Raw genomic sequence first — 55676 nt, forward strand, 5'->3', positions numbered from 1 at the left:
GCCGCCGGACCACCCCCGGTACTCATCGGTTTCGGAAGCATGATGCCCGGCGACCCCGAGGAGCTCGGCCAGATCGCGGCGCGGGCGCTGCGCCGCGCGGGCCTGCGCGGGGTCGTCCAGTCGGGGTGGGCCGGCCTCTCGGTGGTCGACGACGACGTCATCACCGTGGACGAGATCCCGCACCGCTGGCTCATGCCCCGGACGGCGGCAGTGGTCCACCACGCGGGCGCCGGCACCACGGCGGCCGGTCTGCGGGCGGGTGTACCGGCCCTACCTGTACCGGTCATGACCGATCAGCCCTGGTGGGCCGCCCGCCTTGTGCAGCTGGGGGTGAGCGCGGAAGCGCTGCCCTGCGCCGAACTGACCGCCGCACGACTGGCCGACGCGCTCACCCGCACGACCCAGGACCGCGCGCTGTCGCGCAACGCCGCGGCAGCGGCCGTACGCCTTGCGCGGGAGGACGGAGCGGGGGCCGTCGCCCGCGCGGTGGCCACGCTCGGCTGATCCGCGTCAGCCCGCGCGTACGCCGGCCCAGCGCCCGCCCGGACACACCGGACGGAGCCGGGCACCCACCATCATCGGCTCGAGGACCCCCTATGACCCCACCAGCCCCGCCATCACACCTCGCCACCTCGTCGACCGCACCGGAACACGACACCGCGCGCCCCGCCACCGCCATGCCACCGCTGGACGCCTGGATGCACCGCCAGCAGAGCCACGGCGGCTCCACCATGACGGCCGCGCTGCTCGCCTGGTTCGAAGGGCCCCCGCCCACGCTGTCAGCCCTGCGCTCCTCGGCCGCGTTCCGCCTGGCACCCTTCGAGCGGCTACGACAGATGCCGGGCGCGGCCGGTCCCGCGGACGGCGGCTGGCCGCGGTGGTCGACCGGCCCGCACTTCGAGGCCGCTCACCACATCGTCGAAAGCCCGGACGCCGCCTCGACGGAGCTCGAAGTGGACATCGCGGCCCTCTTCACTGCGCCACTCGACCCCTGCCGCCCGCCCTGGCAGTTGCACCTCATCCCCACCACGGGTGGCTTCGTTCTCCTGTTCCGCGCCCACCATGCCCTGCTCGACGGCAGGTCGATCGCCACGTTGCTCCGCGCCCTGTTCGACGAGAAGGACGCCCTGCGCCCTCCGCGCGTCGGCGGCCCCGCGCCGGCGGACACGCCCTCCCGAACCCGCCGACTCGCCTGGGCTCTGGGCGACCTGCTCCCCAAGGCCCGCCCGCTGCCCTTTCACGGTCCCGTCGACCCTCACCGGGTTCTGTGCTTCTGCCCGGTGCCGCGTAAGGAACTCGACGCCGCCCGCGCGTCGTTGCGCTCCGACGCGTCAGCCGATCGTGCCTCCGCCAACGCGGTCTTCCTGTCCGCCACCGCCGGAGCGCTGCGGAATCTGGGCGTCGCCGGCCGCCCCCTACCGGCCTTGCCCGGCATCTGCGCCCTGGTCCCCGTCGACGTACGCGCCGACGGGGAGTCACAGCTCCTCGGCAACCACTACGCCACGGTCCGGGTACCGCTCCCCCAGCAGCGGGACGCGCGGGCGAGACTCGGTGCCGTCGACGCCTTCATCCGGCGCGCCGCGATCGGGGCCAGGGCCCGCGCCCAGGCCGCCGTGGTCTCCTCACGACCACGCAAGATCACCCCTCTGGGCAACGCGGCGGGCCGTTACGTCGATTCACCCCGCTACTTCTCCCTTCTCTGCAGCAGCGTGTCCACGCACGCCGGCGACCTGACCCTCGGTTCGGCGCGACTCACCAAGATGGCAGCCGTCCCGCCGCTCGGCCCGGGCCACCCTCTCGCAGTCACCGCCATCCATCACGGCAGCACCTCCGTCGTCACCGCCGTCACCGACCACAACCATCGCGACCTGGCGCGACCACTCGCCGAAGGAATCCGCGACGAGATCCGCCTCCTGGCCCACTGAACGATGGGAGGCGGACGGCGGTCGGCCGCTCGGGGTGAGGTCGCTGTGCCGCCGTCCACGTGTATGTGCGCAGCGCCGGTGCCGATTCCGCGGCTCGCTCAGGCAGTGGTCGTCGACGCCTGGAAGTAGTGCCCCTTGTCGAGGTCTTCGAGGAGGCCGGGGTGGGCCGGCTCCCAGGAAAGCAGTTCGCGGGTCAGCGTGTTCGACGCCGGGGCGTCGATGCCGACGAAGGCGGCCAGCCAGGTGAAGTGCTCGGCGGCGTTCTCGGGTGCCACGGAGGTCACCGGCACGTCGAGGTGGCGGCCGATCACTTCGGCGACGTCGCGGAGCGCGACCCCCTCCTCCGCGACGCCGTGCAGCACCGATCCCGCGGGGGCCTGCTCGATCGCGAGGCGGAACAGGTGGGCGGCGTCGAGGCGGTGGACGGCGGGCCAGCGGTTGGCGCCGTCCCCGACGTAGCCGGAGACGCCCTTGGCGCGGGCGGTGGTGACCAGTGCGGCCATGAAACCGTTGTCCCCGTCGCCGTGGCAGGTGGGCGAGAGCCGCACCACGGACGAGCGCACACCCTGCGCGGCGAGGTCGAGCACCGCCTGAGCAGTGGACACCCGGATGGTGATCGGCGAGTCGTCGATCGTGGCCCTGTCGTGTTCGGTCGACACCCGCCCGGGCGCGAGTCCGGCCACGCCGGAGGCGATGACGAAGGGCCGGCCGGTGCCCATGAGCGCGGCGCCGATCGTGTCGACTGCGCGGCGATCCGCCTCCGCGGCCCCCTGGAAGTCGCCGGAGAAGGCGATGTCGTGCTTGAAGGCGAGGTGGATCACCCCGTCCGACGAGGCGGCCGCGTCACGGAGTACGTCGAGGTCGTCGACGGTGCCGCGAACGACCTCCGCCCCCGCGGCGGTGAGCGCGGCCGCGGAGGCGTCGGAGCGGGCCAGCCCGACGGCCTCGTGTCCCGCGTCGATGAGCTCGGGAACGACGGCGGAGCCGATCCAGCCGGACGCGCCGGTCACGAAGATGCGCATGAGAAACCCCAGAAAGTCGATGGCAGATGCCGCCATGGTGATGTCAGTGCCTGTCATCAAAGCTACACCTGATGTCATTCACTGTCATCACGTAGGATCTGCGCATGGGTAGATGGGAGCCGGACGCGCGTGGGCGTCTGGCGAACGCGGCGTTGGAGCTCTACAGCGAGCGCGGGTTCGAGCAGACGACCGTGGCGGAGATCGCCAAACGGGCCGGACTCACGGAGCGCACGTTCTTCCGGCACTACGCGGACAAGCGCGAGGTCCTGTTCGCCGGTTCCGGCCAGCTGGAGGAGGCGTTCGTGAAAGCGGTCGCCGACGTGCCGAAGTCCGCGGCGCCGATCGACGCGGTGGCCGTGGGCCTTGACGCGCTCGCCGAGTTCTTTGCCGACCGCCGCGACTTCGCGCGGCGACGGCAGGCCGTGATCATGGCGACCGCCGAACTCCAGGAGCGCGAGCTCATCAAGCTCGCCTCGATGTCGGCGGCGCTCGCCGACACCTTGCGGCGGCGCGGCGTGGCGGAGCCGGCCGCGAGCCTCACCGCCGAGGCGGGGGTCGCCGTCTTCAAGGTGGGCTTCGAGCGCTGGATCGGCGCGACCGAGGAACGTGAGATGTCGCGGTTCATGCGGGAATCGCTGGACGAGCTCAGGACGGCGCTGACGGGCAACTAGGGCCTGTCGTCTGGGTCGTGCCAGGCTCGCGGGTGCCGGCACGCGCTCCCCGGCCCGGCCTGATCCCACCGAAGAGCCCCAGCCCGCCCCTTCTCTGTCACGTGCCTTTCCGGCGTACGCCCAGCCTGTGCTTGCGTGCCCATCTGAGCACGTCGGCGAGTGCCGGGAAGCGTTCGTGCAGTTGCTGGGCGTTGCGGTCGAGTTCCTCCATGAGGCGCTGTGTGCGGTGCTCCGCGTCGAGTTCGGCGAGGATGCGGTCGATCTCGGTGAGCAGGGCTCCCTGCAGCTGCCACTGGCGCGGGTCCTCCTGGACGGTGTCCAGAAGCAGTCGCGCGACGTGTTCGCGCTGGGCGTTGGCGGCGGCCAGATGGCTGACCAGGCGGTCCTCTGCCGTCTCCGATTCCGAACTGGTTCCGGTGGAGACGAGTACGGCGAAGCTGACGATCGCGTCCGCGACGTGCCCGAGCAGATCGCGCATCGCCATCGACGCCTCGGGGTCGAGCAGCCACTCCTCTTCGCGCTGTTTGGCCAGGTCCGTCAGGGTCCGCGCGATGACGCGCAGCACGACGGTGCAGATTTCGAGTGTGTCGAGGCCGGTCCGCAGGACCACACGGTGCAGTCGCCCCTCCCGCACACGCGGGTTGAGCCGGAGGCTGTCCTCGGCCTGCCGCAGGGAGGCGTCCACGTCGGCGATGTCCTGATCGAGGCGGCGCGCCTCGTGGAGTCGTTCCGCGGCGAGCGGCCAGGGGGTCTCGTCGTCGAGCTGGTCGCTGAGTTCGAGGAGGAGGCGGCGCATGCGCCGGGCCAGGTCCTCCAGGGCGTCGCCCGCCGTGTCCACCCAGAGGGGCGGGGCGAAGAACAGGTTGAAGGCGAGCCCGGTCAGGGCTCCGATCAGGGTTTCCAGTACGCGGTCCCAGGCGCTCGATGCCACTTGGGTGACGCCGAGTACGAGCATGGCGCTGATCGCCACCTCGGGCACGAACTCGTTCGCGCGCACGAGGGGCCCGATGGTGAGGGACACGAGGATGATCAGCCCCAGGCTCCACCAGCTCAGTCCCACCAAGGCGCTGAACCCGATGGCGATGAACACTCCGACGACCACGGAGTTGATGCGGCTCAGACTCATCTTCACGGTCGCGTACAGGGTCACCTGCACGACGAGGAGAGCGGTCAGGGGCGCGGTCAGCGGTACGGGTTCGCGGCTGAGGTGCAGGGCGATGACGTAGGCGATCGTCGCGGCGGCGGTGGCGCGTAGCGTCTGCACGGCTTCCGGGTGCCTCAGCCGTTTCACGAGCCGACTGCCACGGGGGACACGGCTCAGTAGCTTGACCAGCCGCTCGGGTACCAGACGCATCCTCAGACCCTTCCCCGATCAGTGCGGCACCTCCCGGCCGCGTAGACCGCCTGGGTCACGCCGAGGGGGGCGGGAAGGCCGGCGCTCGCGCTTCGTGCCCGTATCTGTTTACTTCGCCGCGTCACCCCCGTAGCATCCAGTGAAACGCAGAAGATCAGACATTAAACAAATGTAAATCCACATCCATCGAGCCTCTCATCCTTCACCTCCAGAAAGAGGGTCACCTCATGCCGCAGCGCACTGTCGTCATCGGTTCGCGCACCGGGCTGCACGCCCGCCCGGCTTCCGTCTTCGTCCAGGCCGCCTCGAAGCAGCCAGTCAAGGTGACTGTGGCCCGCGAGGGGCAGAGCCCGGTCGACGCACGAAGCCTGCTGTCCGTGCTCGCACTCGCGGTGAAGCACGGTGATTCCGTGGTGCTCGCAGCCGAGGGCGACGGCGCGGACGCCGCCATAGACGAACTGGCCGCGCTCGTGGCGACCGACCTCGACGCCAGGGAGTGACAGTCAGGTCGTCGCCATCTCCGTGCGGGACGGACGCCTAGCCCCCTTCACACGCTCCCGAACCGGCACCGGTGGGTCCGCGTCCCCGGGGTGACGCTCCTCGGTGACGCCGCGCACCTCATGCCGCCGTCCGGCGAGGGCGCGAATCTGGCGATGCTCGACGGCGCCGAGCTCGGGCAGGCGATCGCCGCACACCCCGACGACCTCGAAGCGGCGCTCACCGCCTACGAAGAGGCGATGTTCCCGCGCAGCGAGTCGGAAGCCGCGGATGTGCACCGGCTCTTGGCGCTCTGCCTCGACGACCGGGCACCGCACAGCCTCATCGACTTCCTCACCGGTGGAGATGATCCGCGGCGGGCCGCTTCAGGACGGGGCGCCACTCAGGACGTCCACCTTGCCGGTGTCGAGTGAGTAATAGGCGCCGACCACGGCGAGGTCGCCCTTCTTCACGAGAGGGGAAAGGTCGTTGTTGGTGCGCAGATCGGTCGCGGTCAAGGTGACCTGAGCACGGGCCATGGTCTCGACGGGGTCGCCGCCGCCCTCGCGGACCGCTTGCCGATATGCCGGTTCCAGCGCCTTGACGATCGCCTGCAGATTGCCCGGCAGCGGTTTGCCGTCTCGCAGGGACTCGTACGCCGCCTTGACCGCACCGCACCGCTGATGGCCGAGGACCACGATGAGGGGGGTGCCGCTCGTCATGGGCCCGTATTCGACAGAACCGGTGACGACCGGCCCGATCGCCTCTCCGCCCGTGCGCATCACGTAGAGGTCGCCGAGGCCGGTGTCGAAGAGGAGCTCAGGCGGTACGCGGGAGTCGATGCACGCGAGGATCGACCCGAAGGGCTCCTGCTGCTGAGCGACCAGCTCACGACGGTCCGGATCCCGGTCGGGGTGCTGAAGATTCCCGCTCACCCACCGCTTGTTGCCCTCCATCAGCCTCGTGAATGCCGCCTTGGGCGTGGTCGGCGGCGGCGTCCGCGTGGGCGTCGGCGAAGTGCCGGACGCCTCGGTGGAGGACGGTGCGGTGACGGCGCTGGTCGCAGTGCACCCCGCGAGCGCCACCGTGGCACTCGCGAGTGCGCCGGCGAGCAGAACTCTGCGTGTCGGAGACTCTGCTGTGTCCATCGGTCGTTCCCCTCGGTGCCGTGTGCCGCTCACCTACGCCATGCGTCCTGACAGGGGCGATTGTGCTGCCGGATGCGGGTGCGGTGACGGCAGGCACGGGCGGACGCGCGGCACATTGCCACCGGCGGGCTAGGGCCGTTTGTTTGAAGTCAGGTTCAGTCGTGCGGGCAGGCCGCACGGTGACGGGTGCGGGCGTGGGGGCGAGGACGAGCCGGATGCGGTCCGCGTCCCCCGTCGGGCGCGCTGCCCAGCGCGTCGCCGATACCGCGTCCGCCGCTCTCGCGTGCCGGTCGGCGACGACGAAAGGGCCCGGATGCAGCCGTCAGACGCCGCCCGGCCACGCGGCCAGCGCCAGCTCGGCCACCTGGGACAGCTCCGCCGCGTCGGCCCCGTCCCGTGCGCGCTGTGAAAGTCCCTGCACGACCGCGGCGAAGTAGGAGGCCAGGGCCGACACATCGACCCCGGCGGGCAGCTCCCCTTCTTCCTGGGCCCGGCGCAGGCGCCCCTCGATGGCCGCCAGGCCCGCGTTGCGCACGTCGCGCAGGAACTCGGCGATCTCCTCGTCCTGCACGGTGACGTTGGTGGCCGCGCTGATGGCCAGGCAGCCCGCCGGGTGCGACGGATCCGCGTAGACCACCGCCGCCTCGCGCAGGATCCGGGACACGGCGCCGCGAGCCGTCGGCTCCTCGGCCAGGGCGCGCGCCGGGAAAGACCCCAACGGCGACCGGCCGTACACCTCGACAGCCTCCCTGAAGAGCGCCTTCTTGTCGCCGAACGCCGCATAGAGGCTGCCCGGGCGGATGCCCATCGCCTCCGTCAGCTCGCCCAGCGAGGTCGCCTCGAAGCCGCGCTCCCAGAACAGGTGCATGGCCGCCTCCAGCGCCGCGTCCCGGTCGAACGTGCGCGGACGCCCTCGTGCTCTGCTCATGCCGCCATTCTAGAGCGCTCGCTCAAAAACTCATGCTACGGTCCATTCTTGAGTGCTCACTCAACAAATAGTGCGAACCCGAGGAGGTCCCTCACCCCATGAACGGACATCTGGACACGCAGCCGGCCGAACAGATGAAGAGGCGCCCGGGCGGACAGGCGGAGAGTCATACGGGCGGACAGCTGGACGCGCACCGGTACGACGAGGGGCACACCGTCGCCGGGTGGGCCGGCTTCGCCGTCGCCACCGGCGGGGCGATCATCACCGGCCTCGGCATCTGCGGCTGGCGCCCGGGGATCTGGCTGGGGATCTGCGTCCTGGCCTCCGCGGCGGCGGTCACGTGGGGCCTGCACCTCGCGGGCTGGGGCAAGCCTCCCGGTCCGCGACGTTCGGATCTCAGGGGACGGGACCACGCCGCACGCAACGGACATGCGGACTGCCTCGGATGCCGACTGGCCGGGCGGCGCGGGGTTCCGGCGCGCCCCGGCACCGCCCCCGACCTCACCGCCATCCCCGCGGAAGCACCGTCCCCCGCCGACCTCTGACGCGGGAGGCAACCGGGGTGCCACGGGCACGCCGGAACCCATTCCTCATGACCGCTGGCATTATGCAGGTGAATACCTGCATAATCGGAGTGTGAGCCACGAAGCGACAGCGATGGACCAGGTCTTCAAAGCGCTGGCCGATCCCACACGGCGGCGGCTGCTCGACCGTCTGCGTGAGCACAACGGCCAGACGTTGCGCGAACTGTGCGACCGCCTGGACATGGCGCGCCAGTCGGCCACCCAGCATCTCGACATCCTGGAGCGGGCCGCGCTCGTGACCGTCGTCCGACGCGGACGCGAACGGCTTCACTACCTCAATCCGGCCCCGATCCACGAGATCGAGGAACGCTGGATCTCCGAGTTCGACAAACCCCGTCTGCAAGCGATCAGCGCCATCAGGAACCAGGCAGAGGAGTACGCCATGACCAGCGGATCAGCATCCGTACCGTCCTACGTCTACGTCACCTACATCCGGGCCGGCGCGGAGCAGGTGTGGCGGGCCCTGACGGACGCGGACCTGACGGCACGCTACTGGGGACACGCCAACGTCTCCGACTGGCAGCCGGGCTCGGCCTGGGAACACCGACGCGTGGACGGATCAGGGGCCGTCGACGTCGTGGGTCAGGTCCTCGAGGCCGAGCCGCCGACGCGTCTGGTCATCACGTTCGAGGACACACCGGACGCCCAGCCGCCGCGCGCCCCGTCCGTCGTCACCTTCCTCGTCGAGCCGCACGAAGACATCGTCCGTCTCACCGTGACCCACGAGAACCTTCCCGACTCGGAGATGCTGAACGGCATTTCACAGGGGTGGCCTGCCGTGCTCGCGAACCTCAAGTCCCTGCTCGAGACCGGCGACGTGCTCCCGCAGGCGCCGTGGAGCATGTCGAGTTCGCACGCCTGAAGCGACAGGAACGACAACAGCCGCTCCCCCCACAGTCACTCCGCGCAGGACTCGAGGAAGAAGCCATGGTGGACACCGATTCCCTCAGGGACGCCTACCGCACGCTGCTGGACGCCGCCTCCGCAGTGGCCGACTCAGGGGACACGAGCCTCGTCCCGCCCGCGGGCGAGTGGAACGCCGACCAGATCCTGGCCCACGTCGCCCTCGTGAACGCCACCACCATCGCGACCGTCTCCGCCGCCTCCGCGGGAACACCCACGACGTACGACACCCGCGCGGCGCACGACACATGGACCATCGAGCACGTCATCGGGCTCGCCGGCGGCAACGCGGGGCTCCGGGAGCGTGTCCGCCTCCAGGCAGACGCCCTCTGCGCCCTCGGCGGCCCGATGCTGAGCGAGACCGAACTCGACACGCTGGTGCCCGCCCTGCTGCTGTCCCACGACAAGGTCCTGGTCAATCAGCCCCTCCCCCTCAGGGACCTCATCACGGGCCTGGCGGACGTGGAGCTGCCCGGCCACACCCGACAGCTCCTGGCCCTGCTGCCGCAACCGGCGGTGGATGACTAGGGGGTTGGAGCGCGACCGGGCCGGGCGAGGCGAGTGCCCCGGCGCCCGCCGATGATTTTTCCCGGGCGCCGCAGTCATCCAGTCAGTGACAGCGGTGATCCGCGGGCGAGGTGCCCTATCGGCCACCGCTCGAACGGCCGGAAATCCCGATCACCGCCCGCCGAACGGTACGAAACACACCAGGAGACCTCGAGATGCGCACTCTGATCAGCACCGCCTTCGTCTCGCTCGACGGCGTCGTCGAGGCCCCGGGTGGCGAGCCCGGCTACCGGAACTCCGGGTGGACCTTCAAGGACGTCGAGTTCCTCCCGGAGGCGTTCGAGATCAAGGGCCGCGAGCAGCAGGAGGCCGCCGCCATGATGATGGGCCGCGTCAGCTACGAGGCGTTCAGCCCCGTCTGGCCCGGCATGGAGGAATTCGCCCAGTACAAGGCCATGCCCAAGTACGTGGTCTCCACCACCCTCACCGAGGACGAACTCGTCGCGGACTGGGGCGAGATCACGGTCCTGCGCTCCCTCGACGCGGTCGCCGCGCTCAAGGAGACCGAGGGCGGGCCGATCATCATCCACGGCAGCGCCGCCCTCAACCGGAGCCTCTCCGACGCCGGCCTCATCGACCGCTACCACCTGCTCGTCTTCCCGCTGCTCCTCGGCGCGGGCAAGCGCCTGTTCAGCGACACGGACAAGGACACCCAGAAGCTCGAGCTCGTCGAGTCCGAGGCCTACGCCAACGGTCTGCAGAAGCAGGTGTTCGAGGTCGTCCGCTGACCGGGCTCACGCGCGGCTGTCCGGCGAGGGCGACGAGCCGATCGCCGGCCAGGCCGCGGGCGAACGCCGCGGAGACATGTCCCTCACTCCGCGGCGCCCGGGACCGGCCGTCGACGCGACACCCGGAACCGGCAGGCCGATGCCCGGGCTCATGCGGCCCGCGGCGGCCAGTTCTTGATGCTCTTGGGGCGGGGCGCCGCGTACGTGCGTACCTTCGAGGTCGAGAGGCCGAGGCGGACGAGGGACTCGGCGATGGTGACGGCCGCCGCGACGCCGTCCACGACGGGGACACCGGTGCGCTCGACGACTCGCTCCGTGAGACCGGCCATGCCGCCGCAACCGAGGCAGATCACCTCGGCCTTGTCCCGTTCGACGGCCTGTGCCGCCTGCTCCACGATGGCCTCGACGGCCGCTTCCTCGTCACTCTCCAGCTCCAGTACGGCCATTCCGCTGGCCCGCACCGACGCGCAGCGGTCGGAAAGCCCCGCGAGCTTGAGCCGGTCCTCGATGAGCGGCACGGTCCGGTCGAGCGTGGTGACCACGGAGTAGCGGTGGCCGAGGAACTGCGCGGTGCTCGCGGCGGCTTCCGTGATGTCGACGACCGGGACGTCGAGGAGTTCCTGGAGCCCCTCCCGTCCGTGCTCGCCGTATCCGGCCTGGATGACGGCGTCGAAAGGGTGCGAGTAGGAGCGGACCGCCTCCATCACGGCGACGGCCGCGAGGTAGCTCTCGTAGTTGCCCTCCACCGACTCGGCGCCGAACGGCGGGGTGAGGGGCACGATCTCCGTCCCCGGTGAGGCGACGGCGGCGGCCTGGGCGCCGATGCTCTCGGTCATCGAGGAGGTGGTGTTGACGTTGACGACGAGGATGCGCATTTCTGGGCTTTCTTTGCCGGGTCCGGCCTGGGCCGAAGGTGGTACGAGGGTGGTGCGGAGCAGTCAGGCGGCGTCGACGGCGATGGCCTCGCCGTCGACGTCCCGGGTCGTCTTCCTGCGGTCGGCGAGGACCAGGTAGACGACGGCGGAGAGGACCGCGCCGATGAACCAGGAGAACCCTGAGACGGACTTGAAGGCGGGGACCAGCGCGATGACGACGGCGACGGCGGCCGCGGGCACGAAGGCGGCGATGGCCTTCATGTGGAAGCCGCGCTGGTAGAAGTAGTCGCCCTGCTGGTCGTCGGTGTAGAGGTCGGGGACGTTGACGCGGGTCTTGCGGACCAGCCAGTAGTCCGCCATGACAACGCCGAAGACGGGGCCGAGCAGTGCTCCGAGGCCGCCGAGGAAGTAGTTCACCACGGTCGGGTTGTCGTAGAGGTTCCACGGCAGGATGACCAGGCCGATGACGGCGCTGACCACGCCGCTGCGGCGGAAGTTGAGCGTGCGTGGGAACAGGTTGACGAGGGCGTAGATCGGCGCGACGAAGTTCGCCATGAGGTTCACCGCGATCGTCAGCGTGATGAACGCGAGTGAGGCCGCCGCCATCAGGAAGGTGTTGGGGATCGAGCGCACGATGTCCTCGGGCCCGGTGATGACTTCGCCGTTCAGCTTGAACTGGGCCCCGCTGAGCACGACCACGATGCCGGCGAAGAACAGCATGTTGACCGGGATACCGACGAGGTTGCCGCGCACGATCGCCCGGCGGTTCTTGGCGGAGCGTGTGAAGTCGCAGAAGTTGAGCACGAAGGTGCCGTAGATGACGACCCAGAGGGCGGCGCTCTCGAAGATCTGGCGCCACATGTCGAGGCCGTGCGGCGCGTGCCCGGTCGACATCGAGATGGAGCCGTCGGCGCGGATGAACATCCAGATCGCCAGGGCGGACATCGTGATGAGGATCGTCGGTGCCGCGAACGCCATGTACTTGCGGATCAGTTCCATGCCGTAGCTGACGATGACGACTTGGACGACCCACAGGGTCAGGAACGTCGCCCAGCCCAGGGTGGAGAGTCCGAGGATCGAGTTCTCGTCGAGGGAGCGCAGCCCGGGGAAGAGCACCTTGACGAGCGCGCCCAGCACGGAGGCCGCCAGGTACGTCTGGATGCCGAACCAGGCGATGGCCACGACACCGCGCACGATGGCCGGGATCTGCGCTCCCTTGACGCCGAAGGCGATGCGACTCATGACGGGGAACGGGACGCCCGTCTTGTTGCCCATGTATCCCGAGAGGGTCAGGAGCAGGAAGAGCAGCGCCGACGCGACCGCGAAGGCGACCAGGATGTTCCAGACGCTCATCCCCAGGGCGAACAGGCCTATCGCGAAGGCGTAGTTGCCGAGGCTGTGCACGTCGTTGCCCCAGAGGGTGAAGACGTTGTAGGCGCCCCAGCGGCGCCCTTCCTTCTTCGTGGGGGCGAGGTCGGGGCTGTACAGCCCGGGGCTCGTCCGGGGTTCCCCTTCGACCGCAGCGGTGGGTGGCTTCTCGTGCACGGCGGCCATGACACACTCCCGGCGTTTCCGTATTGCGGAATTACTTTTCCTTGTTTCGGAACGGGAGATTACGGGGGGTGGTAGGGGCGGTCAATAGGTCGCCGCCCAGAATTTATGCGACACCGCACAACGCCCCACCGTGACAACCCTCACGCAGTGAAGATTGCGTGCGCAAATTGTTTCTGTACGGCACGGGCCTGCCGACCCGCCCGCCGCGGCCTCACGCACCCGCGAACGGTGATTCTGCATACCAACCAAGCGTTCAGCCTCGCCTGGCAGCCGCTACCTTTACGTTCGACCGCATTTTGGTATACAAAAACTGCATGCAAGCCCCTCCACCGTCACCCAGCACCCCTCAGGAGCAGCGCCCGGAGCCCCGCCGCTGGTGGGCGCTGTGCGTCCTCGGTCTGGCGCAGCTGATGATCCTGCTGGACAGCACCATCGTGAACGTGGCCCTGCCGTCCATGCAGAGGGAGTTGGGCATGGCGGACGGTGACCGCCCATGGGTCGTCACCTCTTACACGGTCGCGTTCGGCGGGCTGCTGCTGCTCGCCGGCCGCGTCGCCGACCACGCGGGGCGCAAGCGTGTCTTCGTCTCGGGTCTGCTCGGTTTCGCGCTCGCCTCGGCGGCAGCGGGGGCGGCCCCGACGGCGCAGGCCCTGTTCGCCGCCCGCGCCGTGCAGGGCGCCTTCGCCGCCCTCCTGGCCGCCTCCGCCCTCGCCTTGGTGGCCACGACCTTCACCGACCTGCGCGAGCGCCGGAAGGCCATCGCCGTCTTCGGTGCTCTCGGCGGCGCCGGAGCCTCTCTCGGAGTCGTCCTCGGCGGGCTGCTCACGCAGTGGTTCGGCTGGCGCTGGTGCCTGCTGGTCAACGTGCCCGTCGCCCTCCTCGCGCTGCTCGGCACGCTGTGGACTCCGCGCGATCGCGCCCAGCGCCTCACCGGCCGTATCGACATCGCGGGCGCGGCACTCGGGTGCGGTGGCCTGACGGCGCTGGTGTACGCGTGCAGCAGGGCGGAGGCTCAGGGGTGGACGTCCCCCGGCGTGCTCGGCGTACTGCTGGCCGGGGCCGTCGCGCTGACGGCGTTCGCCTGGTGGCAGACCCGGGCCGCCGCCCCGCTCCTGCCGCCGCGACTGATGCGCGACCGCCGCCGCGTCGCCTCACTGCTCGCCGGTGGCGCGCTGATGGCGGGCCAGCTGTCCGTCTCGCTGTATCTCACGTACTACCTGCAGACCGTGCTGAACTGGTCCGCGCTGGCCAGCGGCCTGGGCTTCCTGCCCATCAGCCTCGTCACCACCGCGACCGCCACCCAGCTCGGCACACGCCTCCTGCCCCGGTTCGGCCCGCGCGTGATGATGACGGCCGGTCTGTGCATCTCCGCGTGCGGACTGTTCCAGCTCACGCTCCTGGACCCGGATTCCACCTACGCCGCGAACGTCCTGCCCGCGCTGGTCACCTTCAGTGTCGGCATGGGCGGCAGCTTCCTGGCCATCATGACCGGCGCCACCTCGGACGTGCCCGCACAGGACGCCGGCATCGCCTCGGCGACGGTCAACTCCGCCCAGCAGATGGGCGGCTCCATCGGGTCGGCCGTGTTCAACACGGTGGCCGCGAGCGCGGCGGCGGCCTTCCACGGGAGCCCGCGGGCCGCCACCCTGCACGGGTTCACCTCGGCCGTCTGGATCCCCCTCGCCCTGCTCCTGCTGGCAGCGGTCGCGACGGCCACACTGGCGGGCCACCGATCTACCCGCGTATATGCGCGCGCAAATACTTTCCCTCGTCATCCGAGCGAAGTAAAAAATGGGCAGGGAAGCGGAAGTCGCGGCGCTTGAGAAGGCGATATCCAGGAAATGCGGAGGGTGGGGTCCGACGGTGTGGTCCGACTCCCCCGGGTGGATAGCCGGACCACGCCCTCTGAAACAGAAATACGCTCCTGTTCCGGGGCGCCATGAGGCCTTCCTGCCGTAGCAAGGCTTCCTGCACAAGCCCCATGGACCTCGGCCTCGACTCGACCTCGGCCTCGAGCTCGGCTCAGGCGAAGACGATCCCCTCCGGCACGTCGGCCCGGATCTCCGTGCCCACGCGGCGCTCCAGCAGGTCGTCGATCCGTTCGAGCGGTCCTATGAGTGCGCGTCCGCCGGCCTTCGCGACCCGCACCGCTGCATCGACCTTCGGCTTCATGGACCCCTCGGCGAAGGACAGTTCGGCGATCGCTTCCGGGGATGCCGTCAGGATGTCCCGCTGCTCGGGAGTGCCCCAGTTCTCACTGACGTAGTCGCCGTCCGTGAGCATAACCAGCATGTCCGCCTTGAGCTCGGCCGCGAGTGCCGCGCTGGCGAGGTCCTTGTCCACCACGGCCTGCATACCGGTCTGGCGGCCCTTGCCGTCGGTCTTCACGGGCACGCCTCCGCCGCCGACGCACACGACGAGCCGGCCGTTCTCCAGGAGCATGCGCACGAGCGGCGCCTGGACGATGCGCCGCGGGGCGGGCGACGGAACCACGCGCCGGAACGCCGCACCGTCGCGCGCGATCGTCCACCGGTACTCGGCCGCTGCCTCAGCGGCGTCCTGCGCGGAGTACTGGGGACCGATCAGCTTCGTCGGGCGCTCGAAGGCCGGGTCCGCCTCGTCGACCTCGGTGGTCGTGACGATCGCCGCCACTTCACGCTCCCCGGCGAGCGCGTTGGAGAGCTCCTGCTGGATGACATAACCGATCATGCCCTGCGTCTCCGCGCCGAGGATGTCCAGCGGGTACGCCGCCACGTCCTGGTAGGCGAGGTTCTGCAGAGCCAGCAGACCCACCTGGGGTCCGTTCCCGTGAGTGATCACGAGCTCGTGCTGTCGGGCGAGGCCGGCGAGGGCCTCGCAGGTGGATCTCACGTTCGCCCGCAGATGGTCGGCCGTCATCGGCTCCCCCCGACGGGCCAGCGCGTTGCCTCCGAGAGCCACGACGATGCGCATGGATTCCCTCCACAGACTTGTTCGCTTCCCCATTGTCAAATGGTATACCAGTGAGCGAATGTTGAAGGGAAGCCATCACGCCCGACGGGCACGGTGAGGGCGAGGAGGGTGCAGTGACTTCTCTGTGTACAGCCACCGAGCTGCGCGCCGTGTCCGGCGACGCCGCACTGATCGCGTACCTACGCGCGCTCCGCGGGCAGGGCGTCGTCGACAGCGTCTTCCAGCGGACTGTCAACGTACTGATGCCTGATGAGAGGCTCGTCGCCCTCGCCGCCCGAGGCGGTGGCGACGCTCCCCGGACCCTCGTCACCGATGCGGACGACTGGTCGGGGAGGGGGATCTCGGCGGGTCGGGCCGTGGAGTTCGCGCCGGGTGTCATCACCGTCCGCACGACGGACGCACACCTGCGGGTGCATACGGAGGGCGCGGATGAATGGCATCCCATTCTTCCGTCGCTCGCGGCACTCGGCCTGGGCGACCTCGAGGCTGCCGCCTCGGCGCTCGACCGGCTGATCCAGGCGCACGGCTCGCGTGGCGGCATGCTGGGCCCGACTCCCACCGCATCGTCGATGGAGGCCGCCGTCACCCGGGCACTCGCCGACGGGCGCGAGGCTCTCGTACGCGCGATCACGTCCGCGGACGACGACGCCATACGCCGCGGCGTCCTGTCGCTTCTCGGACTCGGCCCGGGTCTGACACCCGCGGGCGACGACTTCCTGACCGCTCCGGCCCTGCTGTCCTCGCTTCACGGCAGCGGGCTCAGCGCGTTCGGGCGGGCGCTTCAGGACGTCCTGCTCAAACACCCCGGCCGCACCACGCGGTTGAGCGTCACCACACTCGACGAGGCCCTGGCGGGACGGGCCCGCGCCTCGCTGCTCGACGTCCTGCACGCGCTGGCCCACCCCAGCGGGTGGAGCGAGGCGCGGGCAACCGAATCCGTCCGCACCTCGGTCCGACACGTGCTGGCCATCGGTCACACGTCCGGCACCGACATCTTGTCCGGTCTCGTGACCGGGCTTCGCCTGGAGAAAGAACTGCGAGGTTCGCTGTGAGCATCACAGCAGTCGTCAAGAAGAACACCTACTTCGACTCGGTGTCGCTGATGTCCATCTCGACCCGGGCGAACCAACTGCCCGGCGTGGAGCAGGCGTTCGTCGCCATGGGTACCGAGATGAACAAGGGCGTGCTGAGCAACCTCGGCCTCCTCACGGCGGATCTCGGCGCCGCGGGCACCGGGGACCTCATGATCGTCGTGGAGGCCGGCGAGGAAGCCGACCACGCGGCGCTCCTGACGGAGGTCGAGGAGCTCCTCGTGCAGAAGGCGCCCGGCGCGAGCGAGGGTGCGGACAAGGTCACGTACCGCACGGTCGACAGCGCCGCGCGCGCCATCCCCGGGGCGAACCTCGCGATCGTCGCGGTCAACGGCGCGTACGCGGCCCGGGAAGCCCGCAAGGCGCTAGAGAACGGCCTGCACGTGATGGTCTTCAGCGACAACGTCCCCATCGAGGAAGAGGTTCGCCTCAAGCAACTCGCGCACAGCAAGGGCCTGTTCATGATGGGACCCGACTGCGGTACCGCGATCATCAACAATGTCGCGCTGTGCTTCGGGAACGCCGTGCGGCCCGGCACCGTCGGTGTCGTCGCGGCGTCCGGAACCGGCGCGCAGGAGGTCAGTGTCCGCATCCACGCGCTGGGGGCGGGCATCTCGCAGCTCATCGGCACGGGCGGCCGCGATCTCAGTGAGCAGGTGGGCGGCATCATGATGATCGACGGGATCCGGGCGCTCGCCGACGATCCCGGGACCAGCGTGATCGTCCTCGTCTCCAAGCCGCCCGCTCCCGCGGTGCAGGACAAGGTGCTGGCCGAGATCGCGGGCGCCGGCAAGCCCGTGGTGGTCTACTTCGTCGGCGGATCCGAGGAGGCCGTGACCGCGGCCGGCGGGCATTTCGCCGCGAGCACCCAGGACGCGGCGCTCCAGGCCGTCCGCCTCGGGGTGGACGCCCACGCGGCCGTCGACGAACTGGCCGCCAAGCAGGTGGACGAGCTCTGCGCCCGCCTCGCGCCTGAACAGCGGTACGTGCGCGGCCTGTTCTGCGGCGGCACCCTGTGCGACGAGTCCATGTACGCGCTGCTCGAAGTGAGCGACAACGTGTGGAGCAACATCCAGAAGGACCCTGGGCGCCGACTGACGGCCGACAGTCCCAGCGTCGGGCACACCTTCCTCGACTTCGGCGACGACGACTTCACCAACGGCCGCCCGCACCCGATGATCGACCCGTCCCTGCGTCTGGCGCGACTCGTCCAGGAGGCCGAGGACCCCCAAGTGGCCGTCGTCCTCATGGACTTCGTCCTCGGGTTCGGCGCCCACGAGGACCCGGTCGGGGTCACGCTCCCCGCCATCGCGCAGGCCAGGAAGATCGCCTCCGACGCCGGCCGTCACCTGGAGATCGTCGGATACGTCCTGGGCACCGACCTCGACACCCCGGCCCTCGCCGATCAGGTCGCGGCCCTGGAGGCCGCCGGAGTCACCGTCACCCGCAGCAGCACCGAGACGGGCCACTTCGCCCGTGAGACCGCCCGGAAGGCACACCGCGCATGAGCACTCAGGCCACCAGCCTCTTCACCAGCGACCTCAGCGTCGTCAACGTCGGACTGGCCATGTTCGACCGGGACCTCACCGCCCAGGGCGCGCAGGTCACGACCCTCGACTGGACTCCGCCCGGCGGCGGCAGCCCCGAGGTCCTCGCGGCTCTCGACGCGCTGGAGGACCCGCGCGTCGCCGAGCGGACCGATGCGGCCAACGCCGAAGCCGTCGACCGCATCGTCGGCGCCCGGCCGATGCTGGTCGGCTTCGGCCGGGCCATCGACGTGGTGCCCGGGATGACCCCGACGACGATCCTGCACGCCGGACCGCCGATCACCTGGGAACGTATGGCGGGTGCCATGAAGGGGGCCGTCACCGGCGCCCTTGTGTTCGAGGGCCTGGCGCGTGACCTCGCCGACGCGGAACGGCTCGCGGCATCCGGCGAGATCACCTTCTCGCCCTGCCACGAACACGACTGCGTCGGTTCGATGGCCGGTGTCACGTCCGCGTCGATGTACATGCACATCGTCCGCAACGAGACGCACGGCAACACCGCCTTCACCAACCTCTCCGAGCAGATGGCGAAGATCCTCCGCATGGGGGCGAACGACGAGAGCGTCATCGAGCGCCTCGTCTGGATGCGGGACGTACTCGGCCCCATGCTCAAGGAGGCCATGGAGATCGGCGGCCCCGTCGACCTGCGTCTCCTGCTCTCCCAGGCGCTGCACATGGGCGACGAGTGCCACAACCGCAACATCGCGGGCACCCTGCTCCTCGCGCAGGCGCTCACTCCCGCCCTGCTGCAAACGAGCTTCACCACCGAGCAGAAGAAGGAGGTCTTCGACTTCATCGCCAGTTCGGACTACTTCTCCGGACCCACGTGGCTCGCCATGGCCAAGGCCGCCATGGACGCCGCTCATGGCATCGAAGGGTCGACGATCGTGACGACGATGGCCCGCAACGGCGTCGAGTTCGGCCTCCGCGTCAGCGGCCTGCCCGGGAACCAGTGGTTCACGGGCCCGGCCCAGCCGGTCATCGGGCCGATGTTCGCCGGTTTCAGGCCCGAGGACGCCGGCCTGGACATCGGTGACAGCGCGATCAGTGAGACGTACGGCTTCGGTGGGTTCGCCATGGCGACCGCACCCGCCATCGTCGCGCTCGTCGGCGGAACCGTTCAGGAGGCCGTCGCCTTCACCAGGGACATGGGCGAGATCACCACGACGCAGAACCCGAACGTCACCATCCCCGCCCTGGGTTTCGAGGGCATCCCCACCGGCATCGACGTCCGCAAGGTCCTGGCCACCGGGATCCTGCCGGTCATCAACACCGCGATCGCCCACAAGGAAGCGGGCATCGGGATGATCGGCGCCGGCATCACGCACCCGCCCGCCGCAGTCTTCGAGCAGGCCGCCAGAGCTCTCGCCCGCACGGTCGCCTGACGGCGCGCCGGCCAACCCACGGAGACCACCATGAACAGACGCGATCCCGCCCTGGCGGAAACGGCCCACGCGGGCCTCGAGCTGGACCCGGAGTACGAGCACACGCCCGTTCCGGTGGAGAGCCGCAAGTCCCTTCTCACCGTGTCAGCCGTGTGGTTCGGATTCCCGATGATCCTGACCAACGCCGTCCCCGGCGGGATCGTCGTCGCGCTCATGGGCTTCTGGCGCGGACTGGCCGCGATCGTCGCCGCGAACCTCGTGATGCTGGTCTACGTCGGACTGCTCAGTCACCGGGCGGGCAGCACCGGCGAGAGCTTCTCGCTCCAGGCGACCAAGACCTTCGGGCGGGTCGGCTACGTCGTCGCGTCCGGTTTTCTCGCGACGGTCGTCGTCGGGTGGTTCGCCTTCAACACCGGCGCGACGGGGGCCACCTTGCACCAGGCGTTCGGCTGGCACGAACAACTCGTCGCGGCCGTCGCCGGGGTCGCCTTCGTCGCGATCACGTTCCTCGGCATCCGCGCCCTGTCCTGGCTGGGCGCGGTCGCCGCCCCGCTGTTCCTCCTCGTCGGCCTGATAGCCCTCGTCATCGTCTCCAGGGACCACGACCTCGCGAGCGTCCTCGACTACAAGGGCGTCGGCGGGAGCGGCGCCCTCACCTTCGGCGCCGCCGTGTCCCTCATCATGGCGACGTTCGCGGACTCCGGGACGATGACGGCCGACTTCACCCGCTGGTCGAAGAACGGCAGGCAGGCCGTGATCGCGACGGCCACCGCGTTCCCCGTGGCGAGTCTCGTCGCCCAGATCACGGGAGGCATCGTCGTCGCGGCCGGCGCCGTGGCCTCGGCGGGCACGGTCGGCGGCAACTTCCTCCCGATCCTCACCGGCGGGCACGGAGCCGTCCTCGACGTACTGGCCGCGGTGTTCGTCTTCGTCAACCTCGGCTCCGTCTGCAGCCACTGTCTCTACAACGGCGCGCTCAGCTGGTCGCATCTGACCCGTACGAGGATGCGTGTGATGACGCTCGTCCTGGGGGCCGTCGGCACGGTCGCCGCGCTGGCCGGTGTGTGGGACCACTTCCTCGACTGGCTGGTCGTCCTCAGTGTGTTCGTCCCCCCGCTCGGCGGCGTACTGATCGCCGACCAGGTGCTGCTGCGCCGCCGGATCGACGGGCGGGCCGAGGCGGCGGTGCGCCCCACGGCGTTCGCCGCGTGGGCGGCCGGAGCGGCCGCCGGGGGGCTCGTGCACTGGTACGCGCCGGAGTTCTCCGACGCGGTCACCGGCCTGCTCGTCGCCCTGATCGCCTACGCCGTGCTGGAGGGGATGCCCGCACGAAGCCGGGGCGAGTGATGACGGACGCGGGTGTGCGGCTACTGCTCCGGGGTGCGCCTGCGGTGCGCGGCGGCCTCGCTGCGGCCGGTCGCCAGGTGCTTGAGGGCCAGTTCCTCGACGCGCGGCACGTCCCGGGCCTCGATCGCCTCGTACAGCTCCTCGTGCTCCTTGGCGACGCCGGAGATGTCGTCGTGCTGGCCGAGCAGCCATCGCATGCGGCTGCTCAGGGTGCGGCCGAGTTCGTTCAGGAGCTCGTTGTCGGCGAGCCCTGTCACCGTCTCGTGGAAGTCGGCCGCGGCCCGCCGCGCGAGTACGGCATCGCCCTTGGCCGCCGCCCTCAGCTCGGCGTCCAGGTCCGCCCGCAGCCGTGCGAGTCCCGCGCGGGTGCGCCGCTGGGCGGCGAGACGGAAGGCCAGCATCTCCAGGGCGGCCTTGACCTCGTCGAGGTCCTCGACATCGGAGGCGGTGAACTCACGGACCACCGCCCAGCTCCGCGGGCGTGGGGTGACAAGCCCCTCGTTCACCAGGTCCTTGAGGGCGTCACGGACGGGCAGGCGGCTCACCCCCAGCTCGGCCGCCAGTTCCCGCTCCACGAGCTTGCTGCCCGGCGCCCGCACACCGTCGAGAATCTGATCACGCAGCGTGCGCGTGACCCGCTCCGACTCGGGTTCAAAAGTGTCATCCCCTGCCATGACCGTTATTCTCGCACCGCGTCGCAGGTCATGGGGCCGTACCCCACGCCCGGCGGGAGGCAGGGGACGCGCGTCCGGGACACGGTCAGCCGGCCTGGGCATCGGAGCCGGTCTCCTGCTGGTCGAGAATGGCCACCGCGACGGCCGCCGCGGCGCCCGCGTCGCCGTCCTCGACGGCCCGGTGCAGGTCCTCGTGCGAGGTGTCGTCGCCGCTGAGGGTGTGCTTCATGCACTGGTCGGCCTTGACGCTGTCGCGCAGGGCGTCGCTCATGCCCCGGTAGAGGTTCTGCAGCACGGGGTTGTGGGAGGCCTCGGCGATGCGGAGGTGGAAGTCGACGTCGGCATCCGCGAAGGCGTCCACGTCGGCGTTGCGGCTGGCGTCGGCCCGGTCGTCCAGGGCCTTGCGCATCTGCTGGAGATCGTCGGCCGTACGCCTCGTCGCGGCGAGCCGGGCCGCGACGATGTCGAGGCCGCGGCGTACGTCGATGATGTCCTGGGCGGCGGCGCGGTCGAGCTGGCGGCGCAGCGCGACCTCCGCCTCGTCGGTGGCCGTCACGAAGGTCCCGTTGCCCTGACGGGTCATCAGCAGGCCCGAGTGCACCAGGACGCGCACGGCCTCGCGTACCGACAGTCGGCTGACGCCCAGCGTCTCCGCGAGCCGACTCTCGGACGGGATCTTGTCGCCGAGCTGCCAGGTGCCCGCCGCGATCTCCTGTCGCAGTGCGGCGATCACGGTGTCGACGAGCGACGGAGCCCGTTCCACGTTTTTCATCCCAACCCCTTCTCTAGTCATCTGATGACCTGATAACTCTATCGGTCGGTTCGTCTCCAACGAAGGAGTAATGCCGTCATGACGCACATCTTGTTCACAGCCATACGTCTGGACGGCGGGCAGCCCCGCGACGTTCTGGTCGCCGACGGGCGCATCGCCGCGATCACCCCTCCCGCGCTGCCTGAAGAGTACGAAGTCGTGGACGGCGGTGGCGCCTTGGCCCTGCCCTCGCCGGTCGACGCGCACATCCATCCCGACAAGACCACCTGGGGCCAGACCTGGCTCAGCCGTACTCCCGCGTCGAGCCTGCGGGACCTGATCGACGGCGATGTGGCCGCGCGAGCCGACATGCCGACTCCGGTCGAGGACCGCGCCGGTGCGCTCATGGACCGTGCCCTCACCCGCGGCACCCGCGCGATGCGTGCGCATGTCGACGTGGCGCCCGTCCACGGACTGTCCAATGTGCACGGCGTCCGTGCCGCCGCGGCCGCGCGCGCCGGCCTGCTCGATGTGCAGGTGGTGGCCTTCCCCCAGCTCGGCCTGCTCACCGAGCCCGGAACGGCCGAGCTTCTCGAGAAGGCCCTGTCCGAGGGCGCCGATGTGCTCGGCGGACTGGATCCGGTGGGCGTGGACGGTGACATGCACGGGCAGTTGGACGTCCTGTTCGGCCTCTCCGAGAGGGCGGCCGTCCCGCTGGACATCCACCTGCACGACGGCGGTCCGTCCGGCGTCGAGCAGGTCACCGAGATCGCCCGCCGTACGGTGACGCACGGCATGCAGGGACGCGTCACGGTCAGCCACGCCTTCTGCGTCGCCGACCTCGCCGGCGACGATCTGACGCGCCTCGGCGAGATACTCGCCGAGGCGGGCGTGTCCCTGACGACCTGCGCCCTGGGTGCCGACCCCGTCGTCCCCTTCGGTCCGCTGGGCGAGCTCGGCGTGCTGGTCGCGGCGGGCTCCGACGGCGTACGCGACCCATGGACCCCGTTCGGCGACGGCGACATGATCACGCGGGCCCATCTCCTCGCGTACCGCACCGACGCCCGCACGGACGCCGAACTCGCCGCGTGCTACGCCGTCGTGGCCCACGGGGGCGCCGCGCTCCTGGGCCTGGAGCGGACGGAGCTGCGCGTCGGTGACCCCGCCGACTTCGTCCTGCTTCCCGGCGACTCGGTTGCGCAGGTCGTCGTGGACCGGCCCGTCCCGTCCCTCGTCGTCCGCGCCGGCCGTGTGATCGCCCGGGACGGACAGCTGGTCGACGGCGGGCAGCAGCGCGCCGCGGGCGACCGACTCGTCGAGAGGGCCTCCCGATGAAGCGCCGCGCTCTGCCCGTGATCGGGCTCGTCCTGACGCTCGCCGCCTGCACCTCCGGAGCCCAGCAACCGCAGCAGGGCGCCGCCCCGGCGAAGCTCGACCTCAAGACGACCACCCCCGCCGCAGCCAAGGGGCTCGGCAAGGTGACGTGGAACCTCCCCTACGAGCCGCAGACCCTGGACCCGATCCGCTCGTTCAACTACGCGGAGAACACCGCCCTCGCCAACATGTGCGAGAGCCTGCTGCGGCTGACCCCGGACTTCAAGATCAAGCCGGGTCTGGCCGTCAAGGCGGCCAACCCGACCCCCACCACCTGGGTGTACACGATCCGTAAGGGCGTGACGTTCTGGAACGGCGATCCGCTGACCGCCGACGACGTCGCGGCCAGCCTGCGACGGCACCTCGACCCGAAGCTCGGCACCTGGTGGGGCGACTACTTCAACACCGTCAAGTCGGTCCGCGCCACCGGCTCCATGCAGGTGACGGTCACCCTCAAGCAGCCCGACGCCCTGTTCAACCAGGCGATGGCCACCGGCGCCGGCGCCGTCGTGCAGAAGAAGTTCCTCGACCACGCCGGCAAGTCGCTCGGCTCGCCGTCCGGCGGCGTGATGTGCACCGGACCGTTCATGTTCCATGACTGGAAGTCGGGCGACTCGATGACGCTCACCCGCAACGACCACTACTGGGACAAGGCGCTCCGGGCCAAGTCCGAGTCCCTGGTCCTGCGGTTCATCGCCGACGAGACGACCGCCGTCAACGCCCTGCGCTCCGGCGAGGTCGACGGCCAGTACTTCTATCTGCCGCCCGCAGGTCTCGGTCAGCTCCAGAAATCCACCACCGGCTCGGTGACCCTGGGCCGTTCCCTCACCTTCTGGGCGCTGCTCGGCTCGGCGAAGTCCGGGCCCTACGCCGACCCGAGGGTGCGCCAGGCCCTGTCGCTCGCGCTGGACCGCGCGGCGATCTCCAAGGTCGTCTTCCAGGGCACGGCCTCCCCCCAGCGAGCGCTGACGGGAAGCGACTACTGGGGCTACGAACGCAAGACGTATCAGAAGGCCTACGAGGCCCTGCCGCCCGAGACCACCGATCTCGCGAAGGCCAAGGAACTGCTCGTCCAGGCGGGCTCGCCCACGAAGCCCATCGTGATCGGTGTCCAGGGCAGTTCGGCCGTGCACGAGCAGACCGCCAACCTTCTGAAGGCCACGGGCGAAGCGCTCGGCCTCGACATCGAGATCAGGGTCGTCCCGGTCGAGCAGTACGGCAACCTCTACAGCGACCCCAAGGCGCGCAAGGGCATCGACGCCTTCCTCAGCACCTGGTACGGCAACGTGCCCGATCCGCTGGACATCTACACCGTCTTCCGCAAGGGCGGACGGACGAATTTCAGCGGCTACAGGGCAGTTGACGGTGCCATCGCCAAGGCGCGGGCCGAGGGCGATCCGGCGGCCCGGGCGTCGCTCGTCACCGGGATCCAGGAGAAGGTGACCCGTGACGTGGTGTGGATGCCGCTCAACAACCTGCCCGTGATCCTCTACATGAACAAGCGGGTCACCGGCGCCGTGCCGTCCTTCCCCTACCTGTACTACCCGTGGGCCGCAGGGCTGGGGGCCAGATGACCACCTACCTGGTACGGAAGTTGATCGCGCTGGCCGTGGTCCTGGTCGTCGCCTCGTTCCTCGTCTACGGACTGCTCTACCTCGTACCCGGTGGACCGATGGCGTTCCTGCTCGGCAACCGCAGCGGTACGCCCGAGCAGATCGCCGCCATCCGGGCCCAGTACCGGCTCGACGACCCCTTCCTGGTCCGCTACGCGGCGTGGCTCGGCGACGCCGTGCGCGGCGACTTCGGCAGCTCCCTGGTGTACCGGCAGCACGTCTCGGGCCTGATGGCCGCCCGCGCCACGACCACCGCGTTCCTGGTCGGCTACTCCACCGTCCTGATCGTCGTGGTCGGTGTGGCGGGCGGTGTGCTGGCCGGGCTGCGGCGGGGCCGGGTGGACGCCGTCATCAGCGCGGTCTCCTCGGCGTTCCTCGCCACTCCGACGTTCGTGATCGGTGTGCTCCTCGTGATCGTGTTCGCCCTGGGCCTGGGCTGGTTCCCGGTGTTCGGGCCGGGCGAAGGCCCCTTCGGCCGGCTGTATCACCTGACGCTCCCGGCGATCACCCTGAGCCTGGGCAGCGCCGCCTTCCTCGCCCGCATCACCCGCGCCTCGGTCCGCGAGGAACTGGGGCGGGAGCATGTGGAGACCGCCCGCAGCCGTGGCATCGCCGAAGCACTCGTCATCCGCCGGCACGTGCTGCGCAATGCGTCGATCCCGGTGATCACCGTCACCGGTCTGACCGTGGCCAGTCTCATCGCCGGCTCGGTCGTCGTGGAGAACGTGTTCGCCCTCGACGGCCTCGGCTCCCTCTTCGTACGGGCGATCCTGCAGCGCGACTTCGCGGTCGTGCAGGCCGTCGTCCTCGTTCTCGTCGCCGCCTTCGTCCTCATCAACCTCGTGGTGGACCTGTGCTACAAAGCCCTCGACCCGCGGATGTCCCGATGACCGCCGTGGCCGCCCGCGTCCGCGGGACCTTCGGCAGGTTCGGCCCGTCCCGTGCGGTGCGTGCGCTCGGCGTGCCCGGCGTCACCGCGGCGGCACTGCTCGCCGTGGTACTGGCGGTCACGCTGCTGGCGCCCGTCCTTGCTCCCTACGACCCCGACCAGCCGGACCTGTTCAACTCGCTGGCCGGTTCCTCGGCCGCGCACCCCCTGGGCGGTGACGCCCTCGGCCGGGATGTGCTGTCGCGGCTGATGTGGGGCGCCCGCACGACGCTGAGCGGGCCGGTCCTCATCATCTGTCTGTCGACCGTCGTCGGCACCGCGCTGGCGGTCACCGCGGCGTGGGCGGGCGGCAAGGTGGACGCGGTCGTCTCGCGCCTGCTGGACGTGCTGTTCGCGGTCCCGGGCATCGTCTTCGCCCTGATCACCGTGGCCGTGCTCGGCCCCGGTGTCACCGGAGTCGTCCTCGGCCTCGCCGTCGCCTACACCCCGTACGTGGCGCGGGTGGTGCGCAGTGCGGCGCTGCGGGAGCGCAACATGCCCTATGTGGCGGCGGCCTGGGTCCAGGGCCGGTCCGCGTTCGCGATCTGCGTACGCCACCTGCTGCCCAATCTGCGGCCGATCATCGTCGCCCAGTCGGTGTCCGCGCTGGGCTTCGCGGTCATCGACCTCGCGGCGATCTCCTTCCTGGGGCTCGGTGTGCAGCCGCCGACCGCCGACTGGGGGCTCATGGTCAAGAGCGGACTGGACAGCGCGACCCGAGGGCAGCCCCTGGAGGCGCTGGGTGCGGGCCTGTTGATCGTGCTGGTGGTCGCCGCCGTGATCGTGCTCGGCGACCGCCTCGGCAAGGAAGGTGACCAGCGGTGAACCTCCTGAAGCGCGAGAGGGACCAGCCGGAGAAGAGTCAGGCGGAGCAAAGTCCGACCGGGGGTAGTCTGCTCGATCTGCGAGGGCTCGGACTCGCGGTCCCGGCCGGCCGGGACTGGCGGCCCCTCGTCGAAGAGGTCGACTTGTCGATCGGCCGGGGCGAAGCCGTCGGCCTGGTCGGCGAGTCCGGCTCGGGCAAGTCCATGACGGCGCGGACGATCCTCGGGCTGACACCGCCGGGAGCGCGCGTCACCGGTGACATCGTCTTCGACGGGCTCCGGGTCACCGCCATGGACCGGCGTGCGCTGCGCGGTCTGCGGGCCCGGCGCATCGCGATGGTCTTCCAGGATCCGCGGGCCCACATCAATCCGGTGCGCAGCATCGGTGACTTCCTCACCGAAGCCATGATCGCCAACCTGGGGGTGCCCGCCCCGGAGGCGAAGGCACGGGCGGTGCGGCTCCTGTCGGACGTCGGCATCGCGGACGGCGAGCGCCGGATGCGCCAGTATCCGCACGAGCTGTCCGGCGGGCTTCTGCAACGCGTCATGATCGCGTCGGTCCTGGCCGTCGAGCCCGATCTGGTGCTGGCGGACGAGCCGACCACGGCCCTGGACGTCACCACGCAGTCCGAGGTCATGGCCATCCTCGACGAGCTGCGGCGGGAGCGCGGCATGGCCATGCTGCTGATCACCCATGACCTGGAACTGGCGGCGGCCACCTGCGACCGGCTCGCCGTCATGTACGCGGGCCGGATCGTGGAGACCCAGGCCGCCGGCGCGCTGACGGCCACGCCCCGGCACCCGTACACCTCCGGGCTGATGCTTTCGCGGCCGAGCATCGATCAGGTCGTCCACCGGCTGCCGGTCATCCCCGGCAGGCCTCTTGCCGCGTTCGAGGCGGACGACGGCTGCGCCTTCGCCCCGCGCTGTGCGCATGCGCGGCCGTACTGCGCGGACGGGAGGCCGGCCGTGGTGGAACTGGAGGGGGCCCGCGTGGCGTGCACGCGGGCCGGCGAACTCACCTTGCAGGGAGAGTCATGAGCGACTTCGTGATCGAGGCGGCCGGTCTGCGCAAGGAGTTCGGGCAGGCGGTAGCGGTCGACGACGTGTCCTTCACGCTGTCGCGCGGCCAGTCGCTGGCAGTGGTCGGCGAGTCCGGCTCCGGCAAGACGACGGTCGCGCGGATGCTGGTCGGCCTGGAGACCCCGTCCGGCGGATCGATCAGCGTGTGCGGCCGGCCGCGTCCCGGCGGGCGGGTGTCGTCGGGGGAACGCCGCAGGCGCGCCCGGGAGATCCAGATCGTGTTCCAGGACCCCTACGCCTCGCTCGACAAGCTCCAGCGGATCGGCGACGTCGTGGAGACCAGCCTCGCCCTTCATTTCCCGCTGACTCCCGCCGAACGGCGCAGGCGGGCCCTTGAGCTGCTCGAAGCGGTCGGGCTGGCCGAGCGGCATGCTGCCATGCTCCCCCGTCAGCTCTCCGGCGGGCAGCGGCAGCGCGTCGCCATCGCCCGCGCCATAGCCGTCGAGCCGGAGGTGCTCGTCCTGGACGAGGCGGTGGCGGCGCTCGACGTGTCCATCCAGGCGCAGATCCTCAATCTGCTCGCCGACATCCGTGAACGCAGCGGTATCAGTTACGTGTTCATCTCGCACGACCTCGCCGTGGTCCACCAGATCAGCGACTTCGCCGTCGTGATGTCCGGCGGTCGGATCGTCGAGCGCGGCAACACCCGCGACCTGCTGCGCGCCCCCCAGGAGGAGTACACGCGGGCATTGCGCGCGGCCGTCCCGCGCCCGGGCTGGAAGCCGACTCGGAGGCAGCCGGCCTGAGCCTCGTCAGGGGTGGCGGCCGGACATCGAGGACTACGGCCGCCACTCCCCCGATCCCCTTCAGGAACCGACCGTGGCCCCCACCGGCGCGCGCCGCACGACGTCCACCAGCGACCGGTCAGTGATCTTCAGCGCGGGGGACACGGCGAGCGTGAGAGTGGACACGCTCATGAAGGGGTTGAGGTGTTCCCAGCCCCATGCCTCCAGGGCGGCCCGCACCGCGCCCGCCTCCTCGGCGACCCGCGCGGCCGGCCGGGCCGACAGCACGCCGCCCACCGGCAGCGGCATCCGCGCCGCCACGCTCTCGCCGGCGGCACCCCGGACGACGGCCACGCCGCCTCCGTCGGCCACGACGGTCGCCGACGCTGCGGCCATCGCCGCACGGGACGTACCGATCGTCACCAGGTTGTGGCTGTCGTGGGCGTACGTGGTGGCCACGGCGCCCTCCGTCAGGTCCCGGCCGAGCAGCGGCGCGAAGACGACTCCGTCACGGCCGTGGCGATTGCGGACGCGGACCAGTACGGTCCTGCCTTCCCACGCCACTTCGCCACCGGACACCGGGAGTTCGATCTCGGCGGCCTCGGTGTAGGTGTCCCGAGGATTCACGCGCATGGCCCGGAACCGGTGTGTCCCGTCCGGCAGGTCCACGCGCCAGCGGAACCCGTCCTCGTCCTGCGCCTCCACGTCGACCCGGCTCTCCAGGGCGCCGGCCTCCGCGGACCGTGCCTCGTACACCGCGGCTCCGTCCCGGCCCACGATCTGGCCGCCGGCCAGTACGACGGCCGGGTCGAACGCGGCGAGTTCGCCGCGCAGGAGGACCAGGTCGGCCCGCTTGCCCGGCGAGACGACCCCCCGGTCGTACAGCCGCAGCCGCTGCGCCGGGGTCCAGGTCAGCGCGCGCAGGACGACGTGCGGCGGGAAGCCCGCCGCCACCGCCACGCGGGCGATGTGGTCGAGGTGTCCCTCGGTGACGATGTGGTCGGCCGCCAGGTCGTCGGTCACGAGACACAGCGGCGGCAGCTGGGGCAGGGCGAGCAGTGCCTTCGCGACGTCCTCGTCGAGGCACTTCTCCTGGAGCATCATCGTCATGCCCAGGCGGGCCTTCTCCAGGACCACTTCGGTGCGGTTCTTGGTGTGGTCGGAGTCCACGCCCGTGGCCAGGTAGGCGCTGAGCTCGGCGCCGCTGAGGTTGGGGCAGTGGCCGTCCAGGATCGTTCCCTGGGCGCGGGCGGCGGCGGTGACCGCGGCCATCCGCGGGTCCCCGGCCACGACCGCCCGGTAGTCCATGACCTCGCCGAGGGCCACCACGCCCGGCCAGCGCAGCATCTCCGCGATGTCGTCGGCGGACAGCGCCGCACCGGCGTGCTCGAGCCCTTCCAGCGCGGGCACGCACGAGGGCACGCCCCACAGCTGGGTCTGCGGCGTCCGGTCACCGGCGTCGATCATCCACCGCATGGCGTCCCGGCCCGCGACGTTGACGATCTCGTGCGGGTCGGCGAGAACAGTGGTGGTGCCTCGGGCCAGCGTCACCGCGGCGAACTGCTGCGGCGTGAGGAAGGCACTCTCGATGTGCATGTGGGCGTCCACGAAACCGGGGACGATCCGCATGCCCGTGGCGTCGATCTCCTCGCGCGCCTCGGCGGGTGTGCCCGGCGGCAGTACGGCGCTGATCTCGCTCCCCCGGACCAGTACGTCCGCGGGGAACTCCTCGCCGGTGAAGGTGGACACCACGCTGCCGCCGAAGATCCGGAGGTCGTGCTGTTCACTCATGTCGTCGTGCTCCTTCGTGGACGGTGTCGTCACGGGACGAGGGTGTAGAAGTAGTAGCCGAGCGGGATCATCACGATCCACAACGGCCAGGCCACCTCGCGGATCCGTCCGCTGACGGTCTTGACCAGGACGTGCGCGGCCAGGCCCGTCGCGATGCCGGTGCCGAAGTTGCCGAAGAACAAGGTGGTCGCGACGGTCAGTGCCGCGGGGACGGCGTGCGTCGGGTCCTTGAAGTCGACGTTCTTGAGGGCGCCGAGCATGTTCAGCCCGATGTACATGAGGACGGGCGCCGTGGCCGCGGACGGGATCAGGGTCGCGAACGGGGTGACCAGCAGCAGGAGGCCGAAACCGCAGGCCGCCCACACCGACGCGAGGCCGGTCCTGCCCCCCGAGTCGGGGCCGGCGGACGACTCCAGGTAGGCCGTCATCGAGGGCGCGCCGACGGCGGCACCGCCCATCACGGAGACGGAGTCGACGAGGAACGGACGGCGGGAGCCGGGGATGTTGCCGTCCTTGTCGAGGAGCCCGGCCCGTCCGGCGACGGCCAGCAGGGTCCCGGTCATGGAGAAGAACTCCGAGACGAAGAAGGCGAAGATGTACGGGAAGTACTCGGGCTTGAGGGCGCCGAGGACGTCGATGTGGAAGAGCAGCGGGCCGGGCGAGTCCGGCGCCGAGATGAGGCTGTCGGGGACCTCGGTCACGCCCAGCGGGATGCCGGCGACCGTCACCGCCGCGATGGTGATGAGGAACGCCCCGGGCACCTTGCGCGACGCGAGCGCGGTGAGCAGCAGCAGGCCGGCCAGGGCAAGGAGACCGGCGGGCGCGGACAGGTCGCCGACGGCCAGGGCCGCCTTGTCGGCGTTGCCGACGACGAGGTCGGCGTCCCGGAATCCGATGAGGGCGATGTAGAGGCCGAGGCCGCCGCTGATGGCGTACTTGAGGTGCATCGGCATCAGGCGTGTCACGAGATCACGGATGCCGAGGAGGGTGAGCAGGAGGAAGGCCGCGCCGGACCAGAACACCATGCCGAGCGCCGTGTCCCAGGGGACGTGGTCCTGGCCGACGATGGTGAAGGCGACGAGGGCCACTCCGCCGAGGCCGGGGGCGACGACGAAGGGCAGGTTGGCTATCAGGCCCATCGCCAGGGTGGCCAGGGCTATCGCGATGATGACGGCGGTGGTGGCGGCGCCGTGCGGCACACCGGCGCCGGCCAGCTGACCGGGCACGACGACCACGGCGTAGGCGGCGGCCATGAACATCGAGGCGCCCGCCACGAGTTCGGTGCGGTGGGTGCTGCCGCGGCCGCGGACGCTGAAGAGCCGTTCGACGCGCGAGACGGGTGGCTCGGTCGTGACGGCGGTCTGCTCGCCGGTGGTCGGAGCGGTGGGTGGCATACGAAACCTCGGCGGGGATGAGGGGTCGGGCGGGGCGGCCTGCGGCGGCGTCGGCGCGGGGAGGGCTCGCGGGAGGTGGGGGCACCCGGCTTGGGCCAGGTCTCTGCAACCGGGTTCTGTAACCGGTTGCAGAGACCGGTTGCAGGTATGATGACATGCCGTAAAGCGAATGTGAACACAGGGGCCCGCGCACACTCGGCGGGCACGTCAGGCAGGGGGCGGCGATGGCGACGCTGATGGATGTGGCGCGCGCGGCGGGGGTGTCGAAGGCCACGGCCTCACGGGCCCTGCAGCGCCCCGAGCTGGTCGCGGAACCCACTCGCCTGCGCGTGCTGGACGCCGCGCAGCGCCTCGGCTTCCACCCCAACGCCGCCGCCCGCGCGCTCACCACCGGCCGGACGGGACTGGTCGGCCTGGTCGTGCCGACGCTCTCCAACCCGTTCTTCGCGCCGCTCGTCATGGGCGCCCAGCAGACCGCCGAGAAGACCGACCATCACCTTCTGATCGCCGTCTCGGAGTACGACGCCGTGCGCGAGGCGGAGCTCGCCGACCGCCTCGCGGAACAGGCCGACGGACTGATCATGGTCACACCGGTGGGCACCGACGCCGCGCTGCGCGAACGCGCGCGGCGCTTTCCTCTGGTACTGGTCGACCGCCAGGTGGGCCGGCTGCCGGCAGTCGTGGCCGACACGGCGACGGGCCTCGCCCAGCTGATGGACCACCTCCTCGACCAGGGACACCGGGACATCGCCTATGTCTCGGGCCCCGCCGGTTCCTGGGCCGACGGGCAGCGGTCCGCGATCCTGACGGAGCGCGCGGCGCAGGCGAAGGCCCGGCTGCATGTCCTGGGCCCGCTGCCGCCCACGTTCGACGCGGGGATAGAAGCCGCCCGCACCCTTCCCCCCGACGCCACGGCCGTGCTCGCCTACAACAGCTATCTGACGCTCGGCCTGCTGCACGGACTCGCGGCGGCCCATCGCCGGGTGCCCGAGGACGTCAGCCTGGCCGCGGCCGACGATCTGAGCAGCCTCAGGTCCACGACACCTCCCGTGACCGCGCTCGACGTCCCGGTGGAGGAGGTGGGCGCGCTCGCCGTCACGCGCCTCATCGACCTGCTCGCGGGCCATCAGGTCACGGTCACGTCCCGTCTGCCGTCCCGGCCGGTCCTGCGCGCGTCGACGGCTCCGCCCGCGGCCTCCGCGCGCATCTAGAGCCCGGCGCCCGGTCACCCGGTGCCGGTCAGCGCGTCCAGGTAGTCGTCCAGAAGCCCGGCCTGGCGACGGGGCGGGAACGCCTCGGGGTCGAACAGGGCCTGCACCACCAGGCCGAGCACGAACGCCTGGGCGCCGGCCGCGATGCGCGCCGGGTCCCCGGCGGGCAGTTCGCCCGCCTCCTGAGCGGCCTCGACCAGATCGCGCAGCTTGTCGCGGCTTCGCGCGTACTTCCCTGCGTAGTCCTCGCTCAGGTCGGGGTCCGCGAGCGCGGTGTCCCAGGAGGACACCCAGATCCGGTTGCTGTCGGTGGCCTCGCCCGTCAGCGGCAGGATGCTCATCAAGGCCGCCCTCAGCGCAGCCAGGCCCTCCCCCGCGGCAGGCCGGGGGCGCGAGACGGTCCGCCGCTCCAGCAGGTCGAGGGCGTACGCGACCAGGTCGCGCTTGGCCGGGAAGTAGTGGGTGAGCAGGCCGGTGGACGCGTCGAGTTCGGCGGCGACGGCGCGCATGGTCAGGCCACCGAATCCGTGCGCGACCAACACCCGCCAGACCGCCTCGGAGACGTCGCGGCGCCGGGCCTCATGGTCCCCCTTGGTACGTGGCATGCTGCTACGGTACATAGCCAAAACGCTTGTTGTGTGAATGGGGTCCCTCATGTTCTCTCTCCCTCTGCGGGACGACGCCCGTCTCGCCCCGCTCGAGATATGGCACGCCGAGGAGTTCGCCGCCCACCTGGACCGGGCTCGCGAGCACATCCGACCGTGGGTCGGGGCGGGGTTCGTCACCGTCGACGTCGACGGGGCGCGGGCCACCCTGAGCCGGTACGCCGAGCGCCAGGCCGCCGACGGCAACCGCCTCTACGGCATCTGGCTCGACGGCACGCTCGTCGGCGGCGTGATGTTCGTGGACTTCGACGCCGCCTCCGGTTCCTGCGAGATCGGCTGCTGGCTGGAACCGGGCGCCGAGGGCCACGGCCTCATCACATCGGCGTGCGGCGTCCTGCTGGACTGGGCCTTCACCACGCGGGGCCTGCACCGCGCCGAGTGGATCTGCCGGGCCGACAACGAACGCAGCGCCGCGGTGGCCAAGCGGCTCGGCATGACACTCGAGGGCGTGCAGCGCGAGTCCTGGCCCTACGAGGGCACCCGTCACGACAAGCAGCTCTGGGCGGTCCTCGCTCCTGAATGGCGCACCCGGTGACCACGACACCGCGTGCCCCGGAACGGCCGCCCCGGTAGCCACCTCACTGCGCGCACTCCCGATGCCCGTACGCGTCCCGCGCACACGTTCCCGTGGTGCGGGACGGCGCGCGATCATGTTCCGCCCGACGGTCTGCCTCATTCGGCAGGTTTGCACTTCCAGGACACGAGATCGCCCCCTTTGCGCCGTACCTGGCCACCACTCCCGGCTGATTGCCTTGTGGGTGCAACGAGGAGCTTTCGTACCACCGATCGCTTCGCTCACCCTCGTTCACCTCCTGGGAGGGAATGTGTCCGTGCCGGACAGCGCCACCGGTCCCGCGAGCGACGAAGAAACCGCACCTGAAGTCCCGACCGACCAGCAGCTGACCAGCCTCGGCACCCATGCGGCACGCCGGCTGGCCACGACCACCAAGTCCGCACCTCAGATGCAGGCCATCACCTCACGATGGCTGCTCAAAGCCCTGCCGTGGGTGGACGTCAAGGGCGGTACGTACCGGGTCAACCGGCGTCTCCAGCTCAACATCGGCCGCGGCAGGGTGCAGTTCGACCAGAACGGCGGGAACGACATCAAAGTCATTCCCGAAACGCTCACCGAACTTCCCGTCCTGCGCGGGTACGACGACACCGACGTACTGAAGGAGATCGCCTCCCGGTTCCGGACGCGGGAGGTGCGGGCCGGGCAGGTCCTCTTCGAGGCCGGGCAGCCGGTGACCGAGACCTACCTGGTGGCCCACGGGCGGTTCACCCGCTTCACCGAAGGCAAGTACGGCGAGGAGGAGGTCATCGGCGTCGTCACGGACGGCGACCAGATGGGCGACGAGGCCATCGGCCAGCCGGACCCGCTGTGGCTCAGCTCGGTCCGGGCCGAGACCGCCGGCACGGTGCTCGTGCTGCCCTGGCACGTCGTCGAGGAGCTCACCGAGCGGAAGCCGTCGCTGGCCGCACACCTGCGGGAGTACGCCGAACGGCAGCGGCTGCCGAGGAACCGCAAGGGCGAGGCCGACGTCCCCGTCCAGTCCGGGCACACAGGTGAGCCGACGCTGTCCGGCGGCTTCGTCGACTACGAACTGACGCCGCGCGAATACGAGTTGTCCCTCACCCAGACCGTCCTGCGCGTCCACACCCGCATCGCCGACCTCTACAACGACCCGATGGACCAGACCGAGGAGCAACTCCGCCTCACCATCGAGGAGATCCGCGAGCGCCAGGAGTGGGAACTCCTCAACAACCGCGAGTTCGGACTGCTGCACAACGTCGACTACGGCCAGCGCATCAGCACCTTCTCCGGCCCGCCCACCCCCGACGATCTCGACGAACTGCTCTCCATGCGCCGTAAGACACGGCTCTTCCTCGCCCATCCGAAGGCGATCGCCGCGTTCTTCCGGCAGTGCAACCGGCGCGGTCTGGTGCCCGGCACCGCGAACGTCGACGGGCACGAGGTGCCCGCCTGGCGCGGCGTCCCGATCTTCCCCTGCGGCAAGATCCCGGTCACACCGCAGCACACGACCAGCATCCTCGCGCTGCGCACCGGGGAGTCCGACCAAGGTGTCGTCGGCCTCTACCAGACCGGCATCCCCGAGGAGTACCAGCCCGGGCTCAACGTCCGCTTCATGGGGATCAACACCACCGCGATCATCAACTACCTCGTCACGGCCTACTACTCATTGGCGATTCTCGTCCCCGACGCGGCGGGGATCCTCGAGAACGTGCAGATCGGACGGACCGCCGAATGACGCACGCCGACGGACGGGGGACGCGATGAGCGCACCGCCCGACACCACCACCTCGTTCTCGCCGCCGGGGCCGCCCAACCTCGCGCACACCCTGCAGACCCGGCGCGGCGGCGCGGTCCCCGGGCTGCGTCACCAGCCGGCGGTACCCGCCGATCCCGTGAAGGTCGAGGAGGTCGACCGCAGGCTGGAGATCTGGGCCCGCGGGCTCGATCTGTTCCCCGAGGCGTGGTTCGAGGACTTCGCGAGCTTCCAGGTCGGGCGGGCCGTGGTGCTCCAGCACCCGGAGGCGGCGGACCTGGACCGCCTCACCGCCGCGGGCAAACTCCTACTCGCCGAGAACGTGGTGGACGACTGCTACTGCGAGGACAAAGGCGGCTCGCCACGCGGACTCGGCGGCCGGCTGATCATGGCGCAGTCCGCGATCGACCCGTACCACGGGACAGCCGAGGCCGAGGAGCAGTGGCGCCACGGCATGCAGGCCGACGGCCCGCTGCGCTCGTACCACGCGGCCTTCCAGGACTACGCCGCCTTCGCCACGCCCAGCCAGACCTCACGGTTCGTGCACGACATCGCGCGGCTGCACCTCGGGTACCTCGCCGAGGCCGCCTGGACCGAGACCCGGCACGTGCCGCGCGTGTGGGAGTACCTGGTCATGCGGCAGTTCAACAACTTCCGCCCCTGTCTGTCCCTCGTCGACGCGGTGGACGGCTACGAACTGCCCGAGGCCGTCTACGCCCGGCCCGAGATCCAGCGGGTGACGGCGCTGGCCTGCAACGCGACGACACTCGTCAACGACCTGTACTCCTTCACCAAGGAACTGGCCAACGACCCCACCCACCTCAACCTTCCGCAGGTCGTCGCGGCCAACGAACGGTGCGGCCTCAAGGCCGCCTACCTCAAGTCCGTCGACATCCACAACGAGATCCAGACGGCGTTCGAGGAGGAGGCCGCGCTCCTGTCCGCCATGTCACCCCTCGTCGAGCGGTACGTCCAGGGGCTCAGCACCTGGGTGGCCGGCAACCACGAGTGGCACGCCACGAACAGCCGCCGCTACCACCTGCCCAACTACTGGTAGGCCGCGCCCGGACCCGGCCAGACGGGCCCGAAGGTTCCACCCGCTCCACCCGACCGACCCGATTGACCGTCAGATGCACTGCGAGGAGTACCTGTTGACCACCGCTCCCCACATCACCTCGGCCGCACCGGTGCCGACCCAGTCCACGTACCAGTCCCGTGTCGCCGAATACTGGAACGCCGAGGAAAACCCGGTCAACCTCGAACTGGGCAAGATCGACGACCTGTACCACCACCACTACGGGATCGGCCCCGCGGACAACGCGGTGCTCGACGAGCCCGACCCCGCGCGGCGCAACGACCGGCTCACCGCCGAACTGCACCGGCTCGAACACGCGCAGGCGAACTTCCTCGCCGACCACCTCGGGCCGCTCGCCCCCACCGACCGGGTCTTCGACGCCGGCTGCGGACGCGGCGGCGGCAGCGTGGTGGCGCATCTGCGGTACGGCTGCCAGGCCGACGGCGTCACCATCTCGGCCAAGCAGGCGGACTTCGCCAACGCCCAGGCCGCCAAGCGCGGTATCGACGGCCAGGTCCGCTACCACCATCGCAACATGCTGGACACCGGCCTGCCGACCGGTGCGTTCGCCGCGTCGTGGAACAACGAGTCGACCATGTACGTCGAGCTGGAGCTGCTCTTCGCCGAGCACGCCCGGCTGCTGCGCCGCGGCGGCCGCTACGTGGTCATCACCGGCTGCTACAACGACAGTTACGGCCGGGCGTCGCGCGAGGTGTCCCTGATCAACGCCCACTACATCTGCGACATCCACCCACGGTCGGAGTACTTCCGCGCCATGGCCCGCAATCGCCTGGTCCCCGTGCACGTCGAGGACCTCACCGAGGCCGCGCTGCCCTACTGGGAACTGCGCAAGCAGGCCGACCACCTGGTCACCGGCATCGAGGACACCTTCCTCACCGCGTACAAGAACGGCAGTTTCCAGTACCTGATGATCGCTGCCGACCGCGTCTGACTCCGTCCCCTGCCCGACCCCTGATCCGGCGCCGTCAGCGTGAATCGACCTTCGTGGGGTAGGAAGGCAAAGCCCGCGAAGCGGGCGCACGGATCAGGCGGAGCGGGGAAAGGGCGGTCGGACGATGGCGCTGGAGCAGGTGGCCCAGGGAGTGGTTCAAGCGGTCGTCGTCCACAACGGACGCCTGCTCCTGGTGGAGCAGCCGGACGGCAGTGCACTGCCGTCCGGCGTTCCCGAGGCCGCCGAGTCGGCGGAGGCCGCCGCCGCACGCCTGGTGTACGAGCTCACCGGCTATCTCGTCGACGGTTCGTCGACGCTCGAACCGGAGGCGGCTCGATCAGGCTCGAGGGCTGCGGCCGTTCTGTGCCGGCTGCTGACCGAGGACCCCTCGGACGGAGCGCGGCTCGTGCCGGAGCAGATCCACTGGGTTCCGGTCGCCGAGGCGGTCGACATCACGCCGCCCGGCGTCGTCCGCGACTACTTGGAGGGCCACACACCCGTGTGAACCCTCCTCGCGTACGGGGCGGACCTCGTCACGGAGCCCAGCGGCCGTTGGCCTTGCGGTGTTCGTGGGGCTGCTGGGACTTGCCCGGCAGCTGCTCCTTCGCCTGCTTGACGGCTGCCTGCGGGATCTGCGAGTGGAAATACAGCAGCTTTCCCTGCCCCCGGGCGCCTATGCCGTGATGCCCCTTCGCCGGTGAGTTCTTGCTCATGACTCGGCACCTCGCCATCGCACGTCACCCTCGCGCCACCCGGAACTCTCCGGTCGCGCATTCCGTAGATTTCACGGTACGCCGCCCGGGACGATGACGGCGGGTCGAGACGGTGACGGCGGATCCCGAGGAATCCATCCCGCGGGGCAGGGACGCGTTACCCGTCGATCGGCCGTATCCGCCCTGCGTGTCCCGGTGATCAATGCGACGCTGACATCGTGCATACCTCCGATCTGACTCCTGAAATCCGTGCCGCCCTGAGCAAGCAGCGGCCGTATCCCGCGATCACGTTGGTCACGCCGACCGATCCGGAATCCCCCTTCAGCGACAAGGACCGCATCCTCATCCGCGACCTGGTGACCGAGGCCAAGAGGCGCCTGGCGGACGACCCTGACGTGGAGCGGGAGACGAGGCTGGAGCTGCGGGATCAATTGCTGGATCCCACGGAGATCGAGCGCGCGACCGATCCTTTCCGCCCGGACGACGCCATGGTCGTCTATGTGGCCGTGAACGAGCCGGTTCAGGTGTGGCGGATGACATCGCTCGCACCGGTGGAACCCCGCGTGGAATTCGCCACGTCATTCCTGACGCGGTACCTGGTGGCTGCCGAGCAGCGTTCCCGCCCCTATCTGGTTCTCGTCCTCGACCAGGAGATGTGCCGTCTGTACCACGGGTCGGTACGACGGCTGCAGGAAGTGGAGAGGAACGGGTGGCCGGACAAGCCCCAGATCCCTTCGCCCGAGGATGCGATTCCCGGCTCCATCCCCCACTCCACGCCGTACGAGGGGCATGAGGAGCGGGTCGAGCAGTATCTGCGGACCGTGGACAAACGGCTGGGGCAGTCTTTTGAGGAGCACGACGGACTGCCGCTGTTCGTCATCGGCGGCGACAAGATCCTCTCGACGTTCAAGAACATCACCCGCTACGGGAATCTGATCGCCGGGACATTGCCGCTCACCGGCATGGACAAGGAATCGGCCCAGGATCTGGAGAAGCGGATTCAACCGGTCCTCGCCGACTTCTATGCCCAGCAGGTCTCCGAAGCCGTCTCCGAGCTGAGCGAAGCGCGTGGACAGGGCAAGTACGTCGGCGGCGCGCCGGAGGTGTGGACCTCGGTCGCCGACAAGCGCGTGCGCCGCCTGGTGGTGGAAGAGGGGCTGATGCTGGCGGGCCGCATCACCGAGGCCGACCGCGTCCTGGAGCTCGTGGACGTACCGAAGCCGGTGACATTGCCGGACCCGAAGAAGGACATGGAGCCGTCGGCGCACGCGCTCGGCGTGGCCACCGACATCGTCGAGCGGCTCGTGGACAACGCGATCGCGGCCGACGCCCGGGTCCTGTTCGTGCCCGACGGGACGCTCCAGGAGGCCGGCGGCGTGGCGGCGCTCCTGCGGTACTGACCTCCACCGTCCGGTTCGATCCCCGCCGGCGGAAGCACGACGGACGGCAGACCTCATGGAGAGGTCTGCCGTCCGTCGTGTCTGTCTTCGCGCAATCTGTCGTTTCTGTCTTCGCGCAATCTAGAGGTACGGCGAACCGGATACATCGATCACGTGCGTATCGCGCTTGCCACGTGTTTCCGCCTTCGGGCCCGGCGCGATGACCGCGGTTCGGCCGTCCGCGAAGGTCACTTGGTAGAGATCACGATTCGGACCGGAGATGACCTCCTCGACCCTCACGGTCCGGTCACCCTTGACGTCGTGCAGGGTCAGATAATCGCCCTTCTTTGCTTCCATGTGATCAGCCTCTAATGCTGACAGTTTGCGACGCCTCTGATGTGGGGCACCGATTCCACTCAATCCCGGTGGTTGCCGATGCGCAAGCGGAGCGGAAATTGCCCGGCTTCACCTGGCCCCAGCTCCGCCGGGCTCGATGTCGATTTGTGCTAAAGATAGCCTTTGCCCGAATGCGAGGAAATCCGGTCGAGAGAAGGTGCAGTGGTACTAGCAGTCGCTCAAGAGACCATGGCGCGATGGCAGTTCGGCATCACCATCGTCTACCACTTCCTCTTCGTGCCACTGACGATCAGTCTGGCCTCCGTCGTGGCGGGCCTCGAGACGGCCTGGGTGCGCACGGGCAAGGCGAAGTATTTCCACGCCACGAAGTTCTGGGGAAGGCTCTTTCTCATCAACATCGCGATGGGCGTCGTCACCGGCATCGTCCAGGAGTTCCAGTTCGGCATGAACTGGTCGGACTACTCTCGCTTCGTCGGCGACGTTTTCGGCGCACCTCTGGCGATGGAGGCGCTGATCGCCTTCTTCTTCGAGTCCACGTTCATCGGCCTGTGGATCTTCGGCTGGGACAGACTTCCGAAGAAGCTGCACTGCGCGTGCATCTGGCTGGTCGCCATCGGCACCCTGCTCTCCGCGTACTTCATCCTGGCGGCCAACTCCTTTATGCAGCACCCCGTCGGCTACCGGATCGACAAGGATTCCGGGCGGGCCCAACTCACCGACATCGGCAGGGTGTTGTTCCAGAACACCACACAGGTGCAGATGTTCCACACCGTCACCGCGGCGTTCCTCACCGGCTCGGCGCTGGTGATCGGCATCTCCTCGTACCACCTGCTGCGCGCCAAGCGCGGCAAGGAGACCAACCGCAGGAACATCGCGCCGATGCGGACCTCCCTGCGGGTCGGCCTGATCATCGCGGTCGTCGCGGGGCTCGGCACCGCACTCAGCGGGGACCGGCTGGGCAAGGTCATGTTCGAGCAGCAGCCGATGAAGATGGCTGCCGCCGAGGCGCTGTGGGACACCCAGGGCCCCGCCCCCTTCTCGATCTTCGCGATCGGCGACGTCTCCGAGGGCCACAACACCGTCGCGCTGGAGATCCCGGGCCTGCTGTCCTTCCTCGCCAAGGACAACTTCCACTCACCCGTCCCGGGCATCAATGACAGGGCACGCCAGGAGGCGGCGGAATTCGGCGGTGAGCCGGCGGACTACATCCCGAACATCTTCATGACCTACTGGGGCTTCCGCCTCATGATCTTCTTCGGGATGACCAGCTTCGTGGTCGGCCTGATCGGACTGTGGACCACCCGCCGGAAGTTCTGGCTGACGCGGGCGCGCAAGACCGACGACGACGAGCCGCCGATGCTGATGCTCACGAACAAGGTCGAGATGAACGCCTTCTTCACCAAGTGGAGCTGGCGGGTCGGCATCCTCACCATGGCCTTCCCGCTGGTCGCCAACAGCTTCGGCTGGATCTTCACCGAGATGGGCCGCCAGCCATGGGTGGTCTACCGGCTGATGCGCACCGCCGAGGCCGACTCCCCCAACGTGGCCACCGGCACGGTGATCGGCTCGATGACCGCGTTCACCGTGCTCTATGCCGTACTCGCGGTGATCTGGGCGAAGCTCATGGCCAAGTACGCCATGGCCGGGCCGGACTCCGGTGAGCAACCGCCCACCAAGGACCCCACCTTGGGCGGACCGTCCGCGCAGGACGCCGACCAGCCCCTCGTCCACGCGTACTGAGGACGGATCGTCATGCACCTCCACGACCTCTGGTTCATCCTGATCGCCGTCCTGTGGATCGGCTACTTCTTCCTCGAGGGATTCGACTTCGGCGTCGGCGTCCTCACCAAGCTGCTGGCCCGCGACAGCACCGAGCGCCGGGTCCTGATCAACACCATCGGCCCGGTGTGGGACGGCAACGAGGTCTGGCTGATCACGGCCGCCGGTGCGACCTTCGCGGCCTTCCCCGACTGGTACGCCACGATGTTCAGCGGCTTCTACATTCCGTTGCTGATCACGTTGTTCTGCCTGATCGTCCGGGGCGTGGCCTTCGAATACCGGGCCAAGCAGTCCGGTGCGCGCTGGCAGCGCAACTGGGAGGAGGCCACCTTCTGGACTTCCCTGCTGCCCCCGTTCCTCTGGGGCGTGATCTTCGCGAACATGGTCCACGGGCTCGCGATCGACGCGGACAAGTCGTACGTGGGCGGCCTCGGGGATCTGTTCAACGGTTACGCGATCCTCGGCGGCTTCATGACGCTGGCGCTGTTCGTCTGCCACGGCGCGGTCTTCGCGGCGTTGAAGACGGTCGGCGAGATCCGTGACCGGGCCAGGACCCGGGCGACCCGAATCGGGATCGTGGCCGTCCTGTTGCTGGTCGGCTTCCTCATCTGGACGCAGGCGGACTCGGGCAACGGCCGGAGTCTGGGCGTGATGATCGTGGCGTGCGTGGCCCTGGTCGGGGCGCTCGTCATGACCCGGCTCGGCCGTGACGGCTGGGCGTTCGCGCTGTCGGGGCTGACCGTCGTGGCGGCGTTCGCGACCCTGTTCCTGGCCCTGTATCCGGACGTCATGCCATCGACGCTCGACCCCAAGTGGTCACTGACGGTCTCGGGCGCCGCTTCGTCGTCGTACACGCTGAAGGTGATGACGATCGTCGCGGCGGTGTTCACGCCGATCGTGCTGATCTACCAGAGCTGGACGTACTGGGTCTTCCGCCGGAGGATCGGCGTCCAGCACATTCCGGCGGGCCACTGACCATACGGCCTGTCGATCCCAGACTGCCGACGTACGCCCGCACCGCCCGCGCCTTCCTCGCCGGATCCATGATCCTCGGCGGGGTGGGAGCGGCCTGCTCGTGGCCCCGACAAGCCTCGTACGACGGCCGCACTCGCCAGGACTCACTGGACTGGGCCGACAGTCAGCCCGCCGGGCTCGACACCAGGGTGGGCCGAGCACGGGGCCCGCCTTTCCGGGGGACAGCGGCAGCGGTCGGCACCGGCACCTGCCCTGCTCGCGGGCGTCCCCTTATTGATCACGGACGAGCCGCCGAACAACTCGACCTGCCCACCGCCGTCGCCCTGACCACCGATCTGCTCGCCGTCGCCGAGGGCCGTGCGACCCTGCGGATCACCCCACCGCCTCGCTTGGCTCCAGGGTGTCGCCGCCGACGAGATCCTGGTCCTCGACCAGGGCCGGGTCGCCGAGCGCGGCAGCTGGGCCGAGCTGGTCGACCGGCCGGGCGGACGGCTCCGTGACGTGTGGCCGTGAGCGGCAGACGCACGCCCTGGTTGCCGCGGGCGACGATGCCCCGGGCGGGTGGCGACCATTGATCGACCGGCATAGCCTGACTAAACGTATCGGTTTGTCGACTTATGCCCGTCATCGCATGGTCGAAGGGTTGAGTGTCTTGAGTATCGACAGTGAGGCGCCGGAAGAAATGGAACCCAGGGTGGGACCGATCCCCAAGGAGGATCCGGAGTATCACCCCTACCACCACCCGGCCGCCGGCTGGGGTGCCGCGAAGAGCGTGACCCAGTTCCTCGTGCGCGAACGTGAGCTGGTGGACGGCCCACGCGCGATCATGAAGATGAACCACGAGAACACGGGCTTCGACTGTCCCGGTTGCGCGTGGCCGGACGACACCAAGGGTCTGAAGCTCGACATCTGCGAGAACGGCATCAAGCACGTCACGTGGGAGATGACGCGCAAGCGCGTCGAACCCGAGTTCTTCGCCGCCCACACGGTCAGCGAGCTGTTCGAGTGGAGCGAATTCGAGCTGGAGGACCAGGGACGGCTGACCGAGCCGATGGTCTACGACCCCGACACGGACCACTACGTCCCGATCAGCTGGAAGGACGCGTTCGAGCTCGTCGGCAGCACACTGCGCGGCCTCGAGAACCCGAACCAGGCCTCCTTCTACACCTCCGGCAGGCTCGGCAACGAGGCCACCTTCCTCTACCAGTTGATGGCCCGTGAGCTGGGCACGAACAACCTGCCCGACTGCTCGAACATGTGCCACGAGGCCAGCGGCCGCGCCATGGAGGCGTCGCTGGGAACCGGCAAGGGAACCGTCGACCTCAAGGACTGGGAGAGCGCCGACGCGCTCTTCATCATGGGGGTCAACGCCGCCTCCAACGCGCCCAGGATGCTCACCGCGCTCGCCGAGGCGTACCACCGCGGCGCGCAGATCGTGCACATCAACCCGCTCGTCGAAGCGGCCGCCACACGCACCATCGTCCCGCACGACTTCATGGACATGGCGCTGTTCAAGACGACGAAGACCAGCACACTGAACCTCCAGGTGCGGATCGGCGGCGACATGGCGCTCCTGCGCGGCATGGCCAAGGCCGTGCTGGAGGAGGCCAGGCTGGATCCCAAGGCGCTGGACCAGGAGTTCATCGACCGCCACACCACCGGCTTCGACGCCTACCGGGAGGTGTGCGAGAACACGTCCTGGGAGGAGCTGGAGAGGCAGTCCGGGGTCACCCGCGACGACATCCTCAAGGCGGCGCGCGTGTACTGCGACGCCGACCGCAGCATCATCAGCTGGTGCCTGGGCCTGACCCAGCACGAGCACGGCGTCGACACCGTCCGCGAGATCATCAACCTCCTTCTGCTGCGCGGCAATCTGGGACGCGAGGGAGCGGGCCCCTCCCCTGTCCGCGGTCACAGCAACGTCCAGGGGAACCGCACCTGCGGCATCGACCACCGTCCCGACGACGCGTTCCTCGACCGCCTCGCCGAGTACTGCAAGATCGACCCGCCGCGTGAGCACGGCCTGGACACCGTCGGCACCATCCAGGCCATGCGCCGGGGTGACGTGAAGGTGTTCGTCGGCATGGGCGGCAACTTCGCGCTCGCCGCGCCGGATTCGCCGATCACGTACGAGGCCCTGCGCAACTGCGACCTCACGGTCCAGGTGAGCACCAAGCTCAACCGCAGCCACCTCGTGCACGGCCGCCAGGCGCTGATCCTGCCGTGCCTCGGCCGCACCGAGAAGGACCATCAGCGCAAGGGCCTCCAGAGCACGTCCGTCGAGGACTCGATGAGCATGGTGCACATGTCCGTCGGCATGAAGCGCCCCGCGTCGCGGCACCTGCTGTCCGAGCCCGCGATCGTCGCGGGCATGGCCCGCGCGGCCCTGCCCGCCAGCCCCACGCCGTGGGAGTGGTACATCGAGGACTACGACCGGATCCGCGACACCATGTCCCAGGCCCTCGACGGGTTCGAGGACTTCAACCGCCGTGTGCGCCTGCCCCTGGGCTTCCGCCTCAAGCAGCCGGCCCGTGAACTGGTCTTCCTCACCCCGTCAGGTGGCGCGGAGTTCTCCGACGCCGCCCTGCCCGACGTCGTTCCGGCACCCGGCACCCTGGCACTGGGCACCATGCGCTCCCACGACCAGTGGAACACCACCATCTACTCGGACAACGACCGCTACCGCGGTATCAAGAACCTGCGCGAGCTCGTCTTCATGAACAAGGACGACATGCGCGAGCGCGGCATCTCCGAGTTCGACCCCGTCGACATCACCAGCACCGCCAGGGACGGCAGCCACCGCCACCTCAACGGCTATCTCGCCATCCCGTACGACATCCCGCGCGGCTGCGCGGCCGGTTACATGCCCGAGATGAACGTGCTGTGCGCACTCGTCGACTACAGCACGCAGAGCGACCAGCCGATCATGAAGCACGTCAAGGTGACCATCGAAGCGGCCGCCTGAGCAAAGACGCCCGAAGGCGGGGCCCCGGGGGGGGCGTGCGGCCGGGCGGGGCCCCGCCACGTCCGCCGGCAGCGGAACGGGGCCACGATGCGCCACGGGGTGGTGACCGCGTTCCAGCCGGCCGAGGGCGCCGTCGTGGACCTCGTACGTCCGGGGTCTGCCTACGGCCGGGTGAGCCGGTGCGGGCCGGGCTGTGCGGAGTCGACCGGCGCACCGGCTGGGAGCATGCCCGTTACGCGACGGACTCCTCGCGCCCGCCGCTCACTTGCCGGTGCCGACGGGGTCGACCGTGATGGCGGGGCCGGAGCCGTCGGAGACGGGAACGTTGATGCTGACGGGCAGGGTGTGGGAGTGCGTCTCGTCGGGCGGGGTGACGACCAGGCTCGTGAAGGTGACGCCGGAGCCGCCGGAGTCGTTCGACGGGTAGTGCAGGGTGAAGCGGGTCTCCTCGCCCGCCTCGACGCTGACGGCCGGCGGGGCGAGCTTGCTGCGTTCGGCGCTGACGGTGCCGTCCTTGCCCTTCAGGTCGGCACCGGGGAAGCCCTTGAGGGTGCACGTGGCGGAACCCGTGTTCTTGAGGTTCACGATGAGCGTGCCCTCGGCCATCCCGCCGGAGCTGCTGAAGGCGAGCTGGGAGGTCTTGCAGGCACCCGTACCCGTTTCTGAAGCCGCGCCGGAGGAGCCCGCGGCGGTCGCGCCGGCTCCCGCCGTTCCGGTGCCCTTGCCGGCGGATGCGCTGCTGCCGCCGGAGTTCTGGGAACCGGAGCTCTGGGCGGAGGAGGAGTCGTCCGACCCGGCCGAGGAGTCGTCGCCGCTCTGGCATGCGGTGAGCGACAGGCCCGCGGCGACGGCCACGGCGAGGAGGGAGAACTTCTGGACGCGCATGGGGGGATCCCTTTCAGGGTGTGTCCGCTCACTCGTCCCGAGCGAGCCGTACCGATCACCTGCCGATCGGTTGAAGACCGGTGGCCGATCGCTGGTTGATCACTTGCTGATCACAGAGACCCTGGCGGCACGGGAACCGTTCCGCGCAACCACCCTTTCATACATGCCTGTTACAGACGCATGCGGACGGACGGGCCCGGTCTCCTCCTGACCGGGCGGGGCCGCGGCGCGGACGATCAGCCTCGCGAGCCGGTCCACCATGCAGTCGCGGCTCTGCCCGGGGTACTCCGAAGGCTCCGTGGCGTCAGCCGCGCTCTACCGCGGAAGCTCTGCCATGAACCGAGGAAGCTCCTCCGTGATGCCGGGTCGACTCACTGCTGGAGTTCCGCGACATCCGCGACCACGCAGCCGACGTTGTCGGGACCCCCGATGCCGTTGGCGAGAGCCACCAGGGCGCGGACCGCCTCGTCGGGCTCCCGTGTCCCGGCGAGCACGCGCAGGATGTCCGCGCCCGGTACGACGGTCGACAGTCCGTCGGAGCAGAGCAGATAACGGTCTCCGTGCTGCGCGTCGTGCAGGCGCATGTCCGGGGTCTCGTCGGCTCCTTGCCCAAGGGCTCGCGTCAGCAGCGACCGCTGAGGGTGGGAAAGGGCCTCCTCTGGGCTGATGCGTCCTTCGTCGACCATCGACTGGACGAGCGTGTGATCGTGCGTGATCTGGAACAGCTCTCCGGCGCGCAGGAGGTAGACGCGGGAGTCACCGATGTGCACGAGGGCCAGCTGCGTGCCGGTCCAGAGCATCGCGGTCAGTGTCGTGCCGGCCTGTGCGCGTGAGCCCTCGCCGGACGAGGAGCCGGTCGGCGGAACACCGCGCACGGCCCGCCCGGCTTCTTCGACGGCGTCTTCGAGGACGTTGAGGAGGTCGCCCGCGGGGACGCTGTCGGTTTCGAGGCGCTTGAGCACGTCGACAGCCGCGGCGCTCGCGGTGGCTCCACCGCTGCCGTAGCCATCGGCGACGGCGAGCACGCGGGGCCCGGCGTACGCCGTGTCCTGGTTGCTCTCACGGACGAGGCCCGTGTCGGACAGTGCGGCGTAACGGATTCCCAGGGGCTTGGCGGTCGGGGACATGGTGGGGTCCTTCCAGGACAGATGGTCGATGAGGAAGGTGGCCAGGTTCCGCCGTGCGGCGGTGTCGGCTTCGACCTGGGCCCAGAACGCGCGGATCTCCTGTGCCGCCCCGGCCGCCTCCAGCGTGCAGACGTGCTGGATGCGGGCCAGGGGCATTCCCAGGCGCCGGAGCCAGGCGACGAGTCGGGCCTGGTCGAGCTGGTCCGGTGCGTAGAGGCGGTAGCCGGTCACCGGGTCGACACGAGCGGGGTTCAGCAGGCCGAGCTCGTCGTACAGGCGAAGCGCCTTCGGCGACAGCCGGGACGCCTTCGCGAACGCGCCGATGGTCAGCAGCCCCATGCTCGCTCCCCTCCTCATGCCGAGCGCGTCGCCCGGCCCCACCGATGCTGCGGCTTCCCCCGAGGTGAAGGTCAACCGTCGCGCGCGCTCGGTCGGCAGGCACGACCCGTCACCTGGTCGTCAGCCTTCCACCGATGAGCTGGGGTGGGCACCCCGAAGGGCTGCTGACACTCGAAGCGAACTGCTCGGTGACGGGCCGGTCGAAATTCGCTTCGGGCGTGGTGACGGGTGCATCTACCCTGGCCCGGTGACGACTCAGGTGATCGTGTTGAACGGTGGGTCCAGCTCGGGCAAGTCCGGGATCGCCCGGTGTCTGCAGGCGGTGCTGCCGGACCCGTGGCTCGCCTTCGGGATCGACTCGCTGATCGAGGCGATGCCCGCGTCCATGCGGGAATCGGGCGACGGACTCGACATCGCCGAAGACGGCGGAGTCAATGTCGGATCGGTCTTCGTGGAGCTGGAGGCGGCGTGGATGCAGGGCATCGCCGCGACCGCCGGTGCGGGCGCCCGGATCGTCATCGACGACGTCTTCCTCGGCGGCGCCGCGTCCCAACAGCGGTGGCAGAAGGCTCTGGGCGGGTTGGACGTGCTGTGGGTGGGGGTCAGATGCGACAGCGAGGTCGCCTCACGCCGCGAGCTCGCCCGCGGGGACCGGACCCAGGGAATGGCCGCGTCGCAAGCGGACACGGTCCACCGCGGCGTCGTCTACGACCTGGAGGTGGACACCACCCGCACGGAGTCCCTGCGGTGCGCGCGGACCATCGCCGCCCGGGTCGCGTCACCTTCTGCGGGACGGCCCGAATCGTCTGAGGGACGGCCCGATGCGGGACGGCCCGAACACGGTCCCCATGAAGGCGCCGTCTAGGGTGCGATCATGACCTCGCAGAACTACCTCTCCGAACTGTTCTCGCTCGACGGCCGGACCGCCCTGGTGACCGGCGGCAGCTCCGGCATCGGCAAGGCCATCGCCGGGGCGCTCGCCCGCGCGGGGGCGAGCGTGGTGATCGTGGCCCGCAAAGAGGCGGAACTCGCCTCCACTGTCGACGAGTTGACTGCGGACGGCTGCCGGGCGGCCTGGGTGAGCGCTGACCTGAGCACCCGCGAAGGGGTGCGCGCGGCGGCGGAGCAGGCGGCCGGAGTGTTCGGCGAGCCCGACATCCTGGTCAACAGCGCCGGGGTCAACCTGCGACCGCCGATGAGTGAGCTCGGCGACGAGGTGTGGGACACGACCATGGCGGTGAACCTGGAAGCGCCCCACCTCCTCGGCAGACGGTTCGGACCGGGCATGGCCGAGCGGGGCTTCGGACGGATCATCCACATCACCTCCCAGCAGGCGCACCGGGCGTTCGTCCAGAGCGGCGCGTACGGGGTCTCCAAGGGTGCCCTGGAGGCACTGGCCCGCTCGCAGGCCGAGGCCTGGTCACCCTACGGCGTCACCTGCAACACACTCGTGCCGGGCTTCGTCATGACGCCACTCAACGCGCGTCTGTCGTCCGACCCGGAGAAGGTGGCCGCGCTGGCCGCCCGCACGATGGTCGGGCGCAACGGCCTGGCCGAGGACTTCGCCGGAGCGGCGGTCTTCCTGGCCAGCCGCGCGTCCGCCTACGTCACCGGTCAGGCGATCTTCGTCGACGGCGGGTTCTCGGTTCACTGACGGCGGCGTGCGGGCTCAATTGCCCTACGGGCCAAGCGTGAACGCAGCTACGCACCACGGTCGGCTTCCCGCGCCGCACGTTCCAGTCGGCCGCGATGGTCTTCCCACCACGCCGGGTCGTCGGACGGCATGCTGTCGTTGTCCTTGTTCATCCCCACGGCACCGTCCACGAGTTCGCGCACGATGTCGGCGTGCCCGGCGTGGCGGTGCGTATCGGCGATGACGCGGACGACGGCGTGGTTCAACGTCACCTCGTCCCTGCCGACGGGCCACCACGGCACCTTGCCGACGGTGTCGAGTGGCAGTGCGTCGATCGTCGCGTCGGCGTGCGCCCACGCCCGCCGGTACAGCTCCACGATGAACTCACGCGACTCGTCGGCGGTGACCCACATGTCCGCGTTGGGCTCGGCGCCCTCTTCCACCCAGGGCAGCGGCTCGCCGGACGGCCGTCCGAAGGTGTCGCCGAGATATCCCAACTCCACGCTCGCCACGTGCTTCACCAGACCGAGGAGGTTCGTGCCGGTCGGCGTCAACGGGCGCCGGACGTCGTACTCGGAGAGCCCGTCGAGCTTCCACAACAGCGCGTCGCGGGCGGACTGCAGATAGAAATGAAGGTCGGCTTTCGGATCCGAAGGGGTCATGGGGCCAGTCTGCCGCCCGCACGAACGTTGTTCGGGCGTTCGCCCTCCGTCGGCGAACAATATGAACGCTACTGATCACGTCATGGGATTTCGGCACCGCCGTACCTAGCATCTCCCCCGCCGCGCAACGGTGCGCGCCAAAGGACGAGGAGCAGGCCCATGGGTATGACCGGACGCATCGCATCGGGTTTCCGCCGGAGGTCCGGGAACCGGCGGCATCACCTGCGCGCGGGGACGGTCGCCGCCATCGCGGGTCTCGTCGCCTGTGCGCTCCCCGTGCCGGCTTCAGGATCGACGGTTCCTCCCGCATCGGCCGCGGCCCGGCCTGGACCCACTTCCACCGTCTGTCCCACGAATCTGACGGGAGAGGCCACCTGCTACACCGGCCAGGACTCGAACGGCGCCTACTACGCGATCGCCGTCCCGAAGACGTGGAACGGCTCGCTCGTGGTGCACGCCCACGGCGGCCCCGACCTCGGCACGGGCTCCGACCCCGACCGCAGCGTCGACGACCTGAACCGCTGGGCGGTGATGGTGGACGAGGGCTACGCCTGGGCCGGTTCGTCGTATCGGCGCGGTGGCTACGGGACGCGGATGGCCGCCGCCGACACCGAGCATCTGCGTCGCCTGTTCGTGACCGAGTTCGGCAAGCCGAGGCGGACCTTCGTGCACGGCCAGTCCTGGGGCGGTGATGTCGCCGCCAGGATCGTCGAGACCTACGGTGCGGGGAAGCACGGCCCGTACGACGGAGCCCTGCTCACCAGTGGTGTTCTGGGCGGCGGTTCACGCGGATACGACTACCGGGTCGACCTGCGCGTGGTCTATCAGTACTACTGCCGCAACCATCCGCGGCCCGACGAGCCTCAGTACCCGCTGTGGGAAGGGCTGCGCGCCGACTCGGCCATGACGGCCACGGGGTTGCGGGCGCGCCTTCAGGAATGCACCGGGTACGCCTCCGAGCCGAAGGAGCGAACCGCGGCGCAGCAGCGCAATCTCGACGACATCCTCTCGGTCACGAAGATCCCCGAGCGCACTCTCGAGTCACACCTGCGGTTCGCGACGTTCACGTTCCGCGACATCGTGCACAGCCGGCTCGGTGGCCGCAATCCGTTCAGCAATCAGGGCGTACGGTACTCCGGTTCCCACGACGACCGGGCGCTCAACGCCGGCGTCGAGCGGTTCTCGGCCGACCCGAGCGCCGCGCGCGACCTCTCCTACGACAGCGACCTCACCGGCGAGGTGACCATCCCCGTTCTCACCATGCACGCGATCGACGACCCGACCGCGTTCGTCGAGCACGAGGCCGCTTACCGGGCTGGCCTCCAAGGAGCCCACAGGGAACGGAACTTGGTGCAGACGTTCACTCGGGAGAGCGAGCACAGCGAGCTGAGCGACTCCGAGTACGCCGACTCCATCTCCGCGCTGGACGCCTGGGCGCGGACCGGGAAGAAGCCGACCGCGCCGGCGATCGCGGCCTCGTGCGCCACGTTCGACCGCACATACAGCACCGGTTGCTTCTACGACCCGGCCTTCTCCCCCCATGCGTACGCGTCACGGGTCAACCCCCGTCCGGGTGGCCTGCGTTGGCCGGCCATGACTGCCACCCAGGAGAAGTCCTGGAGCCGGATCGACGGCGTGGGCATCGCTCCCTGAGACCGTCGGCGTCGGCCTTGGCGAACCAAGGCCGACGCACCGGACTGCATCACACCGTGGCGACCGGACTGCGTCACACCGTGGTGATCAGGCCTCCGTCGATCACGAAATCGGAGCCGGTCACGTTCGCCGTCCGGTCGGAGGCCAGAAGCAGGACGAGGTCGGCGACCTCCTGCGGGCGGGTGAAGCGGCCGGTCGCGGCGCCCCGCGCGGCGTGCTCGGTGACCGCTTCCGCCTCGAGTCCCCCGGCCTGACCGACTGTTGCCGCCACACCGTCCTTGCCCAGCCACATGTCCGTGGCCACCGGACCCGGACTGACCGTGTTGACGCGGATGCCGCGCGGTCCCAGCTCCTTGGACAGTGACTTGCTGAAGCTCAGCAGGGCGGCCTTCGCCGCGGAGTAGTCGATGACGAGCGGGTCGGGCAGGCGCGCGTTGACGGACGCCACCGTGACGATCGACCCGGCGGCGTGCTGGAGCATCAGCGGCAGGACCTCGCGGGTGGCGCGCACGGAGGAGAGGAAATTGATGTCGAGGGTGGTCGTCCAGTCCTGGTCGGTGACGGACGTGAACCCCTCGGTGCGTGGCCGGACGGCCCCGACGTTGTTGACCAGGATGTCGGGCGGCCCGAAGGCTGATGCCGCCGCCTCGACGAGCGCGGCGGGCCCTTCCGGAGTCCCCAGATCCACCTCGACGGCCCGTACGGACCCGGATCGGGCGAGGTCGGCCAGTTCACCGCCCATGTGGCGCGCCCCGGCCGTCACGCGGACCCCCTCCGCCACGAGGGCCTGGGTGATGGCCAGGCCGATGCCCTTGCTCGCACCGGTCACCACCGCGGTTCTGCCCTGCAGCTTCAGTTCCATGAGATGCCTTTCTGCGCCGAGCGGCGACCGATCACCGCACGAACGGGACGGCGTTCCACGATACGGATTCCGGCGGCGCCCACGCCGCGACGCGCGGCAACGCCGTGGGGGGCCGAATGGGGGGCATGGTGGCCTCACCATCACCTTGACCCTGACCCTGACCTTTACCGCCACCGTCACCGTCACCGTCACCGTCACCGTCACCGTCACCGTCACCGTCACCGTCACCGTCACCGTCACCGACTTAACGTCATCGCTGCCCAGGCGTCGTCCCGGCCGGCACGGTCGTCGCAGGATCGGTCACGATCGCGGCCCAGTGCTCGGCGAACGCACCCCACAGCGCGCGCAACTCCGCCTCCGCCCGGGCCACGTCGGCAACGACACCGGCGGGTTCGAGCCCGAGGGCATGCAGCGGGCCGACGTCCGACGTTCCCCAGGTGCGGATGTCGTCCGCCAGGACCTCGGGGTGGAACTGCACTGCCCAGACCGACGTGCCGATCCGGTAGGCCTGGTGGGCGCAGCGTTCGCCGGTGACGAGGGGAACTGCTCCGGCGGGAAGAGTGCCGGTTTCCTCCCAGTGCCATTGGACCGCGGGCATCCGTTCACCCGTCTGCGTGAGGGGCCCGAACAGCCGGTCCTCCGCAGCCTCCTGCAGTGGCATCAGTTCGCAGAGGCCGACCTCGGGGAGCGCGGCGCGCCGAACTTCGCCGCCACACGCCACGGTCAGCAGTTCCATACCCAGGCAGATCGCCAGCGTGGGCAGATCGCGCGCCACTGCCTGCCGCAGCAGTTCACGTACGGCAGGCAGCCAGGGCGCGCGTGCGTCGTCGTGCGGACCCATCGAACCGCCCAGGACGAGCAGCGCGTGGTGGTCGTCCAGATTTCGGGGCAGTGCGTCTCCCCTCCAGGGGCGGCGCATGTCCGTCAACAGCCCTTGCTCGGCGAAGCGTTCACCGAACCGGGCCGGACCCGTGCCGTCCTCGTGCTCGACGACGAGCACCCGCGCAGCGCTCACCGTCGACGCTCCTCGATCCGTACATGCTGATGCAGGAGACACAGCACCGCCTTCCGTCAGAGTGTGGTGGACAGGTCGCCCCACGGGACGTGGCCGACCGCACGGCCGTGAGGGTCGAGGAGTCGGCCCATGCGCTTGGCAGTGATCAGCGTGACCGTGCGGTCGAGCACGCGCAGATCCGGTAGCTGCTCACGCATGTGGGCCTCGAAACCCGTGACGTCCTCCGTCGTGCGCAGCCAGGCGATGACCAGGAAGTCGGCCCTCCCGCTGACGGCGCTGCACAGCCTGACCTCGGGCATGACGCCGAGCGTGCGTGCCGCCGCGGTCAGTCGGTCGGCGGGGAGGTCGATGCGGTAGGTGGCGGTGAGCGGCCAGCCGGCGGCGGCCTGGGCGAAGTCGCAGCGGAAGTGGACCGACCGCGTCTCCATCAGCCGCTGGAGCCTGCGGCGCACCGTCGCCTCGGTGACGCCCAGGTCCCGGGCCAGCTCCTGATGGCTTCGCCGCCCGTCCCTGCCGAGCGCGGCGATGAGGGCGGCGTCGGCGGTGGCTCCGGTCGGGGAGCGGCGCGCAGGTTGCTGCGGGGACGCCAGGAGTGAGCGTTGCTGCCGGTCCAGGGCCCGCATGCGCCAGCCACTTCCCTCTTGATAGAGGCGCAGGCCGAGGTGGACGGCCGTCGCCTCCACCCCGGGTGCGGCGGGCAGTTCCCGGCGTACGAGCGCGGCGAGGGCGGCCGGCGTCGGGGCCGCCACGGTCAGGAACAGATCGAAGTCACCCGTGACCTCTTCGACGCTGAGAACCTGGGGCAGCGCACACAGGTGGCGTGTCACTTCGTCGACGGTGGTCGGGCGACAGCGTACGTCGACGTAGGCGAAGCTCGTCATACTCGCGGACGGGTAGGCCGTCAGCCAGGCCAGCCCCTGGCCGAC

The 55676-nt window shown here is 69.9% G+C and carries 52 protein-coding genes and 3 pseudogenes (2 of these 55 running past the window's edge); 34 read left to right on the plus strand and 21 right to left on the minus strand.

The window, feature by feature from the left end:
- Positions 1-504, plus strand: the end of a protein-coding gene (locus ACFC96_RS34720) for a glycosyltransferase (RefSeq protein WP_376615954.1). 771 nt of this gene lie to the left of the window's left edge; the window shows 504 of its 1275 coding nt (coding positions 772-1275); its start codon lies beyond the left edge, outside the window; it ends in the stop codon at positions 502-504.
- A gap of 92 nt (positions 505-596) precedes the next feature.
- Entirely contained in the window at positions 597-1925 is a 1329-nt protein-coding gene (locus tag ACFC96_RS34725; protein WP_376615956.1) for a wax ester/triacylglycerol synthase domain-containing protein, read from the plus strand.
- A 98-nt stretch (positions 1926-2023) separates the two neighbouring features.
- Here the strand turns inward: ACFC96_RS34725 and ACFC96_RS34730 are convergent, their stop codons facing one another.
- Positions 2024-2947: an SDR family oxidoreductase gene (locus tag ACFC96_RS34730; protein WP_376616026.1), complete on the minus strand. Its 924-nt coding sequence runs from the start codon at positions 2945-2947 to the stop codon at positions 2024-2026.
- A 104-nt stretch (positions 2948-3051) separates the two neighbouring features.
- Between ACFC96_RS34730 and ACFC96_RS34735 the strand changes: the two genes are divergently transcribed.
- Positions 3052-3618 (plus strand): TetR family transcriptional regulator, encoded by a 567-nt coding sequence (locus ACFC96_RS34735; protein ID WP_376261073.1) that lies wholly within the window; start codon positions 3052-3054, stop codon positions 3616-3618.
- Positions 3619-3715: 97 nt separating this feature from the next.
- Here the strand turns inward: ACFC96_RS34735 and ACFC96_RS34740 are convergent, their stop codons facing one another.
- Positions 3716-4972, minus strand: coding sequence for an aromatic acid exporter family protein (locus ACFC96_RS34740; RefSeq protein ID WP_376615958.1), 1257 nt, complete (start codon positions 4970-4972; stop codon positions 3716-3718).
- Between the two features lie 227 nt (positions 4973-5199).
- Here ACFC96_RS34740 and ACFC96_RS34745 point away from each other — a divergent pair, with 227 nt between their 5' ends.
- Both ACFC96_RS34745 and ACFC96_RS34750 read left to right on the plus strand, forming a co-directional pair.
- Entirely contained in the window at positions 5200-5472 is a 273-nt protein-coding gene (locus ACFC96_RS34745) for an HPr family phosphocarrier protein (RefSeq protein WP_326708646.1), read from the plus strand.
- A 42-nt stretch (positions 5473-5514) separates the two neighbouring features.
- Positions 5515-5883 (plus strand): annotated as a pseudogene (locus ACFC96_RS34750) (FAD-dependent oxidoreductase); the annotation flags it as partial.
- Here the strand turns inward: ACFC96_RS34750 and ACFC96_RS34755 are convergent.
- Positions 5836-6597, minus strand: a complete 762-nt coding sequence (locus tag ACFC96_RS34755) for a carbonic anhydrase (RefSeq protein WP_340458639.1) — start codon at positions 6595-6597, stop codon at positions 5836-5838. The pseudogene ACFC96_RS34750 and the gene ACFC96_RS34755 overlap by 48 nt on opposite strands.
- A 322-nt stretch (positions 6598-6919) precedes the next feature.
- Complete coding sequence (locus ACFC96_RS34760; protein ID WP_376615960.1) at positions 6920-7525, minus strand: TetR/AcrR family transcriptional regulator; 606 nt, start codon at positions 7523-7525, stop codon at positions 6920-6922.
- A gap of 182 nt (positions 7526-7707) precedes the next feature.
- On the opposite strand from ACFC96_RS34760, the gene ACFC96_RS34765 reads away from it, so the two are divergent.
- From ACFC96_RS34765 to ACFC96_RS34780, 4 genes are all read left to right on the plus strand, one after another.
- Positions 7708-8070 carry an HGxxPAAW family protein gene (locus ACFC96_RS34765; RefSeq protein ID WP_376261200.1) on the plus strand — a complete coding sequence of 121 codons (363 nt, stop codon included), beginning with the start codon at positions 7708-7710 and terminating at the stop codon, positions 8068-8070.
- Positions 8071-8182: 112 nt separating this feature from the next.
- The gene (locus tag ACFC96_RS34770) at positions 8183-8971 is read left to right on the plus strand and encodes an ArsR/SmtB family transcription factor (RefSeq protein ID WP_376261198.1); all 789 of its coding nucleotides are present in this window, start codon (positions 8183-8185) and stop codon (positions 8969-8971) included.
- 65 nt (positions 8972-9036) lie between these two features.
- Positions 9037-9540 (plus strand): hypothetical protein, encoded by a 504-nt coding sequence (locus ACFC96_RS34775; protein ID WP_376261069.1) that lies wholly within the window; start codon positions 9037-9039, stop codon positions 9538-9540.
- A gap of 194 nt (positions 9541-9734) precedes the next feature.
- Positions 9735-10307: a dihydrofolate reductase family protein gene (locus ACFC96_RS34780; RefSeq protein WP_376615962.1), complete on the plus strand. Its 573-nt coding sequence runs from the start codon at positions 9735-9737 to the stop codon at positions 10305-10307.
- 149 nt (positions 10308-10456) lie between these two features.
- Here the strand turns inward: ACFC96_RS34780 and ACFC96_RS34785 are convergent, their stop codons facing one another.
- Positions 10457-11182: an aspartate/glutamate racemase family protein gene (locus tag ACFC96_RS34785; RefSeq protein WP_376261065.1), complete on the minus strand. Its 726-nt coding sequence runs from the start codon at positions 11180-11182 to the stop codon at positions 10457-10459.
- A gap of 63 nt (positions 11183-11245) precedes the next feature.
- The gene (locus tag ACFC96_RS34790) at positions 11246-12736 is read right to left on the minus strand and encodes an NCS1 family nucleobase:cation symporter-1 (RefSeq protein ID WP_376615964.1); all 1491 of its coding nucleotides are present in this window, start codon (positions 12734-12736) and stop codon (positions 11246-11248) included.
- A 314-nt stretch (positions 12737-13050) separates the two neighbouring features.
- Here ACFC96_RS34790 and ACFC96_RS34795 point away from each other — a divergent pair, with 314 nt between their 5' ends.
- On the plus strand, positions 13051-14559 hold the full coding sequence (locus ACFC96_RS34795) for an MFS transporter (RefSeq protein ID WP_376615965.1): 1509 nt from the start codon (positions 13051-13053) through the stop codon (positions 14557-14559).
- A 199-nt stretch (positions 14560-14758) separates the two neighbouring features.
- On the opposite strand, the gene arcC is transcribed toward ACFC96_RS34795, so the two are convergent.
- The gene (gene arcC / locus ACFC96_RS34800; protein WP_376261060.1) at positions 14759-15688 is read right to left on the minus strand and encodes a carbamate kinase; all 930 of its coding nucleotides are present in this window, start codon (positions 15686-15688) and stop codon (positions 14759-14761) included.
- A gap of 113 nt (positions 15689-15801) precedes the next feature.
- Between arcC and ACFC96_RS34805 the strand changes: the two genes are divergently transcribed.
- Genes ACFC96_RS34805 through ACFC96_RS34820 form a run of 4 tightly spaced genes read left to right on the plus strand, consistent with a single transcriptional unit; the run spans position 15802 to position 21058 of the window.
- Positions 15802-16740, plus strand: a complete 939-nt coding sequence (locus ACFC96_RS34805) for a DUF2877 domain-containing protein (RefSeq protein WP_376615967.1) — start codon at positions 15802-15804, stop codon at positions 16738-16740.
- Positions 16737-18287 (plus strand): acyl-CoA synthetase FdrA, encoded by a 1551-nt coding sequence (fdrA, locus tag ACFC96_RS34810; RefSeq protein ID WP_376615969.1) that lies wholly within the window; start codon positions 16737-16739, stop codon positions 18285-18287. Before ACFC96_RS34805 ends, fdrA begins: the two co-directional genes overlap by 4 nt.
- Positions 18284-19711, plus strand: coding sequence for a DUF1116 domain-containing protein (locus ACFC96_RS34815; RefSeq protein WP_376261054.1), 1428 nt, complete (start codon positions 18284-18286; stop codon positions 19709-19711). Before fdrA ends, ACFC96_RS34815 begins: the two co-directional genes overlap by 4 nt.
- A 30-nt stretch (positions 19712-19741) precedes the next feature.
- Positions 19742-21058: a cytosine permease gene (locus tag ACFC96_RS34820; RefSeq protein WP_376261052.1), complete on the plus strand. Its 1317-nt coding sequence runs from the start codon at positions 19742-19744 to the stop codon at positions 21056-21058.
- Between the two features lie 20 nt (positions 21059-21078).
- On the opposite strand, the gene ACFC96_RS34825 is transcribed toward ACFC96_RS34820, so the two are convergent.
- Positions 21079-21732, minus strand: coding sequence for a GntR family transcriptional regulator (locus ACFC96_RS34825; protein ID WP_340457195.1), 654 nt, complete (start codon positions 21730-21732; stop codon positions 21079-21081).
- Positions 21733-21817: 85 nt separating this feature from the next.
- The gene (locus ACFC96_RS34830) at positions 21818-22504 is read right to left on the minus strand and encodes an FCD domain-containing protein (RefSeq protein ID WP_340457194.1); all 687 of its coding nucleotides are present in this window, start codon (positions 22502-22504) and stop codon (positions 21818-21820) included.
- A 78-nt stretch (positions 22505-22582) separates the two neighbouring features.
- Between ACFC96_RS34830 and ACFC96_RS34835 the strand changes: the two genes are divergently transcribed.
- Genes ACFC96_RS34835 through ACFC96_RS34860 form a run of 6 tightly spaced genes read left to right on the plus strand, consistent with a single transcriptional unit; the run spans position 22583 to position 29051 of the window.
- Positions 22583-23818, plus strand: a complete 1236-nt coding sequence (locus tag ACFC96_RS34835) for an amidohydrolase family protein (protein WP_376261050.1) — start codon at positions 22583-22585, stop codon at positions 23816-23818.
- Positions 23815-25431, plus strand: coding sequence for an ABC transporter substrate-binding protein (locus ACFC96_RS34840; RefSeq protein WP_376615971.1), 1617 nt, complete (start codon positions 23815-23817; stop codon positions 25429-25431). The genes ACFC96_RS34835 and ACFC96_RS34840 overlap by 4 nt, the downstream gene beginning before the upstream one ends.
- Positions 25428-26360: an ABC transporter permease gene (locus ACFC96_RS34845; protein WP_340457191.1), complete on the plus strand. Its 933-nt coding sequence runs from the start codon at positions 25428-25430 to the stop codon at positions 26358-26360. Before ACFC96_RS34840 ends, ACFC96_RS34845 begins: the two co-directional genes overlap by 4 nt.
- Positions 26357-27223: an ABC transporter permease gene (locus ACFC96_RS34850; protein ID WP_340457190.1), complete on the plus strand. Its 867-nt coding sequence runs from the start codon at positions 26357-26359 to the stop codon at positions 27221-27223. The genes ACFC96_RS34845 and ACFC96_RS34850 overlap by 4 nt, the downstream gene beginning before the upstream one ends.
- Positions 27220-28263 (plus strand): ABC transporter ATP-binding protein, encoded by a 1044-nt coding sequence (locus tag ACFC96_RS34855; RefSeq protein ID WP_376615973.1) that lies wholly within the window; start codon positions 27220-27222, stop codon positions 28261-28263. The genes ACFC96_RS34850 and ACFC96_RS34855 overlap by 4 nt, the downstream gene beginning before the upstream one ends.
- Complete coding sequence (locus ACFC96_RS34860; protein ID WP_376615975.1) at positions 28260-29051, plus strand: ABC transporter ATP-binding protein; 792 nt, start codon at positions 28260-28262, stop codon at positions 29049-29051. The genes ACFC96_RS34855 and ACFC96_RS34860 overlap by 4 nt, the downstream gene beginning before the upstream one ends.
- Before the next feature lie 60 nt (positions 29052-29111).
- On the opposite strand, the gene ACFC96_RS34865 is transcribed toward ACFC96_RS34860, so the two are convergent.
- Positions 29112-30821, minus strand: coding sequence for an adenine deaminase C-terminal domain-containing protein (locus ACFC96_RS34865; RefSeq protein WP_340457186.1), 1710 nt, complete (start codon positions 30819-30821; stop codon positions 29112-29114).
- A 29-nt stretch (positions 30822-30850) separates the two neighbouring features.
- Positions 30851-32215: an NCS2 family permease gene (locus tag ACFC96_RS34870; protein ID WP_376261038.1), complete on the minus strand. Its 1365-nt coding sequence runs from the start codon at positions 32213-32215 to the stop codon at positions 30851-30853.
- Between the two features lie 224 nt (positions 32216-32439).
- Here ACFC96_RS34870 and ACFC96_RS34875 point away from each other — a divergent pair, with 224 nt between their 5' ends.
- Positions 32440-33426 (plus strand): LacI family DNA-binding transcriptional regulator, encoded by a 987-nt coding sequence (locus tag ACFC96_RS34875; protein WP_376615977.1) that lies wholly within the window; start codon positions 32440-32442, stop codon positions 33424-33426.
- Positions 33427-33440: 14 nt separating this feature from the next.
- Here the strand turns inward: ACFC96_RS34875 and ACFC96_RS34880 are convergent, their stop codons facing one another.
- Entirely contained in the window at positions 33441-34031 is a 591-nt protein-coding gene (locus ACFC96_RS34880; RefSeq protein WP_376261034.1) for a TetR/AcrR family transcriptional regulator, read from the minus strand.
- A gap of 49 nt (positions 34032-34080) precedes the next feature.
- Here ACFC96_RS34880 and ACFC96_RS34885 point away from each other — a divergent pair, with 49 nt between their 5' ends.
- The 5 genes from ACFC96_RS34885 (at position 34081) to ACFC96_RS34905 (ending at position 38911) form a co-directional block, all read left to right on the plus strand.
- Positions 34081-34626, plus strand: coding sequence for a GNAT family N-acetyltransferase (locus ACFC96_RS34885; RefSeq protein WP_376261032.1), 546 nt, complete (start codon positions 34081-34083; stop codon positions 34624-34626).
- A 289-nt stretch (positions 34627-34915) separates the two neighbouring features.
- A complete protein-coding gene (locus tag ACFC96_RS34890; protein ID WP_340457181.1) occupies positions 34916-36361 on the plus strand; it encodes a family 2B encapsulin nanocompartment shell protein in 1446 nt (481 codons plus the stop codon).
- A 25-nt stretch (positions 36362-36386) separates the two neighbouring features.
- Positions 36387-37436 (plus strand): family 2 encapsulin nanocompartment cargo protein terpene cyclase, encoded by a 1050-nt coding sequence (locus ACFC96_RS34895; protein ID WP_376261030.1) that lies wholly within the window; start codon positions 36387-36389, stop codon positions 37434-37436.
- 94 nt (positions 37437-37530) lie between these two features.
- The gene (locus tag ACFC96_RS34900; RefSeq protein WP_340457179.1) at positions 37531-38406 is read left to right on the plus strand and encodes a geranyl diphosphate 2-C-methyltransferase; all 876 of its coding nucleotides are present in this window, start codon (positions 37531-37533) and stop codon (positions 38404-38406) included.
- A 124-nt stretch (positions 38407-38530) separates the two neighbouring features.
- Complete coding sequence (locus ACFC96_RS34905) at positions 38531-38911, plus strand: NUDIX domain-containing protein (protein WP_376615979.1); 381 nt, start codon at positions 38531-38533, stop codon at positions 38909-38911.
- A 28-nt stretch (positions 38912-38939) separates the two neighbouring features.
- Here ACFC96_RS34905 and ACFC96_RS34910 read toward each other — a convergent pair whose 3' ends face one another.
- Positions 38940-39119 carry a hypothetical protein gene (locus tag ACFC96_RS34910; RefSeq protein WP_340457177.1) on the minus strand — a complete coding sequence of 60 codons (180 nt, stop codon included), beginning with the start codon at positions 39117-39119 and terminating at the stop codon, positions 38940-38942.
- 218 nt (positions 39120-39337) lie between these two features.
- On the opposite strand from ACFC96_RS34910, the gene ACFC96_RS34915 reads away from it, so the two are divergent.
- A complete protein-coding gene (locus ACFC96_RS34915) occupies positions 39338-40519 on the plus strand; it encodes a hypothetical protein (RefSeq protein ID WP_340457176.1) in 1182 nt (393 codons plus the stop codon).
- Between the two features lie 120 nt (positions 40520-40639).
- On the opposite strand, the gene ACFC96_RS34920 is transcribed toward ACFC96_RS34915, so the two are convergent.
- Positions 40640-40855: a DUF1918 domain-containing protein gene (locus tag ACFC96_RS34920; RefSeq protein ID WP_340457174.1), complete on the minus strand. Its 216-nt coding sequence runs from the start codon at positions 40853-40855 to the stop codon at positions 40640-40642.
- Positions 40856-41056: 201 nt separating this feature from the next.
- Between ACFC96_RS34920 and ACFC96_RS34925 the strand changes: the two genes are divergently transcribed.
- The 4 genes and pseudogenes from ACFC96_RS34925 to ACFC96_RS34940 all read left to right on the plus strand — a co-directional run bounded on the left by ACFC96_RS34925 (position 41057) and on the right by ACFC96_RS34940 (position 46574).
- The gene (locus ACFC96_RS34925; RefSeq protein WP_340457173.1) at positions 41057-42595 is read left to right on the plus strand and encodes a cytochrome ubiquinol oxidase subunit I; all 1539 of its coding nucleotides are present in this window, start codon (positions 41057-41059) and stop codon (positions 42593-42595) included.
- 12 nt (positions 42596-42607) lie between these two features.
- Positions 42608-43609: a cytochrome d ubiquinol oxidase subunit II gene (gene cydB / locus ACFC96_RS34930; RefSeq protein WP_376615981.1), complete on the plus strand. Its 1002-nt coding sequence runs from the start codon at positions 42608-42610 to the stop codon at positions 43607-43609.
- Positions 43610-43749: 140 nt separating this feature from the next.
- Positions 43750-44104: pseudogene (locus tag ACFC96_RS34935) on the plus strand (ATP-binding cassette domain-containing protein); the annotation flags it as partial.
- Positions 44105-44291: 187 nt separating this feature from the next.
- The gene (locus ACFC96_RS34940) at positions 44292-46574 is read left to right on the plus strand and encodes an FdhF/YdeP family oxidoreductase (RefSeq protein WP_376261196.1); all 2283 of its coding nucleotides are present in this window, start codon (positions 44292-44294) and stop codon (positions 46572-46574) included.
- 261 nt (positions 46575-46835) lie between these two features.
- Here ACFC96_RS34940 and ACFC96_RS34945 read toward each other — a convergent pair whose 3' ends face one another.
- A complete protein-coding gene (locus ACFC96_RS34945; protein ID WP_376615983.1) occupies positions 46836-47459 on the minus strand; it encodes a DUF4232 domain-containing protein in 624 nt (207 codons plus the stop codon).
- A gap of 371 nt (positions 47460-47830) precedes the next feature.
- Positions 47831-48925 carry a MerR family transcriptional regulator gene (locus ACFC96_RS34950; RefSeq protein WP_376615985.1) on the minus strand — a complete coding sequence of 365 codons (1095 nt, stop codon included), beginning with the start codon at positions 48923-48925 and terminating at the stop codon, positions 47831-47833.
- Positions 48926-49172: 247 nt separating this feature from the next.
- Here ACFC96_RS34950 and cpt point away from each other — a divergent pair, with 247 nt between their 5' ends.
- Positions 49173-49790, plus strand: a complete 618-nt coding sequence (gene cpt / locus ACFC96_RS34955; protein WP_376261016.1) for a chloramphenicol phosphotransferase CPT — start codon at positions 49173-49175, stop codon at positions 49788-49790.
- 9 nt (positions 49791-49799) lie between these two features.
- Positions 49800-50579 (plus strand): SDR family NAD(P)-dependent oxidoreductase, encoded by a 780-nt coding sequence (locus ACFC96_RS34960; RefSeq protein WP_376615987.1) that lies wholly within the window; start codon positions 49800-49802, stop codon positions 50577-50579.
- Positions 50580-50626: 47 nt separating this feature from the next.
- Here the strand turns inward: ACFC96_RS34960 and ACFC96_RS34965 are convergent, their stop codons facing one another.
- A complete protein-coding gene (locus ACFC96_RS34965; RefSeq protein ID WP_376261012.1) occupies positions 50627-51220 on the minus strand; it encodes a DinB family protein in 594 nt (197 codons plus the stop codon).
- A 159-nt stretch (positions 51221-51379) separates the two neighbouring features.
- Here ACFC96_RS34965 and ACFC96_RS34970 point away from each other — a divergent pair, with 159 nt between their 5' ends.
- Positions 51380-52873 (plus strand): hypothetical protein, encoded by a 1494-nt coding sequence (locus ACFC96_RS34970; protein WP_376615989.1) that lies wholly within the window; start codon positions 51380-51382, stop codon positions 52871-52873.
- Positions 52874-52946: 73 nt separating this feature from the next.
- Here ACFC96_RS34970 and ACFC96_RS34975 read toward each other — a convergent pair whose 3' ends face one another.
- From ACFC96_RS34975 to ACFC96_RS34990, 4 genes and pseudogenes are all read right to left on the minus strand, one after another.
- Entirely contained in the window at positions 52947-53735 is a 789-nt protein-coding gene (locus tag ACFC96_RS34975) for an SDR family NAD(P)-dependent oxidoreductase (RefSeq protein ID WP_376615991.1), read from the minus strand.
- 31 nt (positions 53736-53766) lie between these two features.
- A pseudogene (locus ACFC96_RS34980) lies at positions 53767-53964 on the minus strand (hypothetical protein); the annotation flags it as partial.
- 21 nt (positions 53965-53985) lie between these two features.
- Positions 53986-54750, minus strand: a complete 765-nt coding sequence (locus ACFC96_RS34985) for a type 1 glutamine amidotransferase (RefSeq protein ID WP_376615993.1) — start codon at positions 54748-54750, stop codon at positions 53986-53988.
- A 56-nt stretch (positions 54751-54806) separates the two neighbouring features.
- Positions 54807-55676: the 3' portion of an Lrp/AsnC family transcriptional regulator gene (locus ACFC96_RS34990; RefSeq protein ID WP_376615995.1), read on the minus strand. The gene runs 180 nt beyond the window's last position; 870 of the gene's 1050 nt are visible here — the last part of the coding sequence; its start codon lies off the right edge, out of view — the gene reads right to left on this strand; its stop codon occupies positions 54807-54809.

The organism is Streptomyces sp. NPDC055955 (assembly GCF_042270245.1).
Lineage (GTDB): Bacteria > Actinomycetota > Actinomycetes > Streptomycetales > Streptomycetaceae > Streptomyces.

Coding starts and splice junctions, on each gene's coding strand:
- ACFC96_RS34725 (WP_376615956.1), top strand. CDS start 597: ATGACCCCACCAGCCCCGCCATCACACCTCGCCACCTCGTCGACCGCA.
- ACFC96_RS34730 (WP_376616026.1), bottom strand. CDS start 2,947: ATGCGCATCTTCGTGACCGGCGCGTCCGGCTGGATCGGCTCCGCCGTC.
- ACFC96_RS34735 (WP_376261073.1), top strand. CDS start 3,052: ATGGGTAGATGGGAGCCGGACGCGCGTGGGCGTCTGGCGAACGCGGCG.
- ACFC96_RS34740 (WP_376615958.1), bottom strand. CDS start 4,972: ATGCGTCTGGTACCCGAGCGGCTGGTCAAGCTACTGAGCCGTGTCCCC.
- ACFC96_RS34745 (WP_326708646.1), top strand. CDS start 5,200: ATGCCGCAGCGCACTGTCGTCATCGGTTCGCGCACCGGGCTGCACGCC.
- ACFC96_RS34755 (WP_340458639.1), bottom strand. CDS start 6,597: ATGGACACAGCAGAGTCTCCGACACGCAGAGTTCTGCTCGCCGGCGCA.
- ACFC96_RS34760 (WP_376615960.1), bottom strand. CDS start 7,525: ATGAGCAGAGCACGAGGGCGTCCGCGCACGTTCGACCGGGACGCGGCG.
- ACFC96_RS34770 (WP_376261198.1), top strand. CDS start 8,183: ATGGACCAGGTCTTCAAAGCGCTGGCCGATCCCACACGGCGGCGGCTG.
- ACFC96_RS34775 (WP_376261069.1), top strand. CDS start 9,037: ATGGTGGACACCGATTCCCTCAGGGACGCCTACCGCACGCTGCTGGAC.
- ACFC96_RS34780 (WP_376615962.1), top strand. CDS start 9,735: ATGCGCACTCTGATCAGCACCGCCTTCGTCTCGCTCGACGGCGTCGTC.
- ACFC96_RS34785 (WP_376261065.1), bottom strand. CDS start 11,182: ATGCGCATCCTCGTCGTCAACGTCAACACCACCTCCTCGATGACCGAG.
- ACFC96_RS34790 (WP_376615964.1), bottom strand. CDS start 12,736: ATGGCCGCCGTGCACGAGAAGCCACCCACCGCTGCGGTCGAAGGGGAA.
- ACFC96_RS34795 (WP_376615965.1), top strand. CDS start 13,051: ATGCAAGCCCCTCCACCGTCACCCAGCACCCCTCAGGAGCAGCGCCCG.
- arcC (WP_376261060.1), bottom strand. CDS start 15,688: ATGCGCATCGTCGTGGCTCTCGGAGGCAACGCGCTGGCCCGTCGGGGG.
- ACFC96_RS34815 (WP_376261054.1), top strand. CDS start 18,284: ATGAGCACTCAGGCCACCAGCCTCTTCACCAGCGACCTCAGCGTCGTC.
- ACFC96_RS34820 (WP_376261052.1), top strand. CDS start 19,742: ATGAACAGACGCGATCCCGCCCTGGCGGAAACGGCCCACGCGGGCCTC.
- ACFC96_RS34825 (WP_340457195.1), bottom strand. CDS start 21,732: ATGGCAGGGGATGACACTTTTGAACCCGAGTCGGAGCGGGTCACGCGC.
- ACFC96_RS34830 (WP_340457194.1), bottom strand. CDS start 22,504: ATGAAAAACGTGGAACGGGCTCCGTCGCTCGTCGACACCGTGATCGCC.
- ACFC96_RS34835 (WP_376261050.1), top strand. CDS start 22,583: ATGACGCACATCTTGTTCACAGCCATACGTCTGGACGGCGGGCAGCCC.
- ACFC96_RS34840 (WP_376615971.1), top strand. CDS start 23,815: ATGAAGCGCCGCGCTCTGCCCGTGATCGGGCTCGTCCTGACGCTCGCC.
- ACFC96_RS34845 (WP_340457191.1), top strand. CDS start 25,428: ATGACCACCTACCTGGTACGGAAGTTGATCGCGCTGGCCGTGGTCCTG.
- ACFC96_RS34850 (WP_340457190.1), top strand. CDS start 26,357: ATGACCGCCGTGGCCGCCCGCGTCCGCGGGACCTTCGGCAGGTTCGGC.
- ACFC96_RS34860 (WP_376615975.1), top strand. CDS start 28,260: ATGAGCGACTTCGTGATCGAGGCGGCCGGTCTGCGCAAGGAGTTCGGG.
- ACFC96_RS34865 (WP_340457186.1), bottom strand. CDS start 30,821: ATGAGTGAACAGCACGACCTCCGGATCTTCGGCGGCAGCGTGGTGTCC.
- ACFC96_RS34870 (WP_376261038.1), bottom strand. CDS start 32,215: ATGCCACCCACCGCTCCGACCACCGGCGAGCAGACCGCCGTCACGACC.
- ACFC96_RS34875 (WP_376615977.1), top strand. CDS start 32,440: ATGGCGACGCTGATGGATGTGGCGCGCGCGGCGGGGGTGTCGAAGGCC.
- ACFC96_RS34880 (WP_376261034.1), bottom strand. CDS start 34,031: ATGCCACGTACCAAGGGGGACCATGAGGCCCGGCGCCGCGACGTCTCC.
- ACFC96_RS34885 (WP_376261032.1), top strand. CDS start 34,081: ATGTTCTCTCTCCCTCTGCGGGACGACGCCCGTCTCGCCCCGCTCGAG.
- ACFC96_RS34895 (WP_376261030.1), top strand. CDS start 36,387: ATGAGCGCACCGCCCGACACCACCACCTCGTTCTCGCCGCCGGGGCCG.
- ACFC96_RS34905 (WP_376615979.1), top strand. CDS start 38,531: ATGGCGCTGGAGCAGGTGGCCCAGGGAGTGGTTCAAGCGGTCGTCGTC.
- ACFC96_RS34910 (WP_340457177.1), bottom strand. CDS start 39,119: ATGAGCAAGAACTCACCGGCGAAGGGGCATCACGGCATAGGCGCCCGG.
- ACFC96_RS34920 (WP_340457174.1), bottom strand. CDS start 40,855: ATGGAAGCAAAGAAGGGCGATTATCTGACCCTGCACGACGTCAAGGGT.
- cydB (WP_376615981.1), top strand. CDS start 42,608: ATGCACCTCCACGACCTCTGGTTCATCCTGATCGCCGTCCTGTGGATC.
- ACFC96_RS34940 (WP_376261196.1), top strand. CDS start 44,292: ATGGAACCCAGGGTGGGACCGATCCCCAAGGAGGATCCGGAGTATCAC.
- ACFC96_RS34945 (WP_376615983.1), bottom strand. CDS start 47,459: ATGCGCGTCCAGAAGTTCTCCCTCCTCGCCGTGGCCGTCGCCGCGGGC.
- ACFC96_RS34950 (WP_376615985.1), bottom strand. CDS start 48,925: ATGGGGCTGCTGACCATCGGCGCGTTCGCGAAGGCGTCCCGGCTGTCG.
- ACFC96_RS34960 (WP_376615987.1), top strand. CDS start 49,800: ATGACCTCGCAGAACTACCTCTCCGAACTGTTCTCGCTCGACGGCCGG.
- ACFC96_RS34965 (WP_376261012.1), bottom strand. CDS start 51,220: ATGACCCCTTCGGATCCGAAAGCCGACCTTCATTTCTATCTGCAGTCC.
- ACFC96_RS34970 (WP_376615989.1), top strand. CDS start 51,380: ATGGGTATGACCGGACGCATCGCATCGGGTTTCCGCCGGAGGTCCGGG.
- ACFC96_RS34975 (WP_376615991.1), bottom strand. CDS start 53,735: ATGGAACTGAAGCTGCAGGGCAGAACCGCGGTGGTGACCGGTGCGAGC.